Source organism: Tissierella simiarum, from assembly GCF_018917865.1.
In the GTDB taxonomy this organism is placed as follows: domain Bacteria; phylum Bacillota; class Clostridia; order Tissierellales; family Tissierellaceae; genus Tissierella_C; species Tissierella_C simiarum.
The window spans coordinates 173,015-230,685 of record NZ_JAHLPM010000004.1 but is presented as its reverse complement, the minus strand read 5'-3'; the positions used below and the strand labels follow the sequence as shown (position 1 = coordinate 230,685).

The following is a 57,671-nucleotide window of genomic DNA, read 5'->3' as shown; positions in this document are numbered from 1 at the left end:
TAGATGATTTATTTAAAGAATTCCAAAAAGTAAAATCACATATGGCTATAGTAATTGATGAATATGGTGGAACAGCAGGTATAGTAACTATGGAAGATTTAATAGAAGAGATTATGGGGAATATATTTGATGAATATGATGAAGATGAAAAAGAAATTGAAAAATGTGATGAAAATACGTTTATAATAGATGGAACAGTAGATATAGATACTATAAATGAATTTTTTGAAATAAAGATTCCGATAGACGATTATGATACTATAGGTGGATTCATTATAGGAAATTTAGGCAAAATTCCAGAGGAATTGGAATATACAGAAGTTGAATTTGATAATGTATTATTTAAAGTAGAAAAAGTGGATAAAAAGAAAATTTTAAAAATTAAAGCTTGTAAAATATAATTTTAGATTTTTTCTTAATAATGAATATATAGCCAAGCATTTTTGTAGATATTAATAATTTTAAAATTATTAATATTCACAGTGATTAAATGTTTGGTTTTTATTTTTTATTATTATAAATCAAAAATAAACTGTTAGATTATATGTATTTGATGTAGCAATTAATTAAGTTTAAAAATTAAATCTTTGCTTAATCATAGTATTTAGTTGAACTATTTAATTCTATAAGGTAAAATATAGAATATGGCATATATATGATAAGGAGGCGATAATTTATGTCAGCTAAAACGAACACTGAATTTGGATATATTAGCATAGATGATAACGTAATAGCAACTATTGCAGGTTTATCTGCTATGGAAAGCTATGGCATAGTAGGTATGGCTTCTAAAAATGCTACTGATGGTTTTTTTGAACTATTGAAATGGGACCATCTATCCAAAGGAATAAAGGTTTACACTAAAGAGGATAATGTAACTATTGATTTACATGTTATATTAGAGTATGGAGTGAAAATATCTGTAGTAGCTGAAAATATAATTGAAAGAGTTAAATTTACTGTGGAGAATTTAACAGGGTTGAAAGTAGACAAAATAAATGTAAATGTACAAGGAGTTAGAGTCGAAAAGTAGTTTAAGGAGGTACTACAATTGAAAGTTGAAATAATTGATGGAACTTTGCTCAAAAAAGCCTTGGTAGGAGCTGCAAAGTTTTTAGAAGATAACAAGGAGGAAGTAAACTCCTTAAATGTTTTCCCTGTTCCTGATGGTGACACAGGCACAAATATGTCATTAACTATGAAATCTTCAATAAAGCAGATATTAGATCTTGAAGAATATAGTGCTTCTAAAGTAGCTTTAGCAGCGAGTACTGGCTCTTTGATGGGAGCTAGAGGTAATTCAGGTGTCATATTATCACAGATATTTAGAGGATTTGCTAATGGGTTAAAGGATAAAGAAACAATAGATACTAAAATTTTGGCAGAAGCCTTTAAGCAAGCAGCAGATACAGCGTATAAGGCTGTAATGAAGCCTACAGAAGGGACTATACTTACTGTTGCTAGAGAATGTGGTGAATATGGTTTAACTATCTATAAGGAAGAAAAAGATATTCTAGTATTTTTAAAAAAAGTTATAGAACACGGGAACATAGTATTAAACAAGACACCAGAAATGCTTCCTGTTTTAAAGCAAGCGGGAGTTGTAGATGCTGGTGGTAAAGGTTTAATATATGTTTTAACTGGTGCTTATAATGCATTAACTAACGATAAAGCTATTGAACTTGATTTCTTTAAAAGTGATATTTCTAAGAAGCTAATAGATCATGGTCCTATAGAGACAGATGATATTAAATATGGATATTGTACAGAGTTCATAGTTAACACCAAATATAATGACATTGATTCCTTTAGGAAAGAATTATCTATTCAAGGAGACTCTTTACTTGTAGTTGGTGGAGAAGGGCTAATAAAGGTTCATATTCATACTAATAATCCTGGATTAGTTTTAGAGAAAGCTCTATCCTTAGGTGAATTAAATGATATAAAAATTGATAATATGAGATATCAGCATAATAGCTTAATTTCTGGAGCTAACTATGCTGAAACTATAAAGCATGATATTGAAGAAAAAGAAGAAATAAAGGAAAAGAAAAAATATAGTTTTATTTCAGTATCTATTGGTGAAGGTATAGATAAGGTTTTTAAAGAACTACATGTTGACGTTATAATACCTGGGGGGCAAACTATGAACCCAAGTACAGAAGATATCTTAAATGCAGTTGAAGAAGTCGAAGGAGAAAATATTTTTATATTGCCTAACAATGGTAATATTATTTTAGCGGCAGAGCAGGCTAGAGAATTAAGCTCTAAAAACATTATAGTTTTCCCAACTAAAACAATTCCTCAAGGAATATCGGCTTTATTAGCCTTTGATGAGAATTTAACCGTAGAAGAAAATAGCAAGAACATGGAAGAAGCAATAAATCATGTGATAACTGGTCAAGTTACATATGCTGTAAGGGATACGGAATTTAACAATACCAAGATACATAAGGATGATATCATAGGTATATCAAAGGGAGATATTCTAGCAACAGGAAAAGACATTACAGAAGTTGCTATTAAGCTAATTGAAGGAATTATCAATGAGGATACTTCTTTAATAACAATTTTTTATGGTAATAATTTATCTGAAGAAGAAGCAGAAAATTTGGCTGAGAAACTTCAGGAACAATACGATGATTTTGATGTAGAAGTAGTATTTGGTGGGCAACCACTCTATTACTATATATTTTCTATAGAATAAGCTACCCTACCATTTGGTAGGGTCTTTTATTTATTAGATGGAGGTGGTTTGATGGACTCTTTAACTATGAGTATACAGTATATTAAAGGGGTAGGTCCAAAAAGAGCATCTAAACTAAGACGATTAAATATAAATACTGTAGAAGATTTATTATATTTTGTACCGAGAGACTATGAAGATAGATCAAAATTTAAAACTTTAAGAGAATGTACTATAGGAGAGAAGACCAGTTTAGAAGTAGAAGTATGTGGACCACCTAACATACTTAGGCCTAGAAAGAATTTCTCTATACTAAAAATACCTATAAAAGATGAATCAGGATATGGATGTTTGGTCTGGTTTAATCAAGATTATTTAAGGGATAGATTTGCTATAGGAAATAAATTAATTGTTAATGGAAAAATAAATAAAATGGGTATGGAGATTCAAATAGTAAATCCCATATTTGAAAAAGAAGGAAATTTAAAAAAGATAGGAAAGATTATGCCTATATATCCACTAACTGAAGGCTTGACCAATAATGAAATGATAAATATTATGACCAATGTACTAAGGGATAATTTAAAAAAAGTTGAAGAATTTCTGCCTGTAGACCTTAGAGAAAGATTAAATCTACTAGATATTAAAAAATCTTTGATGAATATTCATTTTCCAACGAATAAGGATCAACTATTGAGGGCTAGGGCAAGATTGTCGTTTGAAGAGCTACTAACATTACAGTTAGGACTTTTTATAATAAAGAATAAAGCAAATAGTTATAATGAAGGTATAAAATTTCCCAAAGTAAAAGAAATAGATGAATTCATAGAGAGTTTACCCTTTAAACTTACAGAAGCTCAAAAAAAGGTCTTTAAAGAAATAGAAGAGAATATGGAAAGCAATAAGCAAATGAATAGGTTAGTCCAAGGTGATGTAGGATCAGGAAAAACAATAGTAGCAGTTTTAGCAATGTTTAAAGCTTGGAAATCAGGTTTTCAATCAGTAATGATGGCTCCTACGGAAATTTTGGCCACTCAACACTTTGAATCTATATCCAAATTTTTATCTAGCTATAATGTGAAATGTGAACTTTTAGTAGGTAGTATCTCTAATAAGAGAAAAGAAGAAATATTGAAAGACTTACAAGAAGGAAATGTTGATATTATAGTAGGTACTCATGCTATAATTCAGGATAATGTCCAATTTAAAAATTTAGGATTAGCTATAACCGATGAACAACATAGGTTTGGAGTTAAACAAAGAGCTGCATTGAGTCAAAAAGGTACTAATCCTGATGTAATAGTTATGACTGCAACACCAATACCAAGAACTCTAGCTCTTATACTGTATGGAGATTTGGATATTTCTATTATTGATGAGCTGCCTCCTGGAAGAAAAGAAATAGAAACTTATGCTGTTGGTACTGATATGATAAAAAGAGTAAATAATTTTGTGAAAAAACAAATAGAAGAAGGAAGGCAAGCTTATATTGTATGTCCTTTAATAGAGGAAAGTGAAACTTTAACGATAAATGCTGCAGAGGAATTGTATAATAATTTAAAAGAGGACGTCTTTAAAGATTTAAATATGGGACTTCTTCATGGGAAGATGAAGGCTAAAGAAAAAGACGAGATAATGGATGATTTTAAAAATCATAAATTGGATATATTAGTATCTACTACAGTAATTGAAGTTGGAGTAAATGTTCCTAATTCGAATATTATGGTAATTTATAATGCAGAACGTTTTGGGTTAGCACAACTTCATCAGCTTAGAGGCAGAGTAGGAAGAGGAAATCATCAATCCTATTGTATATTAATAAATGAAGGAAACAATAAGGTTGCTAGAGAAAGAATGAGAATTCTCCAACAAACTACTGATGGATTTAAAATTTCAGAAAAAGACTTAGAGCTTAGAGGACCAGGAGAATTTTTTGGTACTAGACAACATGGTATTCCAGAGCTTAAAGTTGCAAATTTATTTACAGATATGGAAATACTAAAGATAGCTCAAAGAGAGGCTTTAGAAATAATTAAGGAAGATCCTAACATGTGCAGTTCAAAATATTATTATTTAAGGCAAAAGATACAAGAAATGTTTAAGAAGTCTGGAAAAGATTTAATTTTTAATTAAATTACTATAAATAATGAGGTAATATATGATAAAATAATACTAATTTATGGATTGAGGAGGAAAACTTTTGAGAATTATTTCAGGAATAAGAAAAGGCCATAAATTAAAAGCGCCAAAAGGCATGGATGTAAGACCTACGGAAGACAAAGTAAAGGAATCATTGTTTAATATATTAAGAAATATTGATGAAGATAGCCTAGTTTTAGATCTCTTTGCTGGATCAGGTGCTGTTGGTATAGAATTTATAAGTAGAGGAGCTAAAGAATGCTATTTTATTGATATTGCAAGGAATAGCTTAGACATAGTAAAGGAGAACTTAATCCATACTAATTTATTAGAAAAAGGGATTCTTATTAAGAATGATGCCATAAGAAGTGTTAGAAATCTTAGTTCTAAAAATTTGAAGTTTGATTACATTTTTATAGACCCTCCTTATAGGCAAGATAGGTTAGTAGAAAAAGTTTTAAAAGTTATATGTGAAAATAATATATTGAAGGATACTGGTATCATTATAGTTGAGCATGAGAAAGAATTGGAACTTGAAATTATGTTATATTGTTTAGAAAAAAGTGATTGTAGAAACTATGGAAGTAAATCATTATCTTTTTATAGGAAGAGCTGGAAATAAAGGAGGTTAATAAATGAAGGTAATTTATCCAGGAAGTTTTGATCCTGTTACTTTTGGACATTTAGATATAATTGAAAGATGTGCTAAGAAATTTGATAAAGTAATTGTTGCGGTATTAAATAACTCCTCTAAAAAAGGGGTTTTTACTCTAGGTGAAAGAATGGAGTTACTAAGAGAAGTAGTAAAAGATTATCCAAATGTGGAAATAGATACATTCTCGGGTTTGCTTACTGAGTATGCTAATGAAAAAGAATGTACAACTATGGTAAGAGGACTAAGAGCCGTTTCTGATTTTGAATATGAAATGCAGATGGCTTTAGTAAATAGAAAGCTTTATGATGAAATTGAAACTCTTTTTATGGTTTCAAGTGGTAAATATGCTTATTTAAGTTCTAGTATAGTTAAGGAAGTTGCCATGTTTAATGGCGATATTTCTTGCTTTGTTCCTAAAGTAGTAGAAGAAGCTTTAAAAAACAAACTAAAAGGAGGACAATAATATCAATGGATGTTTTAAGACTAATAGATGAAATTGAGGATATTGTTGAAGGCGGATCATCTTTACCATTTTCTAGTAAAGTAATGGTGGACAAGGATGAGCTTTTAGAAATCATTAAAGAAATTAGGATAAAATTACCAGATGAAATAAAACAAGCATCTTGGATTAAAGAGGAAAGACAAAGAATTCTAGCAGAGGCACAAAAAGATGCAGATACTTTATTAAACGAAGCAGAAAATAGATTAGAAGAGCTTGTGGAACAAGAGGAAATTACTAAAAAAGCAAAAGAAAGGGCTGAAGAAATTATTACTAAAGCCCAAAACAATGCTAAAGAAATAAGATTAGGTTCTATGGAATATGCAGATAATTTATTAATGGAAACTCAAGAAAATTTAAAAGAATTAATTGAATTATTAAATGAAAATAGAAAAGAACTTAGGGGTATTAAATAAATTTTTTATGAAATTATCTTATATAATATAGAAACTAGTATTGAAGATAATAGGATGTAGAATGTAATAGATATAGCTAATTTTACAGAGCTAGTAAATATAAAGGGCCAACCTAAATAATAGAAAGATTCCATAGTATATATTTCTCCCATAAAGGAAGGAGTAATATAATTTTTATATTTTATTAGATATAGAATATATCCATAAAAAGTGGAAAGAACCGCATGGAGAAATTTTGAAAATATATAGAGTCTTCCATTTATATCTGTAGTACTTATGAAACTTAAAGCCTGGCTATGTATAGAAAAACCACTCCATCCTATTAAAAAATTAATTATTAAGATTTTACTTAATAAATTAACATTTGTCGCAGCAATTCTTTTGCATCCTGTTGTTAGTTCAAATATACCAGCTATTATACCTTTTATAAGATCTATATCTAAAGAAAAGAATTTATTTAAAAAAATAATAAAATAATTAAAAAATTTAGTGGCAAACAATATTTCTACTAACACAGAATAAAAAACAATAAAACCACCAATTAGTATTATAGAATTCATACTCTCTTTAATACTATTTGAAATTAAGGAACCTATAGACTTTTCCGTATGGGTAGATCTTATGTAGGATTCCTTTAGGTTTTCAAAAATTGATTTTTTATTCTGTGATATTTGTGTACCCTTATTTTTCTTAAAAAATCTAAATAAAAAACCTAAAGTAAGGGATCCTAGATAATGAGGATATATTATTAAAGGACTTAGAGAAGGATTGTTTAACATTCCTATAGAAATAGCACCTAACATAAAAAGAGGGCCAGAAGTACTAACAAAGCTTATTAATCTTTCACTTTCGCTTTTAGTAAGGAGCTTTTCTTGTCTTAATCTAGATGTAAGTTTTACTCCCACTGGATATCCAGATATAATACTCATACTAAGAGGAAATGCTCCTTCTCCAGGTACATTAAATAATGGTCTCATTATTGGCTCTAACATTTTTCCAATAAAATCTACAAATCCTAATCTAATTAATATTTCAGATATAATAAAGAAAGGTAGAAGAGAGGGAATTACAATGTTAAACCAAGTTAATAAGCCACTACTTGCACTATTAAGTGACAACTTTGGGTTTTTTAATATTCCAAATAAAGCTACTAACATAATAGTAATAAATAATATTTTAAATAAAGAGTTTTTGATAGAATTTTCTATTTTCATGGGATACCTCCTTTTTAAAATTATATTTTTATGTCTAAAATATTATGAATGAAAGTATAAGGAGGAGATAGTATGAATGATAAGCCAAAAATTGGTTTGGCATTAGGATCTGGTTCTGCTAGAGGAATGGCTCATTTAGGAGTTTTAAAGGCTTTGGAGGAAATTGGTATAGATGTAGATATGGTTTCTGGTTGTAGTGCTGGAGCATTAATTGGAGGACTTTACTGTAGTGGGATTTCTCCAAACATGATTAAAGGTTTGGCAATAGAGATAGATAAAAAAATGTGGTTAGACTTTACTTATCCTAAAAAAGGAATAATTAAGGGAGATAAAATTGAAGAAATTCTTAAAATAATAACATGTAGTAAAAAGATTGAAGATTTACACAAAAAACTTGCCATTGTAGCAACAGATTTAAAAAGTTCTCAAGAAGTTATTTTTACAGAAGGTCCATTATATAAAGCTATAAGGGCGAGCATCTCTATCCCAGGTATTTTTGAACCTGTAATATATAAAGGAAAAGTATTAGTAGATGGAGCTGTTATAGATAGGGTACCGATTTCTGTCTTAAAGAACTTAGGTGCAGATATAATTATTGCAGTAGACGTCGGATATAGTCGTTTCAATATCCGTGTTACTGATATTTTTGATATTATAATGCAATCTTTAGAGGTAATGTCTAAAAGTATAATGGAGACGGATCTGATTTATGCAGATATACTAATAGAACCTCCTTTAACCCATATAGAGCCTTCTAGTTTTGAAGCTGTAGAAGAATGTTCAAGGATTGGTTATGAATCTACTATGGCAGTGAAGGAACAGTTAATTAATCTTATTGCTAATTATCATAGGAAGAGTACCTAATATTAGAGATTAAATTTTCATCTATGGATAATGATTCTAATACTTCAACTTTTAGCGTTGGGATATTAGAATCATTAAGTTTCCTAACATATTTTAATAGGCATTAAAATATAAATTTAATCTGAACAGAATCTATTTTATATAAGGAGAATTGTAATAATCCATATTAGTTAATGCATTAGGATGATTTAGTCCAAGAAAATATAATTCGGTTGCTTTTTTCTCATATTCTATAGTTCTTATAAAAGAAATATCATTATATTTTTTATGGTCTGCGAACTTAGTTATTATTGGTAAGTTAGATTTTTCTTTTATTTTTTTCAAAAGTACAAGTCCGTTTTTATTAGCCCCTAATACTCTTGCATAAGAAGGATAGGTTTCAAAGAGCTGCTTGAAAGATAATTTATCTAAATCACTTATTAAATGGATTAAGAGTCTTTGGATGCGTGTTCTCGGATATCTTTTTGTTATTATTTTATCAATAATTTCTTTTATATTATTATTTTTAAAGCTTTCTTTGAGGATTCTGTTTTCAAGACCTGTTTCCATATCTAATAATTTTCCTAACTCCTTTTTATCTTTAGTACGGAGTAAATAAAGGAGAATTTGGTTATAATTTTCCAATAGATTAAATTTATGATATTTATTTAAATATTCTTTTAAATTGTCATAGGTTTTATCAGGGACTAAGGTATTTACAGACTCTAGCCCATTATTTAAGATACTATGTCTTATAGCAGTGGCACTAGCAAAATCGTTAGAAATAGAAGTATCATTATATTCACTGCCTATTCGTTTAATGGCTACAGGATTTATAGAACTATTTATTCTTATCAAAGCTTTTAAATATTCTATGCCTAAAATATTATTAGATTTATTTAAAATGTTTTTATAAGAAAAATCATCCTGTAAATTGTATTGTTTTAAATAATCTTCTAAAGCATTACTTCTGGAAACTGAGAAAGAATAACCTTCAGATAAATAATGTTTTAAACGTTCCCTGTAAAAGTAAGGTTCTTCTGAAAGTATTTTTGCCACTTTTTCTAAAGGAAATATTTCACCTATTTCACTACCAAAGGCTAGAGAATCTACTATATTTAAACTGTCCATTAACTTAATTCCACCATAGGCAAATAATTCTGCACTTTGGGTCGAGAAAATAAAGGGAAGTTCTAAAACTAAATCTATGCCATTGTCTACAGCCATCCTTGCTTTAGTCCATTTATCTATAAACGAAGGTTCGCCTCTTTGTACAAAGGAACCACTCATTATAGCTAAAGAGTAATCTGCTTGTGTTAAAGACATGGCTTTGTCTAGATGATATTTATGACCTAGGTGAAAGGGATTATATTCAGTAATAAATCCTATAACTTTCATGGTACCCTCCAATTAATGTATTTTTTATAGTAAATAGGAAAATATAAATTTATATAATATAATATTTCCGTAAAGATACTTTAAAAATTCTTAATAAAAACTTTTTTTATATTATATCATAAATTTAAGCCGTTGATTTTTTAATATAAATGTAATAATATGTTTTATAGTGGAAAACAACTTATTAGGAGGTATGTTAAATGAATATTCTTGTAATTAATTGTGGAAGTTCTTCATTGAAATATCAACTTATAGATATGAATGAAGAGAGGGTTTTAGCAAAAGGACTTGTAGAAAGAATAGGTATTGAAGGTTCAAAAATTAAACATAAAACTACAGGTAAAGATGAAGTTGTAGTTCAAGAACCAATGTCAAATCACAAAAAAGCATTAGAATTAGTGCTTAATGCATTAATTGATGAAAACCATGGTGCAATTAAATCTATGGATGAAATTGGGGCTGTAGGTCATAGAGTTGTTCATGGTGGAGAAAAGTTTGCTCATTCTGTAGTACTGGATGAAGAAGTTATGGATGCATTAAATGAATGTATTGAGCTTGCACCATTACATAATCCTCCAAATATTATGGGTATTGAAGCCTGTAGAGAGTTAATGCCAAGTACACCTATGGTAGGAGTTTTTGATACCGCTTTCCATCAAACTATACCAAGTAAAAACTATATTTATGCATTGCCTTATGAATATTATGAAAAATATGGTGTCAGAAGATATGGGTTCCATGGAACTAGCCATAAATACGTTTCATTGATGACTGCGGAAATGTTAGATAAAAATACTGATGATTTAAAGATAGTTACTTGTCACTTAGGAAATGGTTCAAGTATTTGTGCTGTAGATGGTGGAGAATCAGTAGATACTAGTATGGGTTTTACGCCATTAGAAGGTTTGGCAATGGGAACAAGAACTGGGGATATGGATCCAGCTATAGTTCCATTTATTATGGAAAAAGAGAATTTATCTATTGAAGAAATGAATAATGTTCTTAATAAAAAATCTGGTGTTTTAGGAATTTCAGGTATTAGCAGTGACTTTAGAGATATTGAAGATGCTTGTAAGGAAGGAAATGAAAGAGCTCAATTATCTTTAGATGTATTTACAAATAGAGTGAAGAAATACATTGGTGCATATACAGCTTTAATGGGTGGAATAGATGCATTAGTATTTACTGCTGGTATAGGTGAGAACTCTATTGAAATTAGGGAAACAGTTTGTGAAGGATTAGAATATTTAGGTGTTGAATTAGATAAGGAAAAGAACAAAGTAAGAGGAAAAGAAGCAATAGTTAATAAAGATGGTGGAAAAGTAAAAATATTAGTTATTCCAACTAATGAGGAATTAATGATTGCAAGAGATACTTTAGAACTTGTTTCAAAGTAAGATAATTCTTGACAAATTGAAGCCTCCTTTATATAATTATGTTTGTTAGTTTAAGAGGTGAAATATATGATAATTGACTTATCAAGTTTTCTTGATGAAACTATTAACCATATCCACTTTGAAGAAGAGCTGGAAGAAAACAGTATAGACTTTGGTGGAAGAAAAATTATATTTACTGAACCTATTAAATGTGAAGGTAATATATACAAAGTAGATGGTGATAAGCTGATTAATGGAGACATATTTTTCAAATATGAAGAACCCTGCGATAGATGCTTAAAGCCTTTTATTCAAGAAGTTAAAACAGTTTTATCTGGAAAATTGATAGAGGGAAGTGGGAACGTTTATGACGACGATGATTTCGAGCAAATCATTTACTATAATAATGATACTCTTGATTTGAGAGATGCTATTATGAGTCAAATAGTTGTATCCCTTCCGATGAAATCCCTATGCAGTTTAGAATGTAAGGGATTATGCCCAAGATGTGGTGTAGATTTAAATAATAATAAATGTAATTGTGTCTTAGAAAATGTTGATCCAAGATTGGAAAAATTAAAGGATTTTTTCCCTAAAAAATAAGGAGGTGTTTTTGATGGCGGTACCAAAGCGAAAAACTTCAAAAGCAAGAAGAGACAAGAGAAGAGCATCTGCATATAGACTGAATAAGGCTACTATTGTAGAATGTCCACAATGTCATGAGCCAAAACAACCTCATAGAGTTTGTAGAGCTTGTGGATATTATAAAAACAGAGAAGTTGTTGAAGTTGAATAAATAAAAAAGATAGTGATAGAAGTTCACTATCTTTTTTATATGTACAGAAATTATAAGGTTTATTAGTGTAATCTTAAATGAGCTTCAAAGAAAGCTTCATTGATTTTAAAATTCAATGGAAGCTTTTTTCATTTAATTATTGCATTTTTAATTAGTCTAATATATATTAAATATCAGTAGCCTTAAAATTTTAGCCAATTTTAATGGCTTTAGGAGGATAGTTATGAAAATAATAGTTGATGCTATGGGTGGAGATAAGGGACCTGCTGAGGTGGTTAAGGGAACCATTGATGCGGTTAAAGATTATGGTGTAGAGGTCATAATTGTAGGGAAAGAGGACATAATAGAAAATGAACTTAAAAACTATGATTATCCTAAAAATAAAATAGAGACAATAAATGCAGAAGATATTATTTTAAATGAAGATGATCCAGCTATTGCCATCAGACGTAAAAAAGATTCATCTATGGTAGTTGGTTTAAAAGCATTAGCTGATGGAATGGGAGATGGATTTATTTCTGCAGGGAGCACAGGAGCTTTATTAGCAGGGGGTATTTTTATAGTAAAGAGGATAAAAGGTATAGAGAGGGCAGCTCTTTCTACAGTTTATCCTACTACAAAGGGTATATCACTTTTATTAGATGCAGGGGCAAATGTAGATTGTAAACCAGAATATTTAAACCAATTTGGAATCATGGGTTCTGTATATATGGAAAAAGTAATAGGGGTTAAATCTCCTAAAGTAGGTCTTGTAAATATTGGTGTAGAAAAGGGAAAAGGAAATCTTTTAACAAAAGAGACGTATGACCTTTTAGAAAATACAAATATTAATTTTATTGGCAATGTTGAAGCTAGGGATATACCTACAGGAGCAGTAGACGTTATCGTTTGTGATGGCTTTGTTGGCAATATAGTACTTAAACTAACAGAAGGTATGGCAATATCCATGTTTTCTTCTTTAAAAGAAGTATTTATGAAGAATACTAAGTCTAAAATTGGTGCTTTTTTATTAAAACCTGAATTAAAAGTTTTTAAAGGAAAAATGGATTATAGAGAATATGGAGGGGCACCTTTGTTAGGAACTAAAAAACCTATAGTAAAAGCTCATGGAAGTTCTGATGCTTATGCTATTAAAAATGGCATTAGACAGTTGATTGCTTTCATAGAAAAGAATGTAATAAATATTATCGAAGATAATATAAATGTTATTGAATAATAAAAAGTAAGATGGAAATAAAATGGAGGTTGATTTTTGTGATATTAGAAAAGATTAAAGGAATTATTTCAGGACAGTTTGATATTGATGAAGAAGACATTACTTTGGATACATCTTTTAAAGACGATCTAAGTGCAGATTCATTAGATTTAGTTGAATTGATTATGGCGTTAGAAGATGAATTTGATTTAGAAGTCGAAGATGATGAAGTTGAATCAATTAAAACTGTAGGAGATGCAGTAGATTATATTAAAAACATTTTAGGAGAAGATTAAAGATTAGGACTCTTATTTTAGGGTCCTAATATAATTGGTTTAAAGATTTTGGGGGTATTATTGTGAAAGATACTGTGATACGGAAAAAAAGACTTGAAGTATTGCAAAATAATATTAATTACAAGTTTAAAAATATACAACTTTTAAACACAGCTCTTACTCATAGTTCTTATGCTAATGAAAATAAAATGAAAAATACAGATAATAATGAAAGATTAGAATTTCTAGGAGATACAGTATTAAATTTAATTGTGAGTCAATACTTATATAAAAAGTATCCTAATTATCCAGAAGGAGAATTAACAAAATTAAGAGCTACAGTAGTTTGCGAATCTTCCTTAGCTTTTGGTGCTAGAAAAATAGACTTAGGAGAATATTTATTATTAGGAAAGGGGGAAGAAGCTACTGGTGGAAGGAGCAGAGAATCTATTTTAGGTGATGCTTTTGAGGCTTTAACAGGAGCTATTTATATGGATGGCGGCTTAGAAATTCTTAATCATTTATTGTTAAACATCTTTGAAGATGATATAGTACATGCTGTTGCAAAAGGGGATTTATTTATAGACTATAAAACAGAACTTCAAGAGAAGCTTCAGAAAAAGACCAAATCTAAAGTAGAATATATAGTAGAGAAAGAAGAAGGACCAGATCACAATAAAGTTTTTTATATAAATGTAGTAGTTGATGATAAAATCATTGGAAAAGGTACTGGTAGAAGTAAAAAGGATGCAGAACAAATGGCTGCTAAGGAAGCTCTTCTCATAATGGGTGAAAAAGATGACTAGACATTATATAATTCCTATATTTGTTCCACATCTAGGGTGTCCTCATGATTGTGTATTTTGTAATCAAAGAAAGATAACAGGACTTTCTACCAATATAACTCCTTCTTTTGTAGAAAAGACTATAAAAGAGCATTTGGAAACTTTTAACTCAGATTCGTACGTGGAAGTAGCATTCTATGGTGGAAGTTTTACGGCTATAGATTTAGACATACAGAAAGAGTTATTAAAAGTGCCTTATAAATATAAGGAAAAAGGGTTAATACAAGGAATAAGGTTATCAACTAGACCGGATTGTATTGATGAACTTATACTTAATAATCTTAGAGAATATAAGGTCGATACTATCGAGTTAGGAGTACAGTCTCTAGAAGATACAGTTCTGTATGAAAGTGGAAGAGGACATACTTCAAAAGACGTTTATGAAGCTTCAAACTTGATTAAAGACTACGGGATTAATTTAGGGCTACAGATGATGATAGGATTACCAGGAGATGATAGGTGTAAATCCTTATATACTTGTAAAGAATTTATAAAATTGAATCCTTTTTGTGTTAGAATTTACCCTACTTTAGTTGTAAAAGATACTTATTTAGAAACTTTGTATTTAAAAGATAAATATATTCCTTTAACCTTAGAAGAAGCAGTGGATATATCCACTGAGCTGTTAATGCTTTTTAATTACTATCATATTGATGTTATTAGGATTGGGCTACAGCCAACAGAAAACATACAGCTAGGAAAAGATGTGGTTACAGGTCCTTTTCATCCAGCGTTTAGACAACTTGTAGAAGCAAATATAATCAAACTATTATTAGATGATTATCTATCTAAAGCCAATCTAACTTTTCAAAATGAAGTTTTGGTTATTCAAGCTAACAGCAGAAATATTTCTGCTATAGCAGGGCAAAAGTCTTCAAATATAAATTATTTTATGCAAAAATATAAATTTAATAAAATAAAAATCTATCCGAAAGATATGGATTCAGATTTATTAGGTATTACAATAGGGCAATTTTATGATAAAATAAATATAGAATTATTAATGGAATCCTATCTAAAGGAAAAATCCATTATTTAATTTAAACAATAAAAGGTTTCCAATTTTCAAAGGAAGCCTTTAACTATAAATTAGGTAAGAGGTGTTAAATTTGCACTTAAAAAAGGTTGAAATACAGGGATTTAAATCTTTTGCAGACAAAACAGAAATAGAATTTAAGGAAGGAATAACAGCCATAGTTGGACCTAATGGTAGTGGAAAAAGTAATGTTTCTGATGCTATTAGGTGGGTTTTAGGAGAACAAAGTGTAAAAACTTTAAGAGGTAGCAAAATGGAAGATATAATTTTCTCCGGTACCAGCAAAAGAAAACCTCTTGGCTATTCGGAAGTTACCATTACTTTTGACAATAAGAATGGCTCTATTCCCATAGATTATACAGAAGTAGCTGTTACTAGAAGAATGTTTAGATCTGGAGAAAGTGAATACTATATTAATAAGAATTCTTGCAGATTAAAGGATGTTAGAGAGCTTTTTATGGATACTGGAGTTGGAAAAGATGGATATTCGATAATTGGACAAGGTCGAATAGATGAGATTTTAAGTACTAGACCGGAAGATAGAAGACATATTTTTGAGGAAGCTGCAGGAATAGTAAAATATAAGACTAGAAAAGAAGAAGCAGAAAGGAAACTTGATAAAACTGAAGCTAATCTAGTAAGAATTAAAGATTTAATACATGAGTTATCTAGCCAGTCTGAATCCTTAGAAGACCAATCTACTAGAGCAACCTCTTTTATAAAACTATCTAATCGATTAAAAGAATTAGAAGTAAACTTATTCATTAGGGAAATTGAAAGATTAAATCTTCAATCTAAAGAAATTTCTAAAGAAAGAGAAACTTTAGAAAATGAAATAAAAACTATGATTGATGAAAAGATTAATATTGAAGAGAAATATAACTTTTTGAAATCTACAACAGAAGAGATGGATAGCAAAATAGAAAAAATTCAAAAAGAAAAATATCAAATAATAAATCAATTAGAGAAAAATAAAAATGACATAACTCTTCTTGAAGAAAAAGAGAAATATTATCAAAAAGATTTAGAAAGATTAGAAGATGAAAGAAAAACATTAGATATTAATTTGAATAATTTAGAAAAAATCAAAGCAGATTTAATTATAGAAAAAGATAATACATTAATAAGCTTTAATAGTTTAGTAGAAAGTTATAAAGATAAAGATATAGAATTAAACAGGATAATAACGGATTTAGGTGGAAAAGAAAAGATTATAGAAGGAGAAAAAAACAATATAATAAATATCTATAACCTAATTTCTGATAAAAAAAGCGAGTTAAATAGTATTAATTCTTTTTATGAAAATATGGAGAAAAGAATAAGTCAGTTGACAAAAGAAATTGATCTTATAAACAAAGATAAAGATTTAGTAACTAATAAATCTAAGTTATTAGAAGCAGAGGAAGATAAAATAAAGGGAAAATTAGTTTCTTTTGAAACAAAACTTAGAGAGTTAAACAATCAAGATTTAGAGAATAGAAATAATTATGATTTACTAAATAAAAAGATTAATGAAAATCAATTAAATGCACAAGGATTGGTGTCTAGTTATAATTTGTTAAAAAATATGGAAGATGGTTATGAAGGATATTATAAAAGTGTTAAAGGGCTATTGTTAGCTTCTAAAAAAGATTCTAGTGTTAATGAAGGATTGATAGGAGTAATAGCAGATTTAATAAAAGTAGAAGAGAAGTATGAAAGAGCTATAGATATTAGTTTAGGCTCAAATATACAAAATATAGTGACAGAAAATGAGAGAGATGCTAAAAAAATAATAGATTATTTAAAGAAGCATAATCTTGGTAGAATCACATTTTTACCTTTGAATACTATAAAAGGGAATACTTTAAATATAAATCCTTCTGATAGAGAAAAATTTAAAGTTTTAGGTTTAGGATCTGAGTTAGTTACTTTTAATGAAGAATATAAAAATATTTTTCAGTACTTATTAGGACGAACTGTGATAGTAGAAAACTTAGATTATGGAACTAAACTTGCTAATAAGTATAACTACTCTTTTAGAATAGTAACACTAGAAGGAGATTTAATAAATCCTGGAGGTTCGATGACAGGAGGAAGTTTTGGAAAATCTACGGGAACTTTGATTAATCGTAAGTATAGGATTGAAAAGCTTGAAAAGGAAATTAAAGAGTTATCCAACATACAAAAGAGGCTTGAGGAAGAAAGACATCTTCAAAAAAGTACCTTAGATAATACTAAAGAAGAAATAATAGAGCTAGATTCTTTAATAAAGAATACTAATTATGAAATAATCAGAATAGAAAATGAGAAGAATAAATGCTACTCTGAGATTAGCAGATTAGAAGATACTGTACTGAAATACAGTAATGAAATCTGCAGCCTAGAGGAAGAAGTGCTGGAGTTAGATGGTAAAAAGGAGGATATTAATTATCGTTTATCCGAACTAGAAAAGAGTAGTTTATCTATTAAAGAAAAGGTAAAAAAATTAGTAGGAAATCTAGATGAAGAAAAAAATTCTAAGGAAGAACTGTCTAAAATTGTTACAAATTTAAAAATTGATATTAACTTAACAGAAAACAAGTTAGAATCTTTAGAAGAAAAGCTATCTGAAAATGACAAAGAGATTCATACCAGTGGTCAAATGATAATAGAAAAAGAAAAACTTATATTAGAAACCCAAAATAATATTGAAGAACTTGTAAAATCCAAAAGGTCAATAATAGAGGTTATAAATAAATTAATTGTTTTAGAAGAAAGGGTAACAAAAGAATTAGATGATTTAAAGAAAGATAAAGAAAATTTTATGGAAAATTTTTATTTAGAACAAGGTAGACTAAAGGAAATTAACGATAAAATAAATGAAATTGAAAGGCTTAAAAATACTCTAGAAGTAAAATTAACTAGATTTTCTGTTCAACTAGAAAATTATCATAAGAAGCTGCTTGATGACTATGAACTTACCTATGAAGAAGCTATTGAATATAAGATGGATATTGATAACATTCAGGATGCCACGGTAGAAGTAAAAAAATTAAAAGGAGAAATAAAAGAATTAGGATCTGTAAACCTTGGTTCCATTGAAGAGTTTAAAAAACTTAAAGAAAGATTGGAGTTTATCACAAAACAGCAAAAAGATTTATTAACAGCAAAAGAAAATCTAAAAGAAGTTATTAAGGATATGGAAAATAAAATGAAGGTTCAGTTTATTGATAGTTTTAATGAAATTAAAGAAAAATTTACAGAAGTGTTTACCATTCTTTTTGATGGAGGTAAAGCTAACTTAGTATTAGAGGATGAAGAAAATATTTTAAACTCAGGTATAGAAATAAATGCTCAACCTCCAGGAAAAAAGCTTCAAAGTTTAACTTTGTTATCTGGTGGAGAGAAATCACTAACAGCAGTTGCTCTTTTATTTGCAATATTACAAACTAAACCAGCACCTTTTTGTATCCTTGATGAAATTGATGCTGCCCTTGATGAGGCCAATATTAGTAGATATACAAATTATTTAAAAACTTTTTGTTATAATACACAATTTATTATGATTACCCATAGGAAGACTACAATGGAAATGTCAGATATTTTATATGGTGTGACTATGGAGGAAGAAGGTGTAAGTAAATTAATATCTATAAAACTAAAAGATAACATAGATGAAATTGCAAGCTAAGAGGAGGATATGAAATGTTTAAATGGCTGAATTGGAAGAAGAAGGATAAGAAAAACGAAGAAGAAGTAATAGAAAAAGATTTACCAATAGTTGAAGAAGAACTTAAGGAAGAAATAGATGAAGATATAATGGAGGAAGAGCTTGAAGGAGAGATACTTGAGGAGGAACTTGAAGAAGAAATAGTTGAAGAGGAATATGAGTATGAAGAAAGTATTATAGAAAAAGAAAATGATGAGGCATATGATTTTATAGAAGAATTAGAGGAGGTAAAAGAAACAGATATAGAAGAGATAATTGAAGAAGCACCTCCTAAGAAAAAAGGTTTTTTCGAGAAACTTAAAGATGGATTGACTAAGACCAGAAAAGATATGACAGATAAAATTGATAGTATATTAAAATCCTATGCTAAAATTGATGATGAACTCTTTGATGAATTGGAAGAAGTACTAGTTACTGCAGATGTTGGTGTTAATACTACTATGAAATTAATAGATAGATTAAAAGATAGAGTGAGAGAAGAGAAAACAACGAATCCAGATGAGATAAAAGATTTATTAAAGGAAGAAATTAAAGAAATAATGAAAGAACCTGGAGTAGGAAATGAAATAGTACTCGATCCATCTCCTGCAGTGATTTTAGTTGTAGGAGTTAATGGTGTAGGGAAAACCACTACAATTGGAAAATTATCCCATAACCTTAAAAAACAAGGGAAGAAAGTTTTAATTGCTGCAGGTGATACTTTTAGAGCTGCTGCTATAGAACAACTTGAAGAATGGAGTAATAGAGCAGGAGTGGATTTTATTGCTCATAGTGAGGGGGCTGACCCAGCAGCAGTTATTTATGATGGAATTCAAGCAGCAAAGGCTAGAAAATGTGATGTTTTAATATGTGATACTGCTGGTAGACTTCATAATAAGTCTAATTTAATGAATGAACTTAATAAAATATTTAGAGTTGTTGAAAGAGAATATGGAGAAGCGACAAAGGAAATTTTATTAGTATTAGATGCTACAACAGGACAAAATGGAATTAATCAAGCTAAAGTATTTAAAGAAGTAGCAAAAATAACTGGCGTTGCTTTAACTAAATTAGATGGTACTGCTAAAGGTGGCGTAGTTATTGCTTTACAATCAGAGCTTGGATTACCTGTAAAACTTATTGGTGTAGGTGAAGGAATTGAAGACTTACAAGAATTTAAAGTAGATGACTTCGTAGATGCTATTTTTAGCTAAATTATAGTTGACAAAGTAGTAACCATATAATAAAATAGTACTGTCAAGTAGAAAACTTGACAGTACTATTTTATTGGTGATTAATATGGTTGATAAAATTGTAGAAATGGGTATCCTCTTTGATTTTTATGGGAAACTGCTTAGTGACAGACAATATTTAGCTATTGAATTGTATTATATTCATGATTTATCATTAGCAGAGATTGGTGAAGAACTTAGAATAAGCAGGCAAGGGGTATATGATACCTTAAAAAGAGCAGAAAATAAATTGTATGAATATGAAAATAATTTAGGATTAGTAAAAAAATTTTACAGCAGTCATAAAAATATAGAAAATATTGTTAAAATTTCAATTGAGATTAAAGAATTAGCAGAAGATATCAATGAAGATAAAATTAAGAGAAAAGCTGAAGAAATTTACGATATAGGAAGTAAAATATTAGATAATAGCCGGGAGGTTGTTGATTGATGGTATTTGAAAGTTTATCCGAAAAGCTTCAAAATGCTTTAGGTAAATTAAAAGGGAAAGGGAAACTTTCAGAAAAAGATGTAGACATAGCAATGAGAGAAGTGAGACTTGCCCTTTTAGAAGCTGACGTTAACTTCAAGGTGGTTAAAGATTTCATCAAGAAAGTGAAAGAAAGAGCTATTGGTGCAGAAGTTATGGAGAGCTTAACACCAGGCCAGCATGTTATTAAAATAGTTAACGAAGAGCTAACTAAGCTTATGGGAGAAAAAGAATCGAAATTAAACTTTTCTTCAAGTCCACCTACAGTCATTTTAATGTGTGGGCTGCAAGGTGCAGGTAAGACCACTACATCTGGAAAGTTAGCCTCTAATCTTAAGAAACAAAACAAAAGACCCTTATTAGTTGCCTGTGATGTTTATAGACCTGCTGCTATAAAACAATTGGAGGTTGTAGGAGAAAGGGTAAATGTACCTGTATTTTCTATGGGAGATAAACATGACCCAGTAGATATTGCAAAGGCAGCAATGGAGCATGGTAAGAAGAATGGGAATGACGTTATTATTATAGATACTGCTGGAAGGCTTCATATAGATGAGGATTTAATGACTGAAATTAAAAATATTCATGAGGCTGTGAAACCAAATGAAGTACTTTTGGTAGTAGATGCTATGACAGGTCAAGATGCAGTTAATGTAGCAGATTCCTTTAACGAAAGACTTGGTATTACAGGAGTGATACTTACAAAGTTAGATGGGGATGCAAGGGGAGGAGCTGCCTTATCTATAAGAACAGTAACGAACAAACCCATAAAGTTTGTAGGTATGGGAGAAAAACTTGACCAGTTAGAACCATTTTATCCTGATAGAATGGCTTCTAGAATATTGGGTATGGGTGATGTTTTAAGTTTAATAGAAAAAGCTCAAGCCAATATAGATACCCAAAAAGCTTTAGAACTAGAAAAGAAAATAAGAACTCAGCAGTTTACTTTTGACGACTTTTTAGATCAATTAGAACAAGTTAAAAGTCTAGGACCTTTAGATGAACTTATGGGTATGATTCCTGGAGTTAACTCTAAGGCTCTTAAGGATTTAGATGTTAATGAAAAGGATATTAAAAGAATTCAGGCTATAATTCAGTCTATGACTGTTAAAGAAAGAGAAAGCCCAGATATTATTGATAGCAGTAGAAGAAAAAGAATAGCTAAGGGCAGTGGAACTACAGTCCAAGAAGTAAATAAGCTTTTAAAACAATTTAAAGAATCTAAAAAGATGATGAAACGATTTACAGATATGGAAAAAACAATGAAGAAAAAAGGGAAATTTGGATTCCCCTTTTTCTAAATAGATACTAAAATTTAAAAGGAGGTGAAAAAATGGCAGTTAAGATTAGATTAAGAAGGATGGGTGCTAAGAAAAACCCTTTCTATAGAATAGTTGTTGCTGATTCTCGTTCTCCAAGAGATGGGAGATTTATTGAAGAGATAGGCTATTATAATCCATTAACTGAACCTAAAACAGTTAAAATAGATGATGAAAAAGCTATAAACTGGTTAAAAAATGGAGCTAAACCAACAGATACTGTTGATAGACTATTTAAAGAAAATGGTCTATATGAAAAGCAAACTGAGAACAAAACACAAGAATAATTTCTAGGAGGTGCTTAAAATGGGCGAATTAGTAGAAATAATAGCAAAAGCTCTTGTGGACAATCCTAATGAAGTAGAGGTTAATGAGGTAGAAGGTACTCAATCTGTAATCATCGAGTTGAAAGTTTCTCCAGAAGATATGGGGAAGATAATTGGAAAACAGGGTAGAATTGCCAAAGCTATTAGAACAGTAGTTAAAGCAGCAGCCATTAAAGAAAATAAAAGAGTTGTAGTAGAAATTATTCAGTAAGGGATTAGCATAACTAATCCCTTTATATTATAACTGGTGGGTGAAGAAATGGATTATATTAAAGTAGGAAAAATAATCAATACCCATGGAATTAAAGGAGAAGTAAAAGTTTTTCCTTTAACAGACAATCTAGAAAGATTTGATGATTTAAAGAAAGCTTATTTAGGCGAAAAAAAGATAAAAGTAGAATTAGAAAATGTAAAGTACCATAAAGGATTAGTTATAATTAAGTTCAAAGAATATAATAATATAAATGAAATATTATCTTTTAAAGATTATTTTATATATGTAGATGAAGAAGAAAGAATTGTTTTACCAGAAAATCACTTTTTTATTTATGATATACTAGGATGTCAGGTATTTGATTCAATGGGTAAAAATATTGGTATAGTAGAAGATGTTATACAAGCTTCCAGTAATGATGTATATGTAATTAAAGATGAAAAAAACAATAAGGAATATTTAATACCAGCAGTGAGACAATTTTTTCTTGAAATAAATATAAAAGAAAAAAAGATAATAATTGATCCAATTGAAGGAATGATAGAATGAGGATTGATATATTAACTTTATTTCCTGAATTTTTCGCTAGTTTTGTTAATTGGAGTATAATAGGCCGGGCTATCGAAAAAAACAAGACTGAAATAAATAGTATTAATATAAGAGATTTTTCTAAAGATAAGCATAAAAGGGTCGACGATTATCCTTTTGGTGGCGGACAGGGTATGGTTATGAAACCAGAACCTATATTTGAAGCGATTAATAGTGTAAAGCGAGATGATTCTAAGGTTATTTATTTATCTCCTCAAGGGAAAAGATATAATCAAGAAATAGCGAATAAATTATCAAAGGAAAATCATTTAATTCTGCTTTGCGGTCACTATGAAGGTATAGATAATAGAATAATAGATAATTATATTGATATGGAAATTTCTATTGGAGATTACGTATTAACAGGAGGAGAGGTTCCAGCTATGGTTCTTATAGATTCTATTATTAGACTAATACCTGGAGTTTTGGGCACAGATGAATCCTATTTAGATGAATCTCACTACAATGGGTTATTAGAATATCCGCAGTATACAAGACCGAGGACATTTAGAGATTTAGAAGTACCAGAAATTTTACTTTCTGGAAATCACCAAGATATTAGAGAATGGAAAAAGTATCAATCTCTGAGATCAACCTATATTAAGCGACCCGATTTGTTAGAAAATAGATTATTAAATGAAGAAGAAAAGTTAATATTATCTATCATTAAATCTGAATTAGATGATAAAAAATAGTTGTAATTAGCATATGTATATGCTATAATACCTAACGTATGGAATTATGGATGGTCCTCTGCTAAGGAAGCATGAACGTCTAGGGAGAAGGGAGGTTTGAACAGTGGATATAATAAAAATGTTAGAAGATGAACAATTAAGAAATGATTTACCTAGCTTTAATGTAGGTGATACTGTTCAAGTTCATTACAAAGTTGTTGAAGGAACTCGTGAGAGAATTCAAGTATTTGAAGGTACCGTTATTAAAAGGCAAGGTGGAGGAGCAAGAGAAACTTTTACAGTAAGAAGACTTTCTTACGGTGTAGGTGTTGAAAGAACATTCCCTCTACATTCTCCAAGAATCGAAAAATTAGTAGTTACTAGAAAAGGTAAAGTAAGAAGAGCTAAGCTGTACTACTTAAGAGGCAGACAAGGAAAAGCTGCTAAAGTTAAAGAAAAGAAATCTTATTAATGTATTGGGACTTTATAGTCCCAATTTTATTTATATTTAGGTAGGTGATTTTATGAATATAAATTGGTATCCTGGACATATGAAGAAGACTAGAGAATCAATTAAGAAAAGTTTAACTATGGTAGATGTAGTTTTTGAATTAATTGATGCCAGAATACCTTTTAGTAGCCAAAATCCAGAAATAGATTCCATAGTGGGAAATAAACCAAGAGTTATAATTTTGAATAAATCAGATTTAGCTAGTGGTTATGGAAATAAATTATGGCAGGATTATTTTAATACTAAGGGAATTTCTTCTGTTGTTGTAGATGCTATTAATAATAAAGGATTAGATCAGTTAATAAACTTATCTTATAAGGTTACGGAAGAAAAAAGGAAGTCTTATGAAAAAAGAGGAGTAATAAATAGACCAATAAGAGCCATGATACTTGGTATTCCAAATGTGGGAAAGTCCACGTTAATTAATAGTCTTTCTGGTAGAAAAGGTGCTAAAACTGGAAATAGACCAGGAGTTACTAAATCAAATCAATGGATTAAGACTAAAGGTAATTTAGAATTATTAGATACGCCGGGAATTTTATGGCCAAAATTTGAGGATAAAGAAGTGGGATTAAATCTTGCTTTTACAGGAGCCATTAAAGATGAAATTTTAGATATTGAAACCTTAGCCTTTAAATTAATTGAAAGGCTTATTAGTATTTCTCCCCATTTAATTGAAAATCGTTATGGTATAAATACACAAAATAAATCTACCTTAAATATTATGATTGAAATTGGTCAAAAAAGGGGATGTATTATTAGAGGTGGAGAAGTAGATTTTACTAAGGTGAGTAATATTTTATTAGATGAATTTAGAAAAGGTGTTATAGGGGATATTACTCTAGAATTTCCTAAAGAATAGGGGTTGTTCACTTTGCTAGAAATAGAGAATCATATATATGCATCTGGGTATAAATATATTGCCTGTATAGATGAAGTAGGAAGAGGATGTTTAGCTGGAGATGTAGTGGCTTGTGCAATAATTATGCCTAAAGATTTAGTAATAGATGGGGTAAAAGATTCGAAAAAGTTATCTGAAAAAAAGAGAGAATTTTTATATGATAAAATTCTAAATAATGCTATAGCCTATGGTGTGGGTCAAGTAAATTCTCAAATGATAGATAATATTAATATTAAAGAAAGTACTAGACTTGCTATGAGGATGGCTGTTGACAACTTAAAAGATAAGGAAGGTAATCAAGTTATACCTGATTTTATATTAATAGATGCTGAAGAAATAGACACCCAGATACCTCAAGAAGGTATAATAAAGGGAGATGAAAAATCTCATGGAATTGCCTGTGCTTCTATTATAGCGAAGGTATACAGGGATAGATTATGCTTAGAATGGGATAAAGAATACGAAGGGTATAATCTTAAGAAGAATAAAGGCTATGGCACTAAAGAACATAGAGAAGCTATACAGTTATTAGGTGCTTCACTGATACATAGAATTACTTTTTTAAGAAATATATTATAGTATATAGGGTGATATTTTTGAGAATTGAAAACCTTTTTTTAAATAACAATATATTATTCAATGATAAAGAAGAAATATTCAAAGAAGGTGCCTTAATTAAGGGGGAAATATTAGAAGTTATTGAAGATTTAGTATTTATTGATATAAAAGGTCAAGGCATAATAAAAGCATCTTCAGAGAAAGAATTAAAGAATTTTATAGGAAAAGAAATGGTTTTTTCTGTAAAAACTTCTGAAGGAAAAGAAATTCAACTAAAACCTTTACTTGATGAAAAAATGTCCCAAATATTTTTATCAAATGAAATTAAGAATAATAATTCTGTTATTAAAATGTTAAAAGAATTAAATATAAAGCCAAATAAATATTCTTTAGAATTAGTAGAAACTTTAATGAAATATAATGCTCCTATAAATAAAGAAATTTTAATAAATGGCATAAAAACTTTAGAAAAACTTCAACAGCTCATGGATATAAAAACTACTGATAAAGTTATTTTAATAGAACAGAATAATTTAACTGAAGACAAGAACATGTATCCAGAAAAAGTTGATATTAAGAATTTATTTGTAGTAGATAAAAAAGATTACTCAAATGAGAAAGACTTAACCTATATAGTAAAAGAATATTTAGGTGAAGAGTTTGATAAAAAGTCCCAGTCAAATTTTATTAAGACTATTAGCTTTTTTGTAAAGAATAATATTAAAACTTCACTTAGTAATATAAAAAATTTTATAGAAATTAATAATGATCCTATAGCGTTTTCAGAAGATTTAAAAACAATAGATGATATTTTAGGAAAATCTAATATTTTTAATAAGGGTGTTAACTTTATTGAAAATAAAGATGAGATTATTTTAAATAAAGAGGAATTGAAAATTTTAAATAAAAGATTAGATGAAGTAGAAAAGCTATTGGAAAAGATAGGAGAAAAAGTAGATAGCAATTTAGAAGAAAGTTTAAAGGACACAAAAAATAAAGTTGATTTCTTAAAAGAATTAAATAGGGATTTAACTTTCTTGTTTTTTCCATTTGATGTGGATAAAGAGAGATTAAAGGGAGTTATAACTTTATTAAAACAAAATAAAAGAAATAGTACAGTCGTAGATAAAATAAATATCTTTATTAATCTCATCACTAATAGATTAGGATCTGTAAAAGTAGCCTGCCAGGTTTTCAATAATTCACTATCTATAAAGTTTAATATTAATGAAAATGATCTTGATCTATTCAAAGATAGAGAGTTTCAATTAATTAAATTGATTTCTTCTACAGGATATAGTATAAATAAGATTGAATATAATTTTCATAGTCCTATTGAGATTATGGATACTTTAGTATTAAACTCTAATCCTACTTATTTTTTAGATTTGAAGGTGTAGATATGAATAAGAGAAAAAGCAGAGAAATAAAAAAGGCTGTAGCTTTATCTTATAAGAATCAAGATAATGTTCCGAAAATTTTGGCTAAAGGCGAAGGAACTATTGCTGAGAATATAGTGAAAAAAGGGGAAGAAGAGGATATTGTAATATATGAAGATGAGAATTTAATAGATAGTTTAATTAATCTAGATATAAACCAAGAAATTCCTGAAGAACTTTATGAAGCAGTGGCGGAAATAATATTATTCGTTTATACTTTAGATAAAGAAAAGGAAGATGAAAATGGAAAATAATACGGCTAAGGGTAAGTATGGAGAAATTTTAGCTAAAGATTATTTAATTTCTAAAGGTTATGTCATATTAGATAAAAATTATCGAAGTAAAATGGGAGAGATAGATATTGTAGCAAAGAAGGGAGAAATTTTGGTTTTTGTTGAGGTTAAAGCTAGGACAACTATAGATTATGGCTATCCTTTTGAATCTGTAAATAGGAAGAAGCAAGAAAAAATTCTTAAAAGCTCACTATTATATATAAGACAGAGAAAGCTATTTGATTATCAATTAAGATATGACATAATAGAAATTTATTTGACTAAAGAGGTAAAAATCAATCATATTGAAAATGCTTTTTGTCAATAACCATTGGAAAATCGCATAATTTAGCTATTACCCAGGGAATAGACTAAAATAAATACATAGAAAAGAGGTTTAATATGTATTCAAAAGTAAATACCTGTGTATTACAAGGATTAAATGGACACATGGTGGAAGTGGAAACAGACTTATCTAGAGGAATGCCTGTTTTTAATATAGTTGGATTGCCTGATGCAGCCATTAAAGAATCTAAGGAGAGAGTTAGAACTGCTATTAAAAACAGCGGATATGAATTTCCACTGAGCAGAATAACCATTAATTTAGCCCCAGCAAATTTAAAAAAAGAAGGTTCTCAGATGGATCTATCTATAGCTGTTGGAATTTTAAAAGCTGGTGGGATAATTGACGATGTAGATGCTCATAGAATTGCTTTTATTGGAGAACTTTCCTTAGATGGGAAGGTTAATTCTGTTGATGGTGCTTTACCCATGATTATCTCCATGAGAGATTTTAATATAGATAGCTGTATTATTCCTTATGGCAATAGAGAAGAATGTGGCATAATTTCTGATATGAAAATTATTGCTGTAAATTCTTTAAATGAAGTAGTGGATTATTTAAATAATAATATTTATATAGAACCATTTTTAAATCTTGATACTTCAGATATTAATTCAGAAAAAGAGTTTTCCATAGATTTTTCTGATATAAAGGGGCAAGAAAGTTTAAAAAGAGCTTTAGAGGTTGCTGCTGCAGGATCTCATAATCTACTAATTATTGGACCTCCTGGATCTGGAAAGACAATGGCTGCTAGAAGACTTCCTACTATAATGCCTAAGCTTTCTTTTGAAGAAGCTGTAGAAGTAACTAAAATATATAGTATCTCTGGCTTGTTGAAATCAAATTTTCTCATTAAAGAACGGCCTTTTAGATCACCTCATCATACGGCTTCTGCTATTTCTTTAATAGGCGGAGGAAGGATTCCAAAACCAGGAGAAGTATCTTTAGCTCATAATGGCGTTTTATTCTTAGATGAGTTGCCTGAGTTTCAAAAAAACGTTTTAGAGGTATTAAGACAGCCTATGGAGGATGGGGTTGTAACTATATCTAGAGTAAATGCCACTCTTACATATCCAGCTAAGTTTATGTTTATAGCTAGTATGAATCCATGTCCATGTGGATTTTATGGAGACCCTCTACATGATTGTACATGTTCTCAAGGTAGTATAGATAAATATTTAGGTAAGATTAGTAATCCGTTATTGGATAGAATAGATATTCATATAGAAGTATTGCCTGTAGAATATAAGGATTTACAAGGAGAAAAAACAGAAGAATCTTCTAAAGATATTAGGGATAGAGTTAATAGGGCAAAAAATATTCAACTAGAAAGATATAAAAAAGATAAAATATTTAGTAACTCACAAATAGCTAATAGAGATATAAAGAAGTATTGTAAATTAGAAAAAAGTGCAGAAAAGATAATGGCAGAAGCTTTTAAAAAATATAGATTTAGTGGGAGAACTTATAATAAAGTATTAAAAGTATCTAGGACTATTGCTGATTTAGATGGCGAAGATATTATATTAGAGAAACATATATTAGAAGCCATAAGATATAGAACTTTAGATAATAAATACTGGGGGTAGTAAAACGTGGGGGAGATTACACAGAAAGAAGTATTGATCTGGCTTAATAGTTTGAATATAGGTAACAGTAATATTGAAAAGATAATGGAATATTTCATTGACTTAAGAGACTTATGGATAAGTCCAGCAAAAGAGATTAATTCTATAAAAAGTATAAAAAATGAAATAAAAGAAAAAATTATTAACAATCGAAATTCAGATTATATAAAAAGATTATTTAGTGATATTAATAAACATAATATAGATGTAATAACTATTTACGATGAAAATTATCCAGAAGGGTTAAGATATATTTATGATAATCCGAAAGTTTTATATAAAAAAGGAAGCTTAATAGAGGAAGATAATTTAGCTATAGCAATAGTAGGTTCTAGAAAAGCTACCTCATATGGAAAATGGGCCTGTGAAAAGTTTGCAAAAGAATTGGCAAGCATCGGAGTTACTATAGTAAGTGGATTAGCTTTAGGTATAGATGCTATAGCTCATAAAAGTACGATAGAGGAAAATGGAAGAACTATTGGGGTATTGGGTAATGGATTAGATACAATATATCCTAAGAAAAATTTATTTCTCTACAATGAAATAGAGACGAAAGGGGCAATTTTGACAGAATTTCCTTTAGGTGTGCCTCCTTTAGCTTTTAATTTTCCTCTAAGAAATAGGATAATAAGCGGATTATCGCTAGGAATTATTGTAATAGAGGCTAAAGAAAAAAGTGGGTCTTTAATTACTGCCCATCATGCCTTAGAACAAGGTAAAGATGTTTTTGCTTTACCTGGCAATATTAATAGCATATTTAGCAGAGGAACAAATAAGTTAATAAAAGATGGAGCAAAACCACTTTTAGATATTGATGATATACTTGAAGAGGTATATCAGTTGAGAGAGAAAGTTTTAATTAAAAAGAAAAAGAAAATAAATCATACAAATTTTAGTGATACTGAAAATAAGATATTAAAATGTTTAGAAGAAGGGCCTATTCATTCTGATAATATAGTTTATAAAACAGGGCTTGATATATCTACTGTGAATAGTATATTAACTATTTTAGAATTAAAAGGGGTAATTAAGGAATTGACAGGTAGAGTATTTACTCTCTACTAGAACTTTATATGGAGGTGTAGGTGTTGCAAAAAAACCTAGTTATAGTTGAGTCGCCTGCAAAAGCTAAGACTATTGGTAAGTTTTTAGGGAAAAATTATAAAGTTACAGCTTCTGTAGGCCATGTAAGAGATTTACCAAAGAGTAGCCTTGGAATTGATATTGATAATGATTTTGAACCTAAATATATAACAATAAGAGGCAAAGGACCAGTAATAAAGGAATTAAAAGATGAAGCAAAAAAGGCTAAAAAAATATTTTTAGCAACAGACCCAGATAGAGAAGGGGAAGCTATATCTTGGCATTTGTCCCATATACTAGGGATTGATGAAGCTGAAAGAGTGAGAGTAGAATTTAATGAAATAACAAAAGATGCCATAGCAAATGCTATGAAAAAACCTAGAATGATTGATAGAAATCTTGTAGATGCACAACAAGCTAGAAGGGTATTAGATAGATTAGTGGGTTATAAAATAAGTCCTCTTTTATGGAGAAAAATTAAGAAGGGTCTTAGTGCAGGAAGAGTACAATCTGTTACAGTAAAATTAATTTGTGATAGAGAAAAAGAAATACAAGATTTTATTCCAGAAGAGTATTGGAGTATAAAAGCTCTATTGAATAAAGAAAATAATAAGTTTGAAGCTAGTTTTTTTGGGAAAAATATAGATGGAAAGGATGAAAAAATAGAATTAAAATCTAAAAAAGATGTAGATGAGGTTTTAAATAATATTGATGAAAAAAACTTCTTAGTAAAAGAAGTGAAAAAAGGAATGAAAAAAAGAAATCCTTATCCGCCTTACACAACAAGTACATTACAACAAGATGCTTCAAAAAAGTTAGGATTTACGACTAAAAAAACTATGATGGTTGCTCAGCAGCTTTATGAAGGAATTGATATAAAGGGAGAAGGAACCGTTGGGTTGATTACTTATATTAGAACTGACTCTACTAGAGTCTCTAATGAGGCTATTAATTTAGCACGTTCTTTCATAGAAGATAACTTTGGAAACTCTTATACTAATGGGGGAAAGAATTATGCTAATAAAAGTAAAAAAGAAACACAGGATGCTCATGAAGGTATTAGACCAACCAGTATCTTAAGAAAACCTGATGATATTAAAAATTCTTTAACTAAAGATCAATATAAATTATATAAATTAATTTGGGATAGATTTATTGGATCTCAAATGGTTCCAGCAAATTATGAAACTTTATCTGTAAAAATAGTAAGTAATGGTTATTTATTTAGAGCTTCAGGATCTAAGCTTATCTTTGATGGTTTTTTAAAAGTTTATACAACTATAGATGAAGAGGAAAAAGATTTAGAGATTCCTTTATTAAAAGAAGGAGACAAGGTTAATGTAAAGGAGATTAAGCCAAATCAACATTTTACACAGCCACCTCCTAGATATACAGAAGCTTCTTTAATTAAAACTTTAGAAGAATTAGGAATTGGAAGACCAAGTACTTTTTCTCCAACAATCTCTACTATACTCGCAAGAGAATATGTAAACCTTGATAAGAAATCTTTTGTTCCTACAGAATTGGGAATATTAGTTAATGATTTACTTAAGGAGTATTTTAATGATATAGTAAATGAGGAGTTTACTGCTGAATTAGAAGAAAAGTTAGATGGAGTTGCAGAAGGAGAATTCCCTTGGAATTTGGTTGTAGGAGATTTTTATAAAGATTTTAGTGTTGTATTAAAAAAGGCAGAAGATGAGATAGATAAAATAGAAATTGAAGAAGAAGTAACTGATGTTATTTGTGAAAAATGTGGCAGAAATATGGTTGTTAAATATGGAAGATTTGGGAAATTTTTGGCATGCCCAGGATATCCAGAATGTAAAAATACAAAGGCTATAGTTGATGAATTGAACATAAAATGTCCTGTTTGTGATGGAAATATTGTGAAAAGGAAATCTAAGAAAGGAAGGATATTCTACGGGTGTAGTAATTATCCTAATTGTAATTTCCTTTCTTGGGATGAACCTATTGAAGAAAAGTGTCCAAAATGTGGAGGGATTATGACTATAAAGAAAAATAAAAAAGAAAATATTAAAAAATGTATTAATAAAGATTGTGGATATAGTATTAGTGAAGAAAAATAAAAATTTGTAAAATTTTTCTGTACATTTTTTCAAATTTGTAGTAATCTTATACATGACGGAATATTCTGAAAAAATGCAATTGATACTTTAAATTGTAAATAGCTTTATAGGGGTGAGAATAGATGCTAAAGGGTACTACTATTGTAGCTGTAAAAAAAGATAATCAAATTGCCATTGCAGGTGATGGACAAGTAACGATGGGACAAACGGCTATAATGAAAAACAAAGCTAAAAAGGTTAGAAGAATATATAATAATGAAGTGATTATTGGGTTTGCTGGTTCTGTTGCTGATGCCCTTACTTTAGCTGAAATACTAGAAGAAAAACTAGAGCAGTATAGTGGAAATTTAAAAAGAAGTGCTGTTGAGTTAGCCAAAGAATGGCGAAGGGATAAAGTATTAAGAAATTTAGAAGCAATGCTAATAGCAGCAGATTTAGATAATTTGTTACTTATTTCTGGTAATGGTGAAGTGATAGAGCCAGATGAAGGAATAGTTGCTATTGGATCTGGTGGAAACTTTGCTCTAGCTTCAGCTAAGGCTTTGTTTAAGCATTCAAGTTTAAAGGCAGAAGATATTGCTAGAGAGTCCATCTTAATTGCTTCTTCTATTTGCGTTTATACTAATGACAGTATTACTGTTGAAGTATTATAAGGAGTGTGATACTTATGGAAGATTTAACTCCAAAACATATTGTAGGAGAACTAGATAAATATATTATTGGCCAAGAAAAGGCTAAGAAAGCAGTTGCTATAGCTTTAAGAAACAGATATAGAAGGAGTTTGTTGAATGAGGAATTTAAAGAGGAAGTAAAACCCAAAAATATATTGATGGTTGGGCCTACTGGGGTAGGAAAAACTGAAATCGCAAGAAGATTAGCTAAAATTGTAAATGCCCCTTTTGTGAAAGTAGAGGCAACAAAATTTACAGAGGTAGGTTATGTAGGAAGAGATGTAGATTCTATGGTAAGGGATTTAGTGGAAGACTCAATTAGAATGATTAAAAGAGACAAGATTGAGAAGGTCTATGAAAAAAGTAAAATTTTAGCTGATGAAAAAATAATAGATATATTGCTGCCTTTATCATCAAAGAAAAAAAATCATAACAATCCTTTAGAAATATGGTTTGGCAATATGGAAGAAGAAAAAGATCACAGTGAAGAGAAAGAAAGTATTTTAAAGAAAAGAGAATCTTTAAAAATTAAATTGAAAAACGGTGAACTGGAAGATCGAGAAATTGAAATTCATGTTGAGGATAGTAGCAATTCTACTGTGGAGTTTTTCAGTGGTATGGGAATGGAAGAATATAATATTAATATGAGTGACATATTTGGAGATTTTCTACCTAAAAAAATGAAGAAGAAAAAGGTCGCAATAAAGGAAGCTAGAAAAATTTTAAGCAATCAAGAAGCTCAAAAGTTAATAGATATGGACGAAGTTATAGAAAAAAGTATAAAAAGAGCTGAAGAAAATGGTATAATCTTTATTGATGAAATAGATAAAATTGCTGGAAAGGATTATGGTGGTGGTCCCGATGTCTCTAGAGAAGGTGTACAAAGAGATATATTGCCTATTATTGAAGGAACCACTGTAATGACTAAGTATGGTCCTGTGAAAACAGAGCACATATTGTTCATTGCTGCAGGAGCTTTCCATGTATCAAAGGTTAGTGATTTAATACCTGAAATACAAGGTAGATTTCCTATAAGAGTGGAGTTGGAAAATTTAACAGAAGAAAACTTTGTTGAAATACTTACAAAACCTAAAAATGCAATAATAAAGCAGTATGTACTGTTATTAAAAACTGAGGGTGTTGATTTAATATTTACTGAAGAAGGTATTAAATCTATTGCAGAATTTGCTTATTTATCTAATAATCAATCAGAAAATATTGGTGCAAGAAGACTTCACACTGTTCTAGAGAAACTTCTTGAAGACATTTCTTTTGAAGCACCTGAAATAGATGAACAAGAAATAGTTATAGATAAAGATTATGTAGATAAAAAGCTAATGAGCCATTTAGTCGAAAAGGACATATCAAAATATATAATATAAATGAGGAGGATAAGGATGACAGAAAGTTTATTACAAAAAACCAGAAGATTAAATAAGACCTTACAGGGATACGGTTCTAGACCTGTTTCTTTTACAGAATTAAGTAAAATATTAAGTGAAATATTAGATGCAAATGTATATATTGCAAGTAGAAAAGGTAGAGTATTAGGATATGAATTATACACTGGCTTTGATTGTGATATAATACAGGCTGAGATAGTTAAAGAAAAGAGATTTCCTAAAAAATATAATGATGAATTATTAAAAGTTAATGAGACTAAAGAAAATGTAGAAGAAATTACAGAATGTGTTTTTGATCAAATTTCAAAATGTGATTATCCTGATAAGATAGCAACAATTATTCCTATTAATAGCGGTGGAGTTAGATTAGGAACGTTGGTATTGGCCAGATTTGGTAGACTGTTTACAGACGAGGATCTAGTCTTGGGTGAATATAGTGCTACAGTAGTAGGAATGGAAATATTAAGATCTAAAAATGAAGAAGTAGAAGAAGAAGCTAGAAGAAGAGCAGTAGTTCAAATGGCAATTGGAACCCTTTCTTATTCTGAATTAGAGGCTATGGAACATATATTTAATGAATTAGAAGGTAGTGAAGGTTTATTGGTAGCAAGTAAGATAGCTGATAGAGTAGGAATAACTAGATCAGTCATAGTTAATGCTTTGAGAAAATTTGAAAGTGCAGGAGTTATTGAATCCAGATCTCTTGGTATGAAGGGAACACATATAAAGATTTTAAATGATAAATTAATTGAAGAACTAAAAAAAGCAAGAGAATAGTAGTTTATCTACTATTCTCTACTACTTTATGATCTAGAAAAAAATAGAAATTTTCTTAGAGAAAATTATCTTATAAACATATTCTGATAAAGGCTTCTTTTTAATCTAAGATGATAATTTAATGGAAGTCTTTATTTTTAATGCATGAAAATAAAGACTATTTAAAACTATTCTTTAAATATGATTCAATGGCACTCCTTTTCACTAGGACCTTAGAAGGATTTGGCAATTAATTAAAGAATCATATTTAAAATAGTTGAATAATGGTTTATTATATAGAATATAAGTATGTCGATTTTTGATTTATTATTTTGTATAAAAAAACTTATTACCATTATTTGTAGAAAAAAGTCTGAATTTGATCTATTATATTAATAAGAATGAAGTCGAGGTGATTAATATGTTAAAAGGTATTTATAACAATGTGGATTTTTTTAGCAAAGCTTTAAATGGAACATGGGAAAGAAATAAAGCAATTGTTCATAATATGGCAAATGAAAACACTCCAAATTATAAAAGAACAGTTGTTACTTTTGAAGATCAACTAAGACAATTTATGACAGAGGACAGAGTAAGTTTAAAAACAACTAATGAAAAGCATATAGGAAAGGGTATAGATGAATATAGCCCTAAAGTTATGGTAGACAAGTCTACTTCCTATAGGTTTGACGGGAATAATGTAAATATAGAAACAGAAACTGCTGATTTGGCTAAAAATACTATAATGTATGATGCCTTAATTAGACAGGTTATTAATGAATTTGACAAAATAAAAAATGTTATAAGTGAGGGGAGTAAATAATTATGGGTATTTTTAATTCTATCAATATTAGCGCAACAGCTCTTACTGCTGAAAAAACTAGGATAGACATAATATCTAAAAACATGGCTAATGTTAACACTACTAGGAGTACAGGGGGGATGCCTTATAGAAGACAAATGGCAGTTTTTAAAGAAAATAAATCCACGATGTTTGCTGAATATTTAAATAAGTATACTAATCAACCTAATGGAAACGGAGTTAAAATAAGCAAAATAGTAGAAGATACTACACCTTTTAAACTTGTTTATGAGCCGGGACATCCTGATGCTGATGAAAATGGCTATGTAGAGATGCCTAATGTAGACATAGTGAAAGAGATGGTAGATATGATTAGTGCACAAAGAGCTTATGATGCTAATATAACAGCTATGAATGCATCGAAAGCTATGTTAACAAAAGCATTAGAAATTGGCAGGAGGTAATATAATTGGAACTGAATAGGCTTAATAGTATTATAACCGCTAAAGATTACGGAGACATTAAGTTAGATAAATCTAAAGAGAAGGAATCTTTTAGTTCTTTTTTAAAAAATGCTTTAAATCAAGTAAATGAAATGCAAATTGAAAGTGATGAATATAAAAAGATGTTAGCAGTTGGCGATGTAGATAATCTCCACGACGTAATGATTGCATCAGACAAAGCCAATACTGCTATGCAGGTAACATTAAGTATTAGAAACAAAGTAGTTGAAGCTTATAAAGAAATAATGAGAATACAAATATAGCAAAGCTGTAAGGAATGAGGTGGTTTGGTGGGAGAAACAATACAGCAAGTAAGACAGCAACTTAATAGTTTCTGGCAGGAAATGGATAAGAAGAAAAAGATAAAATTAGGAATTATAGGCTTACTGATTATATTGACTGTAACTATATTGATTTTAATTTTTACAAGGCCTAAATACGAAGTGCTATATGAAAACTTAACACTAAAAGATACAGCACAAGTTACCAAAAAACTTGATGAAATGAATGTGAAATGGAAAACGGGAGAGAATGACAGTAGTATTTTAGTTCCTTCTGAAGTGAAAAATAAAGTTAAAATTGAACTTGCTTCTTATGGATTGCCAAAAGAAGGTTACAGTTTTATGGATGCTTTTAATGACAGCAGTTGGACCATGACAGATTACGATAAAAAACAAAGAATGAAATATGCATTACAAAGTGAATTATCTGCAACTATATCTGAGATAGATGGAATTGAAAGTGCAACGGTATATATTGATGAAAAAGAAGACACCAATTTTGTACTTAGTGATAAAAAAGAGCAGACTACAGCTTCTGTTTTTATTAAAAAAGATGATAATAGACCTTTGTCTGGAGAAAAAGTAAACGCTATTAAAAATTTAGTTGCAGGATCTATAAGTATGGATATAGAAAATGTACTAGTTATAGACGATGAAGGGAAATTATTGACAGAGGAACAAGATGGGGCAGACTTTGTTATGACAGATCAGTTTACCATAAAACAAAATTTAGAGTTGAGAATTAATGAAAGTATTAAAAGATTTTTAGAGAATGTATTTGGTTATGGTAACGTTGATATAAGAGCTAGTGTGAAAATTAATTTTGATAGTGAAAGAACTACTATTGTAGAATTTGCTCCACCTATTGAAGGAAATGAAGAGGGGCTAATAAGATCTTTAGAAGAAGTTGAAGAACATATGGTAGGTGGTGGAACGGGAGGCGTACCTGGAGAAACAACTAATCCTGTAGAAGATTATCAAATGGTTGAAGACGGTAATAGTAGATATGATAAGGTAAGCCGTATTATAAACAATGAATTAAATGAAATTAATAAAGAAATTAAAAAGGCCCCTGGTCAAGTAGAAACAATTACTGTTGCTGTTTTGATTAATAAGGATACTTTAGCTGATGGAGAATTAACTCCAGAAAGGGAGAAAGAAATTGCTGATTTAATTTATGCGGCAACAGGATTAGATACAAAGCAAGTTCAAGTTAGAGCTGAAAGGTTTACAAGACAGGAAATGCCTGTAGGAACTAAAGCGGATAAAGGACTAAATTGGTTAGGAATTGGTTTAATAGTTGCTTTATTAGCTGGTGGTACAACTGGGTATGTATTAGTAAGAAGAAAGAAATCCAAGATGGATGAACTTGAAAGAGTGCTTGAAGAGAAAACTTTAATACAAGCAGAAGTTGAAGATTTGAATTTTGAAGCTGAAGAGTCTAAAATGAAGGCTCAAATTGATAAATTTATAGAAATGAAACCAGATTCAGTTGCCCAATTGCTTAGATCTTGGTTAAATGAATAGGAGCGATTCAAGATGTCAAAAAGACAATTTACTGGGAAGGAAAAGGCAGCTATTTTACTAATAGCATTAGGACCTCAAAAGTCTGCAGAGATTTTCAAACATTTAAATGAAGATGAAATGGAAGAGTTAACTCTACAAATAGCTAATATGAGAATGGTTTCTCCTGAAGAAAAACAGCAGGTAATAGAGGATTTTTATCAAATATGTCTTGCTCAAGAGTATATCTCTGAAGGTGGTATTAACTATGCCAAGGAAGTCTTAGAAAGAGCTTTAGGTGCAGATAAGGCTGTGGATATAATAAATAAACTAACATCATCTTTACATGTGAGACCTTTTGAATTTATTAGAAAGGCTGATCCTAATCAGCTTTTGAATTACATACAAAATGAACATCCTCAAACAATAGCTTTAATTTTATCATATTTAAGTCCAGCTCAATCAGCACAAATATTGTCTAGTCTGTCACAGGAAAAACAGGCAGATGTTACGCGTAGGATTGCCATAATGGATAGGACTTCTCCAGAAGTTGTAAAAGAGATTGAACGAGTTTTAGAAAGTAAGTTTTCTAATATCTTATCTCAAGATTTTACTACAACAGGAGGCGTACAAGCTGTGGTGGATATTCTTAATTCAGTTGATAGAGGAACAGAAAAATATATTATGGAAGAGCTGGATATTAAAGATGCAGAATTAAGTGAAGAAATTAGAAGAAGGATGTTTGTATTTGAAGATATAATAACTCTGGATAATAGAAGTATACAAAGAATCATTAGAGAAATTGACAATTCTCAGTGGGCGATTGCTCTTAAAGGAGCAAGTGAAGAAGTTAAAGAACTTATATTTTCAAATATGTCTAAACGTCTAGTTGAAATGATTAAAGAAGATATTGAGTTTATGGGACCAGTTCGTATTAGAGATATTGAGGATGCACAGCAAAATATTGTTAATGTTATTAGGAAGCTTGAAGAGGATGGAGAGATTATTACTCCTAGAGGAGGGGATGAAATAATTGTCTAATGTTATAAAATCCTTTAGAGTGGTGGAGAAAGAAGACATTCCTTCTATAAAAGATGAAGATAAAGAAAATCAGCAAATAAAAGATGTTTTAATTGAAGAAGTAAAAAAAGAATGTGAAATTCTTATAAAGCAGGCGGAAGAAAGGTCTGCAACCATTATAACAGAAGCAAATAACCTATATGAAGAAAAAATAAACTCTGCTCATAATAAATCAAAAGAAATATTTCAGCAGTCAAAAGATAATGGGTATAAAGAAGGAAAAGACATAGGTTATTCAGACGGTTTTGAAAAAGGCTATGATGAAGGGAAACGAGAGTCAGATAAACTGATAAAAGAAGCCCTAAGTATAAAAGAGAGTTATTTAGAAACAAAAAAGGATCTTTTAAAAGATTTGGAAAAAGATATTGTTGAGTTGGTTACTACAATATATCAGAAGGTACTCTATGAAAAAAATGAAAAGGATAATGAGATGATCATTTCTCTTGTGCTAAATGGTATTAGCAATTTAGATCCAACAGACAATCTTACTATAATAGCGTCTAAAGAAGATTTTGGGGTCTTGGAAATGTCTAAAGACGAAATCTTAGCAAAAGCCAGTTTAATTAATAATCTAGAAATAAAATATGATATTAATTTAAATAAAGGCGATTGCATTTTAGAAACTTCAAAAGGAAATATAGATGTAAGCTTAAAAAATCAGCTTGAAGAAGTCAAAGAACTATTAAATACTATATTGGATAATGAGTGATGACTATGGAACAATCTGTTAATTTGAAAAAGTATATTAATGCAGTTAAAGATAAGAGGTTTATGAAATATACAGGAAAAATTACTAAAGTAACAGGACTTACTATTGAATCAAATGGACCCATGGCTACTATTGGAGAACTGTGTTATATATATCCTCATAATAGGAATACGCCTGTATTAGCTGAAGTTGTTGGGTTTAAAGAAGATAAGATTTTACTCATGCCCTTAGGTGAAATGGAAGGTATTGCCAGTGGTAGTACTGTAGTAGGGAGTGGAAAGACTTTAAGGGTAAATGTAGGCGAAGAGCTAATAGGAAGAATTTTGGATGGATTAGGAAATCCTATGGATGATCTAGGGCCTATTAGAACAAATAAATTTTATCCTGTATCCAATAATCCGCCTAATCCTTTAGATCGACAGGTAATTACAGAGCCCTTATCTGTAGGAGTAAAAGCAATAGATGGACTTCTCACCTGTGGCAAGGGACAAAGAGTAGGTATATTTGCAGGAAGTGGAGTTGGAAAAAGTACCCTTATGGGTATGATTTCGAGAAATAGTACTGCTGATGTCAATGTAATTGGATTAATAGGTGAGAGGGGTAGAGAAGTAAGAGAATTTATAGAAAATGATTTAAAAGAAGAAGGCCTCAAGAAATCTGTTGTAGTAGTAGTAACTTCCGATCAACCAGCTTTAGTAAGAGTTAAGGGTGCTATGGTAACCACTGCTATTGCAGAATATTTTAGGGATAAAGGATTAAATGTGATGTTATTAATGGACTCGTTAACTAGATTTGCTATGGCTCAACGAGAAATAGGTTTGGCTATTGGAGAGCCTCCTGTTACAAGAGGTTTTACTCCTTCTGTATTTGCTATGATGCCTAGACTTTTAGAGAGAACAGGAGCTTCAGACAAGGGAACAATAACTGGATTGTACACCGTTTTGGTAGATGGAGACGATTTAACTGAGCCAGTAACAGATACTGTAAGAGGGATATTAGATGGACACATAGTTCTATCTAGAAACTTGGCTAATTTAAACCATTATCCAGCAATTGATGTATTGGCGAGCATTAGCAGGGTTATGCCTAACATTGTTAGTCCTGAGCATATAAAAATGTCTAATTCTATTAAAGATATTATGGCTGTATATAAAGAATCTGAAGACTTGATAAATATTGGTGCATATAAAAGAGGTTCAAATAAAAAAATAGATACTGCCATTGAATTAATAGATGATATAAATGGGTTATTAAAACAACAAGTATCCATATCACCATCTTTTGAAGAAACCTTATCTATAATGAGCAATATTTATGAAAAAACAACCCAATTTAATTAATGGAGGGAAATAATTTTGAAAGGTTATAACTTCAAATTTGAAAGGGTTTTAAACTACAAAAAAACTGTAGAAGATTACAAAAAGTCTCAATATGGGGATTTACAACAGAGATTAAATAGAGAAGAAGAAATGCTTTTGGAATATAATCATTGCAAAGAAAATCTAATTATGGAAAAGAACAAATCTATACAAAAAATTAGCGTTGGTCATCTAAAAATGTATAATAGTTATTTAAATGATATCAATGATACTATATCAAAACAAGAAGAAATCATTGATGAGACTAAGACAAAATTAGAAATAGCTAAAGAAGAATTGATGGAAGCTATGAAAGAGAAAAAAGTATTTGAGAAGCTAAAAGAAAATGATTATAAGCAATATGTATACGAAGCAAAAAAAGTAGAAGAAAAATTGTTGGATTCTATAGTTAGTTATAATATAACTACCCAACAATAGGGGGAATCTTAAATGGACAGTGAAAGCTTAAAAGAAACTAGTAAGAGAAAAAAGGTGTATAAAATAATCATGATAGTGATTGTTTCAGTCATTATAGTTCCTTTGACTATTATTAGTGTTGTGTATTTTAACAATAAAACTTTCAAAAATAAAGTTAATAATGCACTAGGAAAGACTCCGGGGGCTCTGGGTGATTATTTTAGAAATTATCCTACAGAAACAGAAAGGATTGACAAAAAAACTTATTTAGCTAATTATTATTTAAATCTAGATACCAATATAGCTGCTGATAAGATATATATTATTAAAAAAAATGATGAGGAGCTATATGTAGATATTATTAAGATAATGAACTCTATAACTTCGTCTAAAACTGAGGATATAGTAGGAAAAGTTAGGAACATTGAATTAAGAAAGGATTTATTATTTTCTATTTATGATGAAGTCCAAAAAGAAAAAGAAAATGAAATTCTCGCAGAAGCATCTAGGTTAGATAAACAAGATTTATTGATTACAATTAAAGAAGTTGAAAAAAGATATGAAGGAGAAATGGATTATATAAATAATTTAAGTAAAATCTTATATTTTATGAGAGAAGATAAAACTGCTGAAATTTTATATTACATAGATCCAAGAATAAAAGATCAAGTTTTAGGTTCCTTTGATCCTAAAAAAAGTTCTAATGTAGAAGCCGCAATTTTAAAGAAAACCATAGAAGAAAATAAACTTGAAGATCTTGCAAAACTTTATGAGGCTAAACCAGTGGATATAGCTATTAAGGAAATCGGGAATACTGAAGGATATTCTATAAATCAACTGGCAAAGGTTTATAAGAATTTGTCTATTTTAAAATCAGCAGAAATACTTTCAAAGATCAATGATGAGAATTTTACTGAAGAATTATTTTCAGCTATTAGAAGGGAAGAAGAATTAAATAAAGATGAGATATCTATTGCCCCAGAAATAAGCAGATCTATTGAATTTGTTAGTGAATATCAGCAAAAAATAACAGACCTAGTAGCCGTATATGAAAAAATGGGTCCTGATAAAGTAGCCAAAATTGTTGAAAAAATGATGGTAAATGATAAAACAGTAACTTCTCTAGAAATAGATGCTAATCCTATATATGAAATATCTGATAGATTGATTATAGTAGATGTATTAACTAGAATGAAAAATCAAACCTTATCTAAGGTTTTGAATTATATGGAAGCCGATAAAGCTTCCCAAATAACTCAGCTATTGGCTAAACCCAATACAAATAATTAAAAGGAGGTGAGAACATGGAAGTTAAAATTATGGATTTTAAACAATCCTTAAAATCTGAAGGTAGCAAGAACAACGCCAAACTTCAAAAAGATAAAAATTTTATGGATATTTTATCTACGACAAATAATAATATTAAGGATTTAAATAAGGAAGTAAATAAAGATAATAATTTAAATTCTAGCAAAGAAACAGCTTTAAATCCAAATGAAGGACAAACTAATAAGGTAGATGAAGAAGAAAACAAAGTAGAATTTAACGAAAAAAACAAAACAGCTGGATATGAAAATATAATTAATTTATTTAACTTGATATCTGGAAGTATTGAAGAAGTTGAATCAGAAAAATTAATTGATAATGAAGTTTTTAAATTATCAGAGACAGAATTAGTTATTCAAGATGATTCAATAAGTACAATATCAGAATCAAATTCTATAGATGAAGCAATGGATTTAAGTCTTCATAATAGTGTTTTAGCAGTGAACACAGAAAGTGGAAAAAAATCTAATACATCAGTAGAAGAAATGACTCAATTCTTAAAAACTGATGATGTCAAAACCAAAAATCTTTTAACCGATAATATCCTTAATGAAGACGTAGAAGCAGAAATTGAAATTAATAAAGAAAATAAATCTATAGAATTAAAATCTAATACTGGGCTTGATGATGGAGAAGTGTTTAATAAGTTAGAATCCCAAATTAGTATGACTGAAGGCAATAGTTTGAATCAGGAGGACTACTCGAATCAAGAAGAAAACGCAAAAAAAGATGTAGATATGGATATGGAACTAGACTTGTCATCAGTATTTAATAAAGGAAAACTAGGATTTGATAATGATATTAAGCTAGAAAAAGAAGAAACTCATCAAGTTGAAAGAAGAGAAATTTTTCAGCAAATTGTAGATAAAATAAAAATATCTTTAAATGAAGAAAAAAATGAAATAAAAATTAAATTAAAGCCAGAAATATTAGGGGAATTAGTTTTAAAAATTGAAATGGAAGATGGAGTTGTTTTAGCTAAGGCTTTGGTAGACAACTATAGAACCAAAGAGCTGATAGAAACAAATCTGATTCAATTAAAAGAAGGAATGAAAGAATCAGGATTAGAAATTAAAACCTTTGAAGTTTTTGTTGGAAACAATAGTGACTTTGATAAGAAAAATTCTAGTGAATTTAATTTTAAACCGAAGAATAAGAAAATTAAAGTAAAAAATGAGGAAACTAAAAAAATAGTGGGCTACGAAGATAATTCATTATCTGAACCTATAAACAATATGGGTATTTACAATGAAAGTAGTTTAAATATTTTAGCTTAAAGGAGGTGTGTATATATGAAAGTAGAAAATAAAACAACGGAATACGTATATAAATTTGGTGAGGAAAATCAGAAAAAAGAAAATAGTAGTAAAAACACTGGAGAGTTAGACAAAGATGCTTTTTTAAGGTTATTAACAACCCAATTATCTAATCAAGACCCTTTGAACCCAATGGAAGATAGAGAATTTATTGCACAATTAGCTCAATTTAGTTCTCTTGAACAAATGCAGAACTTAAATAAAATTTTGGATTCAAGGACAGATGAAATATTAGATGGGTTGGATTTAATGAATTTGAATCAAATCAAAGCTAATGTAGAGATATTAAAAGAAATAACTAGCATAAGAAAGGCTTTTGAAGCTTATACAGGTAAAGAAGTGGAAGAGGAAGAGGGAGAAAAAGAGGATACAAAGGTCGAAGAATAATGAGGTTGTTAATATGAATAAAATAGATGTTAGGCAGTTAGAAAATAGGTTGATTAATTCGTCTAAACCTTTAAACAATAATAAAATAAGTTCTAATAAAGACTTTCATCAAATACTAAACCGTATACAAAATAGAGATGAGGAAATCAAGTTTTCTAAACATGCATTAGAAAGGTTAAATAGAAGAGAAATGGATTTAACTAATGAGGAGATGGAAAAGCTAAAAATAGCTTTTAATAGAGCTGAAGATAAAGGAATTAAAGATGCTCTTATTCTAATGGAAGACAAAGCTTTCATTGCTAGTATCAACAATAAAACGATTATAACAACAGTAAATAAGGAACAATTAAAAGAAAATATATTTACAAATATTGATGGAGCAGTAATAATATAACTGGACCTTTAAGGAGGTTATGTATACTTGATTGATGGATGGTATACTGCTGCTCAATATAATGGAGGTATGTAATATGATGAGATCAATGTATTCTGGTGTATCTGGATTAAGAACACATCAGAGCAAGATGGATGTTATTGGTAATAACATTGCTAATGTTAATACAGTGGGGTTTAAAAGAGGTCAAATGACTTTTCAAGAAGTATTTAATCAAGTGATACAAGGAGCTAGTGCTCCACAGGGAGGTAAAGGTGGAACAAACCCTCAACAAGTAGGTATGGGTGTTAGTGTTGGTTCTATAAATACAATACACACTAAAGGACCTGCACAAAGGACGGAAAATCCTACAGATTTAATGATAGATGGAGAAGGATTTTTTGTAGTATCTGACGATCCGAATTTTGGAAATAGATATTATACAAGAGCAGGGAACTTTTCTCTAGATAGAGATGGAAATTTAGTTACTGCTGATGGTTTTAAGGTATTAGGTTATAGAGCTGATGAAAATGGTAACATTACTTCAGATATAGCTAATATAAGGATTAACAAATCAGAAACAAAAGGGGCAACAGCAACTGAAAATATTATAATTAGAGGAAACTTAGATTCTAGATTAGAAAATGATACAGAACACAAGGCGGATACAGAAATTGTAGATAGCTTAGGAAATACTTATACTGTAACTTTTAAATTTATAAAAAATGATACTGGTCAATGGAGAATGACCATAGATAGAATTACTGACAATGCTACAAAAAATTATTATAAGCATGAAGATAGTGGAACTGTTGGAATTGATGGAGCTGATGGTATAGATATTACTTTTGATAAAAATGGAAATATTGAAACCATTGGAGGAAAAAATATAAAAGGTGATACTAATTTATTAGAAAAAATAAATCTCACTAATTTAAATGATATTGTATTCAATTATGATAAAGATGATGAAGAGATAACAGATGCAAAAGGACCTAATGGTAATCTTAAAGATATCACACTTTTCGATAAGGAAAATGAAAATACTTATAAAGATTTACATCAGTATGCAAATGAAATGGATGCAAAGCCTTATAAACAAGACGGTGAAACCTCTGGAAAAATAGAAGGTTTTTCGATTAATGGTGCAGGTGAGATTGTAGGATCCTTTAGTAATGGTGAAAAAAAAGTTTTAGGACAAGTAATGGTAGCCAAATTTGATAATCCTATGGGATTACAAAAACTAGGAAGTAACTTTTTTATAGATACACGTAATTCTGGAGAGCCACAGTTAGGAAAAGCAGGAGCTAATGGATATGGAGCAATAAATGCAGGAAACCTTGAGATGTCAAATGTAGATATATCCTTGGAATTTACTGAAATGATAACTACTCAAAGAGGATTTCAGGCTAACTCAAGAATAATTACTGCTTCTGATGAAATGCTTCAAGAATTAGTAAATATAAAGAGATAAAGTTATTAGGATAGGGTAGATAGATATATTTACCTACCTACCCTATCTTATAAAGGTGGGATACTGTGATAAAGGTAAAGAGATTGAATGGCAAAGAGTTTGTGGTAAATTCTGATTTGATTTTATATGTTGAAGAAACTCCAGATACTGTCATTACCCTTACTAATGGACAAAAAGTTGTTGTAATGGATTCTATAGACGATATAATCAATGAAGTAATAAAGTTTAAGGCAAAAGCCTTTTACCATGAAAGAAGATATGAGGGAAACGAGGTGTAGCAATTGGATATATCAACAGTAGTTGGTCTAATATTGGGAATTGGATTTACAGTTTGGGGAATTTTGGTCTCAGGAGAACTAGGATCATACTGGGATTGGGCTTCGGTTGTTATAGTTCTAGGAGGAACCATAGCTTCAACTTTAGTTTGTTTCCCAATAAATAACTTTCTAAATCTATCAAAAGTTTTAAAGAAGACTATGTTTTACAAAGATACATCAGCTAATGAAATAATTGAAGAAATTATAAATTTAGCTAATATTGCAAGAAAAGAAGGATTACTGTCTTTGGAAGAATATGGTTCTAAATTAGATGATGATTTTTTAAAGAAAGGTATCATGCTTATAGTTGATGGGACAGACCCAGAGTTAGTCAGAAATATTTTGGAAACTGAGTTAGTTTTTCTTGAGGAACGACACTCAGAGGGACAAGGTATACTAGAGGCTATGGGAACTTATGCACCGGCATTTGGTATGATAGGAACTCTTATTGGGCTAATAAACATGCTAAAAAAGATGGACGATCCGAAAGCAATAGGACCAAGTATGTCAGTAGCTTTAGTAACAACATTTTACGGTTCTTTACTAGCGAATGTTATATTCTTGCCTTTAGCTCAAAAACTGAAGGTAAGAAGTAAATCTGAAGTCTTAGTTAAAGAATTAATGATAGAAGGACTTTTATCTATACAAGCAGGAGAGAATCCAAGAATAATTGAAGAAAAGTTGAAAACCTTTATACCACCAGAAATGAGAAAAGAATTTAGGAAAGAGCTAGAGAGAGAGGGAGCATAATGAGTAGAAGAAGAAGGCGAGTTGAAGAAAGTGGAGGAAGTCCAAGCTGGCTTACTACATATAGCGACATGGTAACGTTGCTTCTAGCTTTTTTTGTTCTTTTATTCTCTTTTTCCGAAATAGATGCTGAAAAGTTTAGAAGTATAATGAATAGCTTTCAGGGAGGAACAGGAGTCTTTGATGGAAGTGCCTCTTTAGATTTTCCTAAAAATGTGACTGGTGATGATCAATATTTAGAAGATGAACTTGAAAAATTAAAAGAATACTTAGAAGATTATGCTGAGACTTTAGGCCTAGGCGAGGAAATTACTCTTAAAGTTGAAGAAAGAGGATTGATTGTAAGATTTATGGACAATGTTCTTTTTGACTCAGGGAAAGCGGCCTTAAAGCCAGAATCTATAGAAATTCTTCACTCAGTAGCTGAAATATTAAATAGGGAGGAGTTTGTAGATAGGCATATTAAGGTTGAAGGACATACAGATACTGACCCCATAATTAGAATATCAAAATATCCCACTAACTGGGAATTATCTTCAGCTAGAGCTACTAATGTGTTAAGACATCTAGTTGAAATTGAAAAAATTGATGGAAATAGAATTTCATCTTCTGGCTATAGCTTTTATAGACCTATAGCACCTAATGATACACCTAATAATAAAGCAAGGAATAGAAGAGTTGATATTGTAATTTTAAAAACATCTTATGGAGAATTTGAGCCAAAGTAAAATAGAACGGAGTGGTTTTATGGGAAGCAAGAATACTATCATAATCATAGTTATAATAGCGCTGATTTTTTCTATAGCTGGAGTAGCAATAGGTATTATGATTTATAAAAATAAAAATCCTAATTCACAAAAGGAAATTGCTACCTACAGTTTAACTTTAGAGGATATGTATTGTAACATAAAGGATAGTAAGAAAATATTAAAAGTAAAAATAACCTTAGAGGCTGCTGATAAAAAAACTCATGAAAAACTTGATGGAAAGCAATTTTTAATCAGAGATGATTTAAATAAGATCATAAGAAACAAAACAGAAGATGATCTTAAGGGAAAAGAAGGACAAGTAAATCTGCAAAAAGAGATTAAAGAAAGTGTTATCAAGTTGTTTAATGATGAAAATATAACTAATGTATATTTCAGTGATTTTATTATTCAGTAGGGAGGGAGGTAGAACCAATTGTCTGAAGTATTATCCCAGAATGAAATTGATGCCCTTCTTCAAGCATTAAATTCCGGTGAAGTTGATGTAGAAGAAATTCAAGAAGTGGAAAGTTCTAAAAAAATAAAAAAATATGATTTTAAAAACCCTCAAAAAATTGCTAAAGATCAGCTAAGAACCTTGGAGATAATTCATGAAAACTTTGGCAGACTGTTACAGACTTTTCTGTCGGGTTATTTACGATCTCCAGTTAAAGTAAGTATTTTAACAGTAGATCAATTTGCTTATAGTGAATTTAGTAATGCTATATCAAATCCAGCTTTTTTGAGTATCATAGATTTTGCTCCTTTAAATGGTCAAGTTCTTATTGATATGTCTACAAATGTAGTATATACAATTATAGATAGATTACTAGGAGGAGATGGAACTAATAAACAAGAAATAAGAGGATTTACAGAAATAGAACTATCTTTACTTAAGAGTATGATGCAAAAAGTAATGGCAGATTTAAAAGAAGCTTGGAGCAATGTTGTAGATTTAAAACCTTATTTAGAAAAAATTGAAACAAATCCTCAATTTGCTCAAATAGTACCACCTAATGAAACTATAGCTTTGGTAACCATGAATATAGAAGTAGGATCAACAGAGGGTATGTTAAATATCTGTATACCTTATATTGTATTAGAGCCAATATTAGATAAATTGAGCACTAAGTTTTGGTTCTCTACAAATACTAAAGAATATTCTGAAATTGAACAAAAAGCCATTAGAGAAAGGATGTTAGCTACTAAGGTTCCTTTAATAGCAGAGCTAGGTTCTACAGTTGTACCAGTTAAAGATATTCTAAATCTTCAATTAGGAGATGTAATTAAATTAAATGTGAATAATAAAGAATTAGTTGGTATAAAAGTAGGAAGCAATGTTAAATTTTTAGGTCAGGCAGGAGTATCGAATAAAAAAATGGCAGTAAAAATAGCTGAAGTTGTAAAGGAAGGTGAGAATGACAATGGCCAATGATATGCTATCTCAAGAAGAAATTGATGTACTTTTAAGAGGAACATCTGATACTGAAGTAAGTACTGATGATTATGATGAGTTTATTTCAGATATTGAAAGAGATGCTTTAGGTGAAATAGGTAATATTAGTATGGGTACAGCTGCTACTACATTATCTACTTTACTCAATAAAAAAGTGACTATTACTACTCCAAAAGTAATGGTTACTACGGCAGCGGATTTAGCTTATGAATATCAAATACCTTTTGTTGCAATAGATGTGGGGTATAAAGCTGGTCTAGAAGGATCTAATATATTAATTTTAAATACTGATGATGTTAAGATTATCACAGACTTAATGATGGGAAAAGAAACTGTAGATGTTAATAGGGAAATTTCAGAACTAGATTTAAGTGCAGTTAGTGAAGCTATGAATCAAATGATGGGTTCATCTTCTACATCTTTATCAGAAATGTTTATGAAAAAAATTGATATAAAACCACCTAAATCTTATGAAATAACATTTAGTGAAGGAAGGGAAAAGTTTGATCTATTAAAAAGTGATGTACCTATTATTAAAATTTCTTTTAAAATGGTAGTAGGAGATTTAATTGATAGTCAAATTATGCAGCTTATTCCTTTAGATTTTGGAAAGGAAATGGTAGATATATTATTAGGAAGTTCTTTACCAATAGAGGAGACGCCTATTATGAATGTTGAATCGGCATCAACCATGAATTTAAAAACAGAAACAGAAGACGATGATTATCAAAATAAATTTAATAATAAATCTAATTATGTGGAGACTGAAAAAATTAATAATATAGAGAATATGAATAAAAATGATAATAATATTAAAAAAATTGAAAAAGAAAAAGTAGTGGTAAGAAAACCGGATTTTGAACACTTTGACACATCACCAAATGTTAGCTATAATGAATCTATTGATCTAGTAGGTGATATTCCAGTAGAAATTACAGCTGAGCTTGGACGGACTAATAAGAGAATTAGTGAAATATTAGAATATGGTCCAGGTACTGTAATTGAATTGGACAAGTTGGTAGGAGAAGCGCTAAGCATCTATGCCAATGGTAAATATATTGCTAAAGGAGAAGTAGTAGTAATTGATGACAACTTTGGTATAAGGGTTACGGAAATCGACAATCCCTATAAAAAAAACAGATAAGGACGAGTATTAAGGAGGAGTAAAGATGGCAAATGGAATATTAATAGTTGATGATGCGTCTTTTATGAGAATGATGATAAAAGATATTTTAACTAAAAATGGATTTGAGGTTGTTGGAGAAGCTGAAAATGGATTAAAGGCATTAGAAAAGTTTAAGGAATTAACACCTGAACTTGTAATAATGGATATAACAATGCCTGAAATGGATGGAATCCAAGCTGTTAAAGAAATTAAAAAAGTTGATGGAAATGCTAAAATAGTAATGTGTTCTGCCATGGGACAACAAGCTATGGTAATTGAAGCAATACAAGCTGGTGCAAAGGATTTTATTGTTAAACCTTTTCAAGCTGATAGAGTTATTGAAGCAGTAAAGAAGGTATTAAGCTAGGAATATGAAAAAAATACAAATAGCTTTATGGGTGTTTATAATATTAATAGGGATTAATTCTATAGGATTTACTGAAAGTGTTATAGAAACAAACCCTGTTAAGATGGCTTTTAAACTAATTTTTTATCTTATTATCTTTATACTCATTATATTGCTATCTTTATATGGTACTAAACTTATAGCAAAGAACTACAAAGGTGTTGCTGGCAGCAGATATATTAAAGTTATAGATCAATTAAGTTTGAATTCTAATACCATAATATCAGTTGTTAAGATAAATGGAAAAATTTATATTTTATCTGTAAGCAGCAATAGTACTCATATTATAGATGTAATTAATGAAGAAGAGTTTACAGTAATGGAAGAGGCTGATTTTGATACTTATTTAAATAAGTATTGGAAGGATAGTAAATTAGGTTACAATAAAATTCACAATAAAGCGAAAAAATTTGTAACACGATTTTATAATTCAAAGGATAAGGAAGACGAGTGAAATGAAAACAAAGGCTAAAGTTTTTATAATAGCATTGATATTAATAATATTTCTGACAAACACTGCTTTTGCTGAGCCTAAAGTATCCTTATTCGGCAAAACTGTTACATTAGAAGAGAATAGTAATCCTGAAAATTATGTATTCTCTCTACAACTTTTATTCATCTTAACCATACTTACGTTAGCCCCATCAATATTAATAATGATGACAAGTTTTACTAGGATAGTTATAGTATTATCCTTCATTAGAAATGCATTGGGGCTTCAACAAACCCCTCCTAACCAAATTATTATAGGTTTAGCCTTGTTCTTAACATTTTTTATAATGGCACCTATTGCCACTGAAATTAACAGTGAATCTATCCAGCCCTTTTTGAAGGCTGAAATTAGTCAAGAGGTAGCTATTGATAGAGCAATTGAGCCAGTAAGACAATTTATGTTTAAACAAACTAGGGATAAGGATTTGAGCTTGTTTTTAAGCTTAAAAAATATGGAGAGCATTAGCCAGTTAAAAGATATTCCTACTCATGTTTTAATTCCCGCTTTTATAATAAGTGAATTAAAAACTGCTTTTCAGGTAGGATTTATTATATATATACCTTTTTTAGTTATAGATATGGTAGTTTCTAGTACTTTAATGGCTATGGGTATGATGATGTTGCCTCCGGTAATTATTTCCTTACCTTTTAAGATATTGTTATTTGTATTAGTTGATGGTTGGAATTTAATTGTAAAATCCTTAGTTTTAGGTTTTAAGTAGGAGTGATATTATGAATTATGGGGATGTTTTGAAATTAGCTCAAGATGCTGTACGTACTATTCTTTTTGTTTCAGCTCCTATGCTTATTTTTAGTCTGCTAGTAGGATTAATTGTTAGTATTATACAAGCGGTTACTCAAATACAAGAAGCTACTTTAGCTTTTGTACCAAAAATAATTGCTGTATTACTATCTTTATTGATATTTGGACCTTGGATATTAAAACTGGTAACCCAATTTACCACTGATCTATTAACGAATATTAATTTATATATACAATAAAAAGGTGATTAATATGAATATATTTATAGATTTGATTTTAAATAGATATCAACTTTTTTTACTGATTTTAGTAAGAACTTCTGGTATATTTGTTTTTTCACCTTTTTTCAGCTCCCAAAATATTCCGAACACTATGAAGATTGGGTTATCTTTTACAATATCTTTATTATTAACAACGGCTTTAACTGAAATTCCTAACTTTACTAATGATGCAATGGTTTTTTTGATTATTAAAGAACTAATGGTGGGGATTATTATAGGTTTTATCAGTTATGCTTTTTTTTCTACTTTTTATGTAATGGGACAAATAATTGACATGAAGATAGGTTTTGGAATGGCCAATGTAATAGACCCACAAAATAGAGTTCAAGTTCCACTAATGGGTAATTTTTATTACATATTAGCTTTTCTTGTTTTACTAACTATTAATGGGCACCATACAGTGATTAAAGCTTTAATTGATAGCTATAAATTTATACCAATAGGGAGTTTTAAATATACGCAAGAGACTATAAATTTATTAATAAATACCTTAGCTAAATCCTTTGCAATAGGATTTAAACTGAGTACACCGATTGTTGCTGTAATACTTATTACTGATATAGTCTTAGGAATTATGTCAAGAACAATACCTCAAATGAATGTGTTTGTAGTAGGTATGCCGTTAAAAATAGTAATTGGATTAATAATAATAAGCATCAGTATGCCTATATTTTATGGAGTCATAAATGGTGTTTTTGATGAAATTATTATTGATATTTATAAGTTTTTAAAGATATGAATATAAGGTTGATATTATGATGCTAAAAATAAATCTACAATTGTTTGCGGATTCTGAAAAAACTGAAAAGCCAACGCCTAAAAAAAGAAGGGAAGCTAGAGAAGAAGGACAAGTTTTACAGAGTAAGGAAATTAATACAGTATTCACACTTTTTAGTTGCTTCTTAGGATTGAAGGTATTTGGAAAATTTATGGTTAATGAATTAACTAGATTTATGATAAACATTTTTAATGAAATTGGCAATGTTGAAACTGTACTTAATCAAAATAACTTGTCTATCGGTTTCTTGAAAATTATGTCAGTGTTTGTAGCTATCTCTATACCTATATTATTAGTAGCTTTTTTTTCAGGGTTAGTTATTAATTATTTACAGGTTGGATTTTTGTTTACTACTAAAACTTTAAAGATTAAGTTAAATAGATTAAATCCTATAGAAGGGTTTAAAAGAATCTTTTCTAAAAGAGCCTTAGTAGAATTAATTAAGTCTATACTCAAGGTCATGTTAGTTGGATATATGGCTTATAATTATGGTTATAAACAAATAATCAGAATTATGGGTTATCCAAATATGGATTCTATTCAATTTTTTGTAAATCTTGCTGACTTGATTTTTAGTTTTGCTGTTCGAATATTAGGTGTTTTATTATTATTGGCTGTATTGGATTATTTTTATCAATGGTGGGATTATGAAAAGAATTTAATGATGTCAAAGCAAGAAATTAAAGAAGAGTATAAACAAACAGAAGGAGACCCTTTTATCAAGTCAAAAATAAAAGAAAAGCAAAGAAAAATAGCTATGAGTAGAATGATGCAAGATGTACCAAAGGCTGATGTTATAATAACGAATCCTACTCATTTTGCTGTAGCTTTGAAATATGATAAGGATAAATATGGAGCGCCTTACCTTCTTGCTAAGGGAGCAGACTTAATAGCAGAAAACATAAAAAAAATTGGAAGAGAAAATTCGATTCCAATAGTTGAAAACAAGCCATTAGCTCGAACCATATATGATTCTATAGATGTAGGGGATATCATTCCTGAAGATCTATATGAAGCAGTTGCAGAAGTTCTAGCTTATGTATATAGTCTTAAAGATGATTTTTAGGGGGATAAAAAATGAAGTTTGGAGATATTATAATTGCATTAGCTATTATTGGAATTATTATAATCATTATCATACCAGTACCCAAAGGAGCCTTAGACTTTTTATTAAGTCTTAATATTTCAATATCTTTACTCATTTTGTTATTAGCTATGTATGCAGAGGATGCTTTGCAAATTTCAATTTTTCCTTCTTTATTGTTGATAACAACTTTATTTAGACTCTCGTTAAATATATCAACTACAAGAGGAATCTTAATAGATGGGGATGCTGGAAAAGTAGTGGAAACCTTTGGTAACTTTGTAATTCAGGGTGATCCAGTCGTAGGGTTTATAATATTCTTTATTATAATAATAATTCAGTTCCTTGTAATAACTAAAGGAGCTGAGCGTGTGGCAGAAGTAGCTGCTAGGTTTACTCTAGATGCTATGCCTGGAAAGCAAATGGCCATAGATGCGGACCTAAACTCTGGCCTGATTACTGAAGACGAAGCTAGAAAAAGAAGAAAAGAAGTACAAAAATATGCAGATTTTTATGGGGCGATGGATGGAGCTAGTAAGTTTGTTAAAGGAGATGCTATAGCAGGAATAATAATAACCATAGTAAATATTGCGGCAGGATTTTTAATTGGAATTGTTGGAAAAGGTATGGGCTTATCAGAAGCTCTTCAAAGATATACACTACTTACTGTTGGAGATGGACTTGTAGGTCAAATTCCTGCATTACTTATATCTACTGCTACAGGTTTAATCGTAACTCGTGCAGCTTCAGAGTCTAATCTAGGACAAGATTTAATTCAACAACTTTTTGGTAATAATCCTAAACTTTTATATATTATTGGTGGAGTAATTGGATCGTTAGGAATTATTACTCCATTACCTACTGCTGTATATCTATTACTAGCATTGGTGTTTATAGTTGCGGGATATAAGATAGATAAAACTGTTAAAGAAGAATTTGAGGAGCCAGTTGAAGAAGTATCTGAGGCTGAAGAGCTTAGAAAACCAGAAAATGTGTTAGGGTTGTTAAAAGTTGACGATATAGAATTAGAATTTGGATATGGACTCATTCCTTTAGCTGATATAAATCAGGGTGGAGACCTTCTAGATAGAATAGTTATGATAAGAAGACAAATAGCTATGGAATTAGGGCTAGTGGTACCCATAGTAAGACTTAGAGACAATATTCAATTAAATCCTAATGAATATATAATAAAGATTAAAGGAGTTCAAGTTTCAAAAGGAGAAGTTTATTTTGATCATTATTTAGCTATGGATTCTGGTATGGGTGAAGGTAATATTGAAGGAATAGATACTATAGAACCTGCCTTTGGCTTGCCTGCTAAGTGGATAACGGAAAAAGAAAGAGAAAAAGCGGAGATATTTGGATATACAGTAGTAGATCCACCGTCAGTAATTGCGACTCATTTAACAGAAGTTATAAAAGAAAAAGCCTATGAACTCATAGGCAGGCAGGATGTCAAAATGCTGGTTGATAATGTGAAAGAAGAATATCCAGCCGTAGTTGAAGAAGTTATTCCTAAAGTTCTTTCTTTAGGGGAGATACAAAAAGTTTTAGCGAACTTATTAAGAGAGCAAATTAGCATACGAGATATGGTTACAATTTTAGAAACTTTGGCTGATTATGGAAATGTTACTAGAGATGCAGATTTGCTTACAGAGTATGTAAGACAAAAAATGTCGGGATATATTACAAATAAATATGTAGAAGATAATAGCTTAAATGTAGTTACATTAGATAGTCAAGTGGAAGAAATTATAATGAATTCTATAAATAAAACTGAAACTGGATCTTATTTATCTATAGAGCCAAACAAAGCACAAGTTGTTTTAAATAATACTTTTAAAACGATTCAAAAATTAACATCTATAGGAGAACAACCTATAGTATTAACCGCACCTATAGTCAGATTATACTTTAAAAGATTAACGGAACAAATGACAAGAGATATAATCGTACTTTCTTATAATGAAATCGAACCCTCTGTAGAAGTTCAATCAGTAGGGATGGTGAATATATAGTGAAAATTAAAAAATATACTGGATCTACTACCCATGAAGCTATGTTAAAATTAAAAAGGGAGCTTGGTTCTGATGCAGTAGTATTAAATACGAAGACGGTTAAACCTAAAGGAATATTTGGTTTTTTAAAAAAATCCGTAGTAGAAATTACTGCAGCTTATGAAGAAAAAAATATGATATTACCAACAAGTAATATAAATTATGACAATAAGTTAAATCATATAAATAACGAGTTATCAGAATTGAAAATTTTGATGGAGAGTATATCTAAAAAAGTAGCTTATGATGAAGCTTCAGATTTATTTAAGTTAAAACCTTTTCACGATATATTAGTTACAAATGGTG

At 29.7% G+C, this 57,671-nt stretch carries 64 protein-coding genes (2 of these 64 running past the window's edge); 62 read left to right on the top strand and 2 right to left on the bottom strand.

Going from position 1 to position 57,671, the window contains the following annotated elements:
• From KQI42_RS07020 to KQI42_RS06990, 7 genes are all read left to right on the top strand, one after another.
• A protein-coding gene (locus tag KQI42_RS07020) for a hemolysin family protein (protein WP_216518142.1) crosses the window boundary here: on the top strand, positions 1 to 401 show its 3' portion. Its footprint begins 895 nt before the window's first position; only the last 401 of its 1,296 coding nucleotides appear in the window; the start codon falls outside the window, past its left edge; it ends in the stop codon at positions 399 to 401.
• A 275-nt stretch (positions 402 to 676) separates the two neighbouring features.
• A complete protein-coding gene (locus KQI42_RS07015; protein WP_216518140.1) occupies positions 677 to 1,033 on the top strand; it encodes an Asp23/Gls24 family envelope stress response protein in 357 nt (118 codons plus the stop codon).
• A gap of 18 nt (positions 1,034 to 1,051) precedes the next feature.
• A complete protein-coding gene (locus tag KQI42_RS07010) occupies positions 1,052 to 2,707 on the top strand; it encodes a DAK2 domain-containing protein (RefSeq protein ID WP_216518138.1) in 1,656 nt (551 codons plus the stop codon).
• Between the two features lie 51 nt (positions 2,708 to 2,758).
• A complete protein-coding gene (gene recG / locus KQI42_RS07005; protein ID WP_246566198.1) occupies positions 2,759 to 4,819 on the top strand; it encodes an ATP-dependent DNA helicase RecG in 2,061 nt (686 codons plus the stop codon).
• A gap of 67 nt (positions 4,820 to 4,886) precedes the next feature.
• The gene (gene rsmD, locus KQI42_RS07000) at positions 4,887 to 5,447 is read left to right on the top strand and encodes a 16S rRNA (guanine(966)-N(2))-methyltransferase RsmD (protein WP_216518136.1); all 561 of its coding nucleotides are present in this window, start codon (positions 4,887 to 4,889) and stop codon (positions 5,445 to 5,447) included.
• Between the two features lie 13 nt (positions 5,448 to 5,460).
• Positions 5,461 to 5,943, top strand: coding sequence for a pantetheine-phosphate adenylyltransferase (coaD, locus tag KQI42_RS06995; protein ID WP_216518133.1), 483 nt, complete (start codon positions 5,461 to 5,463; stop codon positions 5,941 to 5,943).
• Positions 5,944 to 5,948: 5 nt separating this feature from the next.
• On the top strand, positions 5,949 to 6,395 hold the full coding sequence (locus KQI42_RS06990; protein ID WP_216518131.1) for an ATPase: 447 nt from the start codon (positions 5,949 to 5,951) through the stop codon (positions 6,393 to 6,395).
• Positions 6,396 to 6,400: 5 nt separating this feature from the next.
• Here KQI42_RS06990 and ylbJ read toward each other — a convergent pair whose 3' ends face one another.
• Positions 6,401 to 7,609 carry a sporulation integral membrane protein YlbJ gene (gene ylbJ / locus KQI42_RS06985; protein WP_216518129.1) on the bottom strand — a complete coding sequence of 403 codons (1,209 nt, stop codon included), beginning with the start codon at positions 7,607 to 7,609 and terminating at the stop codon, positions 6,401 to 6,403.
• Positions 7,610 to 7,681: 72 nt separating this feature from the next.
• On the opposite strand from ylbJ, the gene KQI42_RS06980 reads away from it, so the two are divergent.
• The gene (locus tag KQI42_RS06980; RefSeq protein WP_216518127.1) at positions 7,682 to 8,473 is read left to right on the top strand and encodes a patatin-like phospholipase family protein; all 792 of its coding nucleotides are present in this window, start codon (positions 7,682 to 7,684) and stop codon (positions 8,471 to 8,473) included.
• Between the two features lie 132 nt (positions 8,474 to 8,605).
• On the opposite strand, the gene KQI42_RS06975 is transcribed toward KQI42_RS06980, so the two are convergent.
• Entirely contained in the window at positions 8,606 to 9,850 is a 1,245-nt protein-coding gene (locus tag KQI42_RS06975) for a nucleotidyltransferase (RefSeq protein ID WP_216518125.1), read from the bottom strand.
• Positions 9,851 to 10,050: 200 nt separating this feature from the next.
• Between KQI42_RS06975 and KQI42_RS06970 the strand changes: the two genes are divergently transcribed.
• The 54 genes from KQI42_RS06970 to KQI42_RS21645 all read left to right on the top strand — a co-directional run.
• Positions 10,051 to 11,247, top strand: a complete 1,197-nt coding sequence (locus KQI42_RS06970) for an acetate/propionate family kinase (RefSeq protein ID WP_216518123.1) — start codon at positions 10,051 to 10,053, stop codon at positions 11,245 to 11,247.
• A 66-nt stretch (positions 11,248 to 11,313) separates the two neighbouring features.
• Entirely contained in the window at positions 11,314 to 11,829 is a 516-nt protein-coding gene (locus KQI42_RS06965) for a YceD family protein (RefSeq protein ID WP_216518121.1), read from the top strand.
• A 13-nt stretch (positions 11,830 to 11,842) separates the two neighbouring features.
• Positions 11,843 to 12,022: a 50S ribosomal protein L32 gene (gene rpmF / locus KQI42_RS06960; RefSeq protein ID WP_216518119.1), complete on the top strand. Its 180-nt coding sequence runs from the start codon at positions 11,843 to 11,845 to the stop codon at positions 12,020 to 12,022.
• 223 nt (positions 12,023 to 12,245) lie between these two features.
• Complete coding sequence (plsX, locus tag KQI42_RS06955) at positions 12,246 to 13,238, top strand: phosphate acyltransferase PlsX (protein ID WP_216518117.1); 993 nt, start codon at positions 12,246 to 12,248, stop codon at positions 13,236 to 13,238.
• Positions 13,239 to 13,276: 38 nt separating this feature from the next.
• A complete protein-coding gene (acpP, locus tag KQI42_RS06950; RefSeq protein WP_425519750.1) occupies positions 13,277 to 13,513 on the top strand; it encodes an acyl carrier protein in 237 nt (78 codons plus the stop codon).
• 62 nt (positions 13,514 to 13,575) lie between these two features.
• Positions 13,576 to 14,298 (top strand): ribonuclease III, encoded by a 723-nt coding sequence (gene rnc / locus KQI42_RS06945; RefSeq protein WP_343231658.1) that lies wholly within the window; start codon positions 13,576 to 13,578, stop codon positions 14,296 to 14,298.
• A complete protein-coding gene (locus KQI42_RS06940; protein WP_216518113.1) occupies positions 14,291 to 15,376 on the top strand; it encodes an elongator complex protein 3 in 1,086 nt (361 codons plus the stop codon). The genes rnc and KQI42_RS06940 overlap by 8 nt, the downstream gene beginning before the upstream one ends.
• A gap of 70 nt (positions 15,377 to 15,446) precedes the next feature.
• Positions 15,447 to 19,025: a chromosome segregation protein SMC gene (smc, locus tag KQI42_RS06935; protein ID WP_216518111.1), complete on the top strand. Its 3,579-nt coding sequence runs from the start codon at positions 15,447 to 15,449 to the stop codon at positions 19,023 to 19,025.
• A gap of 14 nt (positions 19,026 to 19,039) precedes the next feature.
• Positions 19,040 to 20,257, top strand: coding sequence for a signal recognition particle-docking protein FtsY (gene ftsY, locus KQI42_RS06930; RefSeq protein WP_216518109.1), 1,218 nt, complete (start codon positions 19,040 to 19,042; stop codon positions 20,255 to 20,257).
• 85 nt (positions 20,258 to 20,342) lie between these two features.
• Complete coding sequence (ylxM, locus tag KQI42_RS06925) at positions 20,343 to 20,726, top strand: YlxM family DNA-binding protein (protein ID WP_216518107.1); 384 nt, start codon at positions 20,343 to 20,345, stop codon at positions 20,724 to 20,726.
• A complete protein-coding gene (ffh, locus tag KQI42_RS06920) occupies positions 20,726 to 22,066 on the top strand; it encodes a signal recognition particle protein (RefSeq protein ID WP_216518226.1) in 1,341 nt (446 codons plus the stop codon). Before ylxM ends, ffh begins: the two co-directional genes overlap by 1 nt.
• A gap of 32 nt (positions 22,067 to 22,098) precedes the next feature.
• Positions 22,099 to 22,371 carry a 30S ribosomal protein S16 gene (gene rpsP / locus KQI42_RS06915; RefSeq protein WP_216518105.1) on the top strand — a complete coding sequence of 91 codons (273 nt, stop codon included), beginning with the start codon at positions 22,099 to 22,101 and terminating at the stop codon, positions 22,369 to 22,371.
• A 19-nt stretch (positions 22,372 to 22,390) separates the two neighbouring features.
• Positions 22,391 to 22,621, top strand: a complete 231-nt coding sequence (locus tag KQI42_RS06910; protein WP_216518103.1) for a KH domain-containing protein — start codon at positions 22,391 to 22,393, stop codon at positions 22,619 to 22,621.
• A gap of 48 nt (positions 22,622 to 22,669) precedes the next feature.
• Positions 22,670 to 23,173, top strand: a complete 504-nt coding sequence (rimM, locus tag KQI42_RS06905; protein WP_246566196.1) for a ribosome maturation factor RimM — start codon at positions 22,670 to 22,672, stop codon at positions 23,171 to 23,173.
• Positions 23,170 to 23,907, top strand: coding sequence for a tRNA (guanosine(37)-N1)-methyltransferase TrmD (trmD, locus tag KQI42_RS06900; protein WP_216518101.1), 738 nt, complete (start codon positions 23,170 to 23,172; stop codon positions 23,905 to 23,907). Before rimM ends, trmD begins: the two co-directional genes overlap by 4 nt.
• A 103-nt stretch (positions 23,908 to 24,010) precedes the next feature.
• The gene (rplS, locus tag KQI42_RS06895) at positions 24,011 to 24,358 is read left to right on the top strand and encodes a 50S ribosomal protein L19 (RefSeq protein WP_343231657.1); all 348 of its coding nucleotides are present in this window, start codon (positions 24,011 to 24,013) and stop codon (positions 24,356 to 24,358) included.
• Positions 24,359 to 24,410: 52 nt separating this feature from the next.
• Positions 24,411 to 25,259, top strand: coding sequence for a ribosome biogenesis GTPase YlqF (ylqF, locus tag KQI42_RS06890; protein WP_216518099.1), 849 nt, complete (start codon positions 24,411 to 24,413; stop codon positions 25,257 to 25,259).
• A 12-nt stretch (positions 25,260 to 25,271) separates the two neighbouring features.
• A complete protein-coding gene (locus KQI42_RS06885) occupies positions 25,272 to 25,877 on the top strand; it encodes a ribonuclease HII (protein ID WP_216518097.1) in 606 nt (201 codons plus the stop codon).
• Between the two features lie 17 nt (positions 25,878 to 25,894).
• Positions 25,895 to 27,256, top strand: coding sequence for a hypothetical protein (locus KQI42_RS06880; RefSeq protein ID WP_216518095.1), 1,362 nt, complete (start codon positions 25,895 to 25,897; stop codon positions 27,254 to 27,256).
• A 2-nt stretch (positions 27,257 to 27,258) separates the two neighbouring features.
• The gene (locus KQI42_RS06875) at positions 27,259 to 27,549 is read left to right on the top strand and encodes an EscU/YscU/HrcU family type III secretion system export apparatus switch protein (RefSeq protein WP_216518093.1); all 291 of its coding nucleotides are present in this window, start codon (positions 27,259 to 27,261) and stop codon (positions 27,547 to 27,549) included.
• Positions 27,539 to 27,895: a YraN family protein gene (locus KQI42_RS06870; protein WP_216518091.1), complete on the top strand. Its 357-nt coding sequence runs from the start codon at positions 27,539 to 27,541 to the stop codon at positions 27,893 to 27,895. The genes KQI42_RS06875 and KQI42_RS06870 overlap by 11 nt, the downstream gene beginning before the upstream one ends.
• Positions 27,896 to 27,969: 74 nt before the next feature.
• Positions 27,970 to 29,499: a YifB family Mg chelatase-like AAA ATPase gene (locus KQI42_RS06865; RefSeq protein WP_216518089.1), complete on the top strand. Its 1,530-nt coding sequence runs from the start codon at positions 27,970 to 27,972 to the stop codon at positions 29,497 to 29,499.
• Between the two features lie 6 nt (positions 29,500 to 29,505).
• Positions 29,506 to 30,603, top strand: a complete 1,098-nt coding sequence (gene dprA / locus KQI42_RS06860) for a DNA-processing protein DprA (protein WP_343231656.1) — start codon at positions 29,506 to 29,508, stop codon at positions 30,601 to 30,603.
• 23 nt (positions 30,604 to 30,626) lie between these two features.
• Positions 30,627 to 32,711, top strand: coding sequence for a type I DNA topoisomerase (topA, locus tag KQI42_RS06855; protein ID WP_216518218.1), 2,085 nt, complete (start codon positions 30,627 to 30,629; stop codon positions 32,709 to 32,711).
• Positions 32,712 to 32,833: 122 nt separating this feature from the next.
• On the top strand, positions 32,834 to 33,364 hold the full coding sequence (hslV, locus tag KQI42_RS06850; RefSeq protein ID WP_216518087.1) for an ATP-dependent protease subunit HslV: 531 nt from the start codon (positions 32,834 to 32,836) through the stop codon (positions 33,362 to 33,364).
• Between the two features lie 14 nt (positions 33,365 to 33,378).
• Positions 33,379 to 34,764 (top strand): ATP-dependent protease ATPase subunit HslU, encoded by a 1,386-nt coding sequence (hslU, locus tag KQI42_RS06845; protein WP_216518085.1) that lies wholly within the window; start codon positions 33,379 to 33,381, stop codon positions 34,762 to 34,764.
• Between the two features lie 15 nt (positions 34,765 to 34,779).
• The gene (gene codY, locus KQI42_RS06840; protein ID WP_216518083.1) at positions 34,780 to 35,562 is read left to right on the top strand and encodes a GTP-sensing pleiotropic transcriptional regulator CodY; all 783 of its coding nucleotides are present in this window, start codon (positions 34,780 to 34,782) and stop codon (positions 35,560 to 35,562) included.
• A 400-nt stretch (positions 35,563 to 35,962) separates the two neighbouring features.
• A complete protein-coding gene (flgB, locus tag KQI42_RS06835; protein ID WP_216518081.1) occupies positions 35,963 to 36,364 on the top strand; it encodes a flagellar basal body rod protein FlgB in 402 nt (133 codons plus the stop codon).
• Between the two features lie 2 nt (positions 36,365 to 36,366).
• Positions 36,367 to 36,807, top strand: coding sequence for a flagellar basal body rod protein FlgC (gene flgC / locus KQI42_RS06830; RefSeq protein ID WP_216518079.1), 441 nt, complete (start codon positions 36,367 to 36,369; stop codon positions 36,805 to 36,807).
• A gap of 5 nt (positions 36,808 to 36,812) precedes the next feature.
• On the top strand, positions 36,813 to 37,109 hold the full coding sequence (fliE, locus tag KQI42_RS06825) for a flagellar hook-basal body complex protein FliE (RefSeq protein WP_216518077.1): 297 nt from the start codon (positions 36,813 to 36,815) through the stop codon (positions 37,107 to 37,109).
• Positions 37,110 to 37,136: 27 nt separating this feature from the next.
• Positions 37,137 to 38,654: a flagellar basal-body MS-ring/collar protein FliF gene (gene fliF, locus KQI42_RS06820; RefSeq protein WP_216518075.1), complete on the top strand. Its 1,518-nt coding sequence runs from the start codon at positions 37,137 to 37,139 to the stop codon at positions 38,652 to 38,654.
• A gap of 12 nt (positions 38,655 to 38,666) precedes the next feature.
• Positions 38,667 to 39,671: a flagellar motor switch protein FliG gene (gene fliG / locus KQI42_RS06815; RefSeq protein WP_216518073.1), complete on the top strand. Its 1,005-nt coding sequence runs from the start codon at positions 38,667 to 38,669 to the stop codon at positions 39,669 to 39,671.
• A complete protein-coding gene (locus tag KQI42_RS06810; protein WP_216518071.1) occupies positions 39,664 to 40,419 on the top strand; it encodes a FliH/SctL family protein in 756 nt (251 codons plus the stop codon). The genes fliG and KQI42_RS06810 overlap by 8 nt, the downstream gene beginning before the upstream one ends.
• 5 nt (positions 40,420 to 40,424) lie before the next feature.
• Entirely contained in the window at positions 40,425 to 41,759 is a 1,335-nt protein-coding gene (gene fliI, locus KQI42_RS06805) for a flagellar protein export ATPase FliI (RefSeq protein ID WP_216518070.1), read from the top strand.
• A 15-nt stretch (positions 41,760 to 41,774) separates the two neighbouring features.
• Complete coding sequence (gene fliJ / locus KQI42_RS06800; protein ID WP_216518069.1) at positions 41,775 to 42,215, top strand: flagellar export protein FliJ; 441 nt, start codon at positions 41,775 to 41,777, stop codon at positions 42,213 to 42,215.
• A gap of 12 nt (positions 42,216 to 42,227) precedes the next feature.
• Positions 42,228 to 43,484: a MotE family protein gene (locus tag KQI42_RS06795; RefSeq protein ID WP_216518067.1), complete on the top strand. Its 1,257-nt coding sequence runs from the start codon at positions 42,228 to 42,230 to the stop codon at positions 43,482 to 43,484.
• A gap of 14 nt (positions 43,485 to 43,498) precedes the next feature.
• Positions 43,499 to 44,797 (top strand): flagellar hook-length control protein FliK, encoded by a 1,299-nt coding sequence (locus KQI42_RS06790; RefSeq protein ID WP_216518065.1) that lies wholly within the window; start codon positions 43,499 to 43,501, stop codon positions 44,795 to 44,797.
• Positions 44,798 to 44,812: 15 nt separating this feature from the next.
• Positions 44,813 to 45,223, top strand: a complete 411-nt coding sequence (locus KQI42_RS06785) for a flagellar hook assembly protein FlgD (protein ID WP_216518063.1) — start codon at positions 44,813 to 44,815, stop codon at positions 45,221 to 45,223.
• Between the two features lie 13 nt (positions 45,224 to 45,236).
• Entirely contained in the window at positions 45,237 to 45,617 is a 381-nt protein-coding gene (locus KQI42_RS06780; protein WP_216518061.1) for a TIGR02530 family flagellar biosynthesis protein, read from the top strand.
• A 76-nt stretch (positions 45,618 to 45,693) separates the two neighbouring features.
• A complete protein-coding gene (locus KQI42_RS06775) occupies positions 45,694 to 47,070 on the top strand; it encodes a flagellar hook protein FlgE (RefSeq protein ID WP_216518059.1) in 1,377 nt (458 codons plus the stop codon).
• Positions 47,071 to 47,135: 65 nt separating this feature from the next.
• Entirely contained in the window at positions 47,136 to 47,348 is a 213-nt protein-coding gene (locus KQI42_RS06770; protein ID WP_216518057.1) for a flagellar FlbD family protein, read from the top strand.
• A 3-nt stretch (positions 47,349 to 47,351) separates the two neighbouring features.
• Positions 47,352 to 48,137, top strand: coding sequence for a motility protein A (locus tag KQI42_RS06765; protein WP_216518055.1), 786 nt, complete (start codon positions 47,352 to 47,354; stop codon positions 48,135 to 48,137).
• Positions 48,137 to 48,862, top strand: a complete 726-nt coding sequence (locus KQI42_RS06760) for a flagellar motor protein MotB (protein ID WP_216518053.1) — start codon at positions 48,137 to 48,139, stop codon at positions 48,860 to 48,862. Before KQI42_RS06765 ends, KQI42_RS06760 begins: the two co-directional genes overlap by 1 nt.
• A gap of 19 nt (positions 48,863 to 48,881) precedes the next feature.
• Positions 48,882 to 49,298 (top strand): flagellar basal body-associated FliL family protein, encoded by a 417-nt coding sequence (locus tag KQI42_RS06755; protein WP_216518051.1) that lies wholly within the window; start codon positions 48,882 to 48,884, stop codon positions 49,296 to 49,298.
• Between the two features lie 18 nt (positions 49,299 to 49,316).
• Positions 49,317 to 50,315, top strand: a complete 999-nt coding sequence (fliM, locus tag KQI42_RS06750; RefSeq protein WP_216518049.1) for a flagellar motor switch protein FliM — start codon at positions 49,317 to 49,319, stop codon at positions 50,313 to 50,315.
• Positions 50,299 to 51,480 (top strand): flagellar motor switch phosphatase FliY, encoded by a 1,182-nt coding sequence (fliY, locus tag KQI42_RS06745; RefSeq protein WP_246566190.1) that lies wholly within the window; start codon positions 50,299 to 50,301, stop codon positions 51,478 to 51,480. Before fliM ends, fliY begins: the two co-directional genes overlap by 17 nt.
• A gap of 25 nt (positions 51,481 to 51,505) precedes the next feature.
• Entirely contained in the window at positions 51,506 to 51,868 is a 363-nt protein-coding gene (locus tag KQI42_RS06740) for a response regulator (protein WP_216518047.1), read from the top strand.
• A gap of 4 nt (positions 51,869 to 51,872) precedes the next feature.
• Positions 51,873 to 52,361, top strand: a complete 489-nt coding sequence (locus tag KQI42_RS06735) for a flagellar biosynthetic protein FliO (protein WP_216518045.1) — start codon at positions 51,873 to 51,875, stop codon at positions 52,359 to 52,361.
• Between the two features lies 1 nt (position 52,362).
• Positions 52,363 to 53,121: a flagellar type III secretion system pore protein FliP gene (gene fliP / locus KQI42_RS06730; protein ID WP_216518043.1), complete on the top strand. Its 759-nt coding sequence runs from the start codon at positions 52,363 to 52,365 to the stop codon at positions 53,119 to 53,121.
• 10 nt (positions 53,122 to 53,131) lie between these two features.
• Positions 53,132 to 53,401 carry a flagellar biosynthesis protein FliQ gene (gene fliQ / locus KQI42_RS06725; protein WP_216518041.1) on the top strand — a complete coding sequence of 90 codons (270 nt, stop codon included), beginning with the start codon at positions 53,132 to 53,134 and terminating at the stop codon, positions 53,399 to 53,401.
• 13 nt (positions 53,402 to 53,414) lie between these two features.
• Positions 53,415 to 54,182, top strand: coding sequence for a flagellar biosynthetic protein FliR (fliR, locus tag KQI42_RS06720; protein WP_216518039.1), 768 nt, complete (start codon positions 53,415 to 53,417; stop codon positions 54,180 to 54,182).
• A gap of 16 nt (positions 54,183 to 54,198) precedes the next feature.
• Positions 54,199 to 55,287, top strand: a complete 1,089-nt coding sequence (gene flhB, locus KQI42_RS06715; protein WP_216518037.1) for a flagellar biosynthesis protein FlhB — start codon at positions 54,199 to 54,201, stop codon at positions 55,285 to 55,287.
• An 11-nt stretch (positions 55,288 to 55,298) separates the two neighbouring features.
• Complete coding sequence (flhA, locus tag KQI42_RS06710; RefSeq protein ID WP_216518036.1) at positions 55,299 to 57,326, top strand: flagellar biosynthesis protein FlhA; 2,028 nt, start codon at positions 55,299 to 55,301, stop codon at positions 57,324 to 57,326.
• Positions 57,326 to 57,671, top strand: the 5' portion of a protein-coding gene (locus KQI42_RS21645; protein WP_216518034.1) for a flagellar biosynthesis protein FlhF. It continues 755 nt past the right edge of the window; only the first 346 of its 1,101 coding nucleotides appear in the window; it begins with the start codon at positions 57,326 to 57,328; its stop codon lies beyond the right edge, outside the window. The genes flhA and KQI42_RS21645 overlap by 1 nt, the downstream gene beginning before the upstream one ends.

What these genes read in the sequence shown, in the direction of transcription:
- KQI42_RS07015 (WP_216518140.1), top strand. Translation starts at nt 677, where the DNA reads ATGTCAGCTAAAACGAACACTGAATTTGGATATATTAGCATAGATGAT.
- recG (WP_246566198.1), top strand. Translation starts at nt 2,759, where the DNA reads ATGGACTCTTTAACTATGAGTATACAGTATATTAAAGGGGTAGGTCCA.
- coaD (WP_216518133.1), top strand. Translation starts at nt 5,461, where the DNA reads ATGAAGGTAATTTATCCAGGAAGTTTTGATCCTGTTACTTTTGGACAT.
- KQI42_RS06990 (WP_216518131.1), top strand. Translation starts at nt 5,949, where the DNA reads ATGGATGTTTTAAGACTAATAGATGAAATTGAGGATATTGTTGAAGGC.
- ylbJ (WP_216518129.1), bottom strand. Translation starts at nt 7,609, where the DNA reads ATGAAAATAGAAAATTCTATCAAAAACTCTTTATTTAAAATATTATTT.
- KQI42_RS06980 (WP_216518127.1), top strand. Translation starts at nt 7,682, where the DNA reads ATGAATGATAAGCCAAAAATTGGTTTGGCATTAGGATCTGGTTCTGCT.
- KQI42_RS06975 (WP_216518125.1), bottom strand. Translation starts at nt 9,850, where the DNA reads ATGAAAGTTATAGGATTTATTACTGAATATAATCCCTTTCACCTAGGT.
- KQI42_RS06970 (WP_216518123.1), top strand. Translation starts at nt 10,051, where the DNA reads ATGAATATTCTTGTAATTAATTGTGGAAGTTCTTCATTGAAATATCAA.
- KQI42_RS06965 (WP_216518121.1), top strand. Translation starts at nt 11,314, where the DNA reads ATGATAATTGACTTATCAAGTTTTCTTGATGAAACTATTAACCATATC.
- rpmF (WP_216518119.1), top strand. Translation starts at nt 11,843, where the DNA reads ATGGCGGTACCAAAGCGAAAAACTTCAAAAGCAAGAAGAGACAAGAGA.
- plsX (WP_216518117.1), top strand. Translation starts at nt 12,246, where the DNA reads ATGAAAATAATAGTTGATGCTATGGGTGGAGATAAGGGACCTGCTGAG.
- KQI42_RS06940 (WP_216518113.1), top strand. Translation starts at nt 14,291, where the DNA reads ATGACTAGACATTATATAATTCCTATATTTGTTCCACATCTAGGGTGT.
- ftsY (WP_216518109.1), top strand. Translation starts at nt 19,040, where the DNA reads ATGTTTAAATGGCTGAATTGGAAGAAGAAGGATAAGAAAAACGAAGAA.
- ylxM (WP_216518107.1), top strand. Translation starts at nt 20,343, where the DNA reads ATGGTTGATAAAATTGTAGAAATGGGTATCCTCTTTGATTTTTATGGG.
- ffh (WP_216518226.1), top strand. Translation starts at nt 20,726, where the DNA reads ATGGTATTTGAAAGTTTATCCGAAAAGCTTCAAAATGCTTTAGGTAAA.
- rpsP (WP_216518105.1), top strand. Translation starts at nt 22,099, where the DNA reads ATGGCAGTTAAGATTAGATTAAGAAGGATGGGTGCTAAGAAAAACCCT.
- KQI42_RS06910 (WP_216518103.1), top strand. Translation starts at nt 22,391, where the DNA reads ATGGGCGAATTAGTAGAAATAATAGCAAAAGCTCTTGTGGACAATCCT.
- rimM (WP_246566196.1), top strand. Translation starts at nt 22,670, where the DNA reads ATGGATTATATTAAAGTAGGAAAAATAATCAATACCCATGGAATTAAA.
- trmD (WP_216518101.1), top strand. Translation starts at nt 23,170, where the DNA reads ATGAGGATTGATATATTAACTTTATTTCCTGAATTTTTCGCTAGTTTT.
- ylqF (WP_216518099.1), top strand. Translation starts at nt 24,411, where the DNA reads ATGAATATAAATTGGTATCCTGGACATATGAAGAAGACTAGAGAATCA.
- KQI42_RS06875 (WP_216518093.1), top strand. Translation starts at nt 27,259, where the DNA reads ATGAATAAGAGAAAAAGCAGAGAAATAAAAAAGGCTGTAGCTTTATCT.
- KQI42_RS06870 (WP_216518091.1), top strand. Translation starts at nt 27,539, where the DNA reads ATGGAAAATAATACGGCTAAGGGTAAGTATGGAGAAATTTTAGCTAAA.
- KQI42_RS06865 (WP_216518089.1), top strand. Translation starts at nt 27,970, where the DNA reads ATGTATTCAAAAGTAAATACCTGTGTATTACAAGGATTAAATGGACAC.
- hslV (WP_216518087.1), top strand. Translation starts at nt 32,834, where the DNA reads ATGCTAAAGGGTACTACTATTGTAGCTGTAAAAAAAGATAATCAAATT.
- hslU (WP_216518085.1), top strand. Translation starts at nt 33,379, where the DNA reads ATGGAAGATTTAACTCCAAAACATATTGTAGGAGAACTAGATAAATAT.
- codY (WP_216518083.1), top strand. Translation starts at nt 34,780, where the DNA reads ATGACAGAAAGTTTATTACAAAAAACCAGAAGATTAAATAAGACCTTA.
- flgB (WP_216518081.1), top strand. Translation starts at nt 35,963, where the DNA reads ATGTTAAAAGGTATTTATAACAATGTGGATTTTTTTAGCAAAGCTTTA.
- flgC (WP_216518079.1), top strand. Translation starts at nt 36,367, where the DNA reads ATGGGTATTTTTAATTCTATCAATATTAGCGCAACAGCTCTTACTGCT.
- fliG (WP_216518073.1), top strand. Translation starts at nt 38,667, where the DNA reads ATGTCAAAAAGACAATTTACTGGGAAGGAAAAGGCAGCTATTTTACTA.
- fliI (WP_216518070.1), top strand. Translation starts at nt 40,425, where the DNA reads ATGGAACAATCTGTTAATTTGAAAAAGTATATTAATGCAGTTAAAGAT.
- KQI42_RS06795 (WP_216518067.1), top strand. Translation starts at nt 42,228, where the DNA reads ATGGACAGTGAAAGCTTAAAAGAAACTAGTAAGAGAAAAAAGGTGTAT.
- KQI42_RS06790 (WP_216518065.1), top strand. Translation starts at nt 43,499, where the DNA reads ATGGAAGTTAAAATTATGGATTTTAAACAATCCTTAAAATCTGAAGGT.
- KQI42_RS06785 (WP_216518063.1), top strand. Translation starts at nt 44,813, where the DNA reads ATGAAAGTAGAAAATAAAACAACGGAATACGTATATAAATTTGGTGAG.
- KQI42_RS06780 (WP_216518061.1), top strand. Translation starts at nt 45,237, where the DNA reads ATGAATAAAATAGATGTTAGGCAGTTAGAAAATAGGTTGATTAATTCG.
- KQI42_RS06775 (WP_216518059.1), top strand. Translation starts at nt 45,694, where the DNA reads ATGATGAGATCAATGTATTCTGGTGTATCTGGATTAAGAACACATCAG.
- KQI42_RS06760 (WP_216518053.1), top strand. Translation starts at nt 48,137, where the DNA reads ATGAGTAGAAGAAGAAGGCGAGTTGAAGAAAGTGGAGGAAGTCCAAGC.
- KQI42_RS06755 (WP_216518051.1), top strand. Translation starts at nt 48,882, where the DNA reads ATGGGAAGCAAGAATACTATCATAATCATAGTTATAATAGCGCTGATT.
- fliY (WP_246566190.1), top strand. Translation starts at nt 50,299, where the DNA reads ATGACAATGGCCAATGATATGCTATCTCAAGAAGAAATTGATGTACTT.
- KQI42_RS06740 (WP_216518047.1), top strand. Translation starts at nt 51,506, where the DNA reads ATGGCAAATGGAATATTAATAGTTGATGATGCGTCTTTTATGAGAATG.
- KQI42_RS06735 (WP_216518045.1), top strand. Translation starts at nt 51,873, where the DNA reads ATGAAAAAAATACAAATAGCTTTATGGGTGTTTATAATATTAATAGGG.
- fliP (WP_216518043.1), top strand. Translation starts at nt 52,363, where the DNA reads ATGAAAACAAAGGCTAAAGTTTTTATAATAGCATTGATATTAATAATA.
- fliQ (WP_216518041.1), top strand. Translation starts at nt 53,132, where the DNA reads ATGAATTATGGGGATGTTTTGAAATTAGCTCAAGATGCTGTACGTACT.
- fliR (WP_216518039.1), top strand. Translation starts at nt 53,415, where the DNA reads ATGAATATATTTATAGATTTGATTTTAAATAGATATCAACTTTTTTTA.
- flhB (WP_216518037.1), top strand. Translation starts at nt 54,199, where the DNA reads ATGATGCTAAAAATAAATCTACAATTGTTTGCGGATTCTGAAAAAACT.
- flhA (WP_216518036.1), top strand. Translation starts at nt 55,299, where the DNA reads ATGAAGTTTGGAGATATTATAATTGCATTAGCTATTATTGGAATTATT.